Here is a 57,544-nt window from a genome sequence, read left to right as displayed (position 1 = left end):
TCTATAATGCTCGTGTTGCAACCCAAAAGAGGAACGTATGGCTTATACCGACAAACCCGAAAGCGCAAACGAGGCGCAGGATCATTCCCAGTCGCTCGACGACGGCGGCTTTTTCTCCCTTAATGACGTCATCATGGCAGGCAGGCAACAGCTCACCCGCTCCGAGCATCTCTTGGCTGCCGACACGCGCCGCAACGCCCGCAACCTACTCGCGAGCGCCAAGTTGCTCGCGCTCGTCGTCATCGTCTCGCTCGCCATGGGCGTTGCCGCTTGGGCGTTTTTGGCCTCGCTGAATATCGCGACCGACTATCGCGAGCACCACGCGTGGGTCTACGCCTTGCTTCCTGTTGTGGGCGTTGCCACCGCATGGGTGTACAAAAACCACGGCCTTGCCGCCAAACGCGGTAACAACCTGGTCATCGACTCCGCTCTGAGCACACGTCTCATCCATATGCGCATGGCCGTCCTTACCTTCGTCTGCTCCACGCTCACGCACCTAACGGGCGGATCTGCCGGTCGCGAGGGGGCCGCGGTGCAGATTGGCGGCACCATCGCCAGCAACATCTCGAACCTCGCCCACCTCAAAAAACATGACCACCACGACCTCATGCTCGCCGGCATCTCGTCGGCCTTTGGCGCCGTATTCGGCTCGCCCCTTGCTGGAGCTTTCTTTGGCATGGAGATGTGCTTTATCGGCAAGATCGACTACACCGCGGGCATCTACTGCCTGGTCGCCTCGTTTACCGGCTACTTTACGTCGCTTGCCTTGGGAACCGAGTACGAGGCGAATGTCATCGCCAGCGTTCCCAACATGACACCACGAACGGTTGTCATCGTTGTTATCAGCGCCATTATCTTCGGCCTGACGGCACGCCTCTTTGCCTGGTCGGTTCGAACCGTCAAAAGCCTGTACGGTCGCTTTATCACCAATTACCTCGTCCGCGCACTCATAGGCGCACTCGTGGTTTTGACCGCCTATGCCCTCCTCGACGCCTGGGACTACGCCGGCCTTTCCACGTGGCTTTCCGGCGCAGGATTTGCAGGTAACACCACCCTGGCGGACGCAGCCATCAAGTTGGTCGTCACAGCGCTTACCCTGGGCGCGGGCTTCCAAGGCGGCGAGGTCACGCCCCTGTTTGGCATCGGTGCGGCACTCGGTGGCTGGATCGGTTGCCTTACCGGGCTTGAACCCAGTTTTCTGGCGGCTCTCGGCATGCTCGGCGTGTTCTGCGCCGGCCTCAACGTGCCCATCACCACCTGCATGATGGCCATCGACCTGTTCCACGGCACGGCCGCCGGGTTCTTTGTCATCGTGGCCTTTATCAGCTACCTAACCGGCGGACACCGCGGCGTGTACCCTGCCCAGCGCATCATCTCACCCAAGCGCCGTTCGCTTATTGTGGATGAGGGCGGTACGGTAGCGGATGCTATCGAGCGCCACAACGACCTGATAGAGTAGATGTAATAATCGCCGTGCAGCCACAATCGGGGGCAATTCGACCTGAGCGCGACCGCACCGTCATGCCACACGCCGGGAGTCGCCCCATGCACGCAACTGATTTTGGCCGCACGCTCATCATCGCCAACCCCGCCGCCCAGTCGGGCGCCGCGCGCGAGGTTGCCGAGCGCCTGCAGCGCTTTTTAGATATGACCGCGCGCGCATCCCAGTTTGACCTGGTGCTAACCGAGCACATGGGACACGCCAAGGAGCTTGCCGCACAGGCTCAGGGCTATCGCACCGTTATCGCACTCGGCGGCGACGGCGTGATCCACGAAGTCGTCAACGGGCTTATGACGCAAAAGGAGGACGCCCGCCCCGCTCTTGCCGTCCTGCCCGTGGGCTCCGGCAACGATTTTGCCCAGACGCTCGATATCGAAGATTTCTCCGGCAAGGATTTTGGCGCGCTACTCACCTGTGAGCTGCAGCGTCAGGACATCGGGCGGATTCGCTCATGGAACCCCGCAAGCGGCAGCGGCGAGGCGATCGTCGAGTATTACGACCAGACGCTCTCGGTCGGCATCGATGCCGCCATCGGCCTTGGCACCACCGAGCTGCGCAAAAAGACCGGCTTGACGGGTGCTCCGCTCTACACCCTTTCGGGACTTGAGCAGTTTGGCCTGCGCTATCGCAGCCACCCCATGACAGTCAGCTTTGACGGCGCGCCCGCCGAGCGCGTGAGGGCGATCATCATGGCGATTCAGCTTGGTCCTACCTATGGCTCGGGCTATCGCATCTGCCCCGATGCCGACCCCTGCGACGGCATGCTCGACGTCTGCTACGCCTGCGGCCCCGTCCCTCGCGCGGTAGCCCTGCCTATGTTCCTTTCGGCCAAGGACGGCCACCATACCAAGTTGCCACCGGTTCGCATGCGCCGCTGCCGCCATGCCGAGCTAACTTTTGAGGAGCCCGACTACCCCATCCAGGCCGACGGCGAGCCCATCGTCGCCTCGCGCATCGAAGTCGACATCCTACCCGGCGCCCTCCAAGTCTGGCACCCAACCCGCTAACCCCACCTAAGTTGCGGTGAAATAGGGACTGTTTATGCAGTTAAAGCCGCGAAACAGTCCCTATTTCACCGCAACTTATTGAGAAGATCATTCCTCCCCGCCCGGCTTGCGACGGTTAGCCTTTTTAATCGCATTGAAGTGCTTGTCGTTGAGCCTGCGCTGGCGCGATCGCTGGGGCACTTTGGTCTTGACGCGACGGCGCGGCGGACGGCCACGACGCTCAAGCTCTGCGCGCAGCTTACGCAGGCAGCTCGCGCGATTCTGAAACTGACTACGGCTCTCGCGCGCCGTCACAACAATCCCCGTGGGCCCATGCTTCATACGCACCGCCGAGTCCGTCGTGTTCACGCCCTGCCCGCCCGGACCCGTCGCACGAAACACCTGCACCTCGCAATCGCGCGCCAACTCCTCGGCCGACATCTCGGCATAGCGCGCATACTCGCGCCATTCCATCTTGTTCTCGTCCATATCAGCACCTCCCCTCATACAAAAAAATGTGACAAAGGGACAGTCCCTTTGTCACATCGCATACCAATCGCTTGTGTTGCGCGCTTAGGCGAAGGTGATCTCGCCGTTCTCGCAGTCCATATCGGCAATGCGAGCCAGGCTCTCAACGCGGAAGCCGCGCTCGCGGAGCTTATCGCCACCACCCTGGAAGCCTTTCTCCACCGCAATGCCAATGCCAGCAACCTCGGCACCCGCGGCCTCACAGATCTTGATAAGGCCCTCAAGTGCGCAGCCGTTGGCCAGGAAGTCATCGATGATTAGGACCTTATCGCCCTCGGACAGGAAGCGCTTGCCCACGATGACCGGGTACTCCTTCTGCTTGGTAAAGGAGTAGATGGTCGTGGCATACTGCTCGCCGTCGAGGTTAATGGACTGGGCCTTCTTGGCAAAGACCACCGGCACGCCGCCAAAATGCTGAGCTGCAATGCAGGCCATGCCAATGCCCGAAGCCTCGATCGTCAGGATCTTGTTGATCTCGACGCCCTCGAACAGACGGGCCCACTCAGCGCCCATGTGATCGAACAGCTCAACGTCGCACTGGTGGTTGAGGAAGGCATCAACCTTAAGGACGTTACCGGCCTTTACGATGCCGTCATGGCGAATACGATCCTCAAGCTCCTGCATGGCGCAACCCCTTCTCGCGGCAACGATACCGCGCGATTAATAAACGTTGTTCGATAGTCTACCACGGACCGACCCCCGCCCGTCCCACAAGCCACATCGCACCACAAACCAGTCTTTTTGGGACGGCGCGAATCGTGGCAGACGGCCTCCCAACACGCTAATGGCGGGCGCGCATCTTCACCAAACGCACCATGGCGAGCGCAAAGCCCACAGCGGCCACAGCCATGAGCACGTAGAACACCGAGCGAAAGCCGAATAAGAACACATCCGGACGGCCTGCAACGAAACTGGTCACGGCCTCGCCCATCGCCACGCTCATCTGCCCATACAGGATATTCGACGCCACCGTAATACCGAGTGCCATGCCGGCGTAGCGCGCCAAACTGCCCAAGCTGCCAGCAAAACCGAGCGCTTCGCGCGGAGCCGAGCCCATGTACAGGGAGTTATTGGGGCTCTGGAAAATCGACGTGCCGCACGACATAAACGCGACACAGCACACGATCACAGGGATGGAGGAGTGCTCGTCGAGCGTGCTTACCGCAAAGAGACCGCATACGTACACACCCAGGCCGACCGCCGTGGGACCCTCGCAGCCAACACGGTCCGAAACCGTACCCGAAAGCGGCCCGATAAAGGCATTCACCATCGGCAGCGCCAAAAAGAGCAGTCCGGAAATATCGGAGCTAAAGCCATGGGCATCCTGGAAATAGAACGGCAGCACAAACTCAGATGCACCGATGCCGATAAACACAATAAGCATGCATGCCAAGTTAATCGTAAAAGCCGAACTCGCAAAGCAGCGACGCGCGGCCTCCGCCAGCGACATGGGGCGCTCGCCGGCCTCCGGCTTAACATGCGGCAGTGTGTAAAGCCCCACGATAAACGAGATGACGCCAATGGGCAGGTTGATGAGGAAGATGCTCTCCCAGGGAAAGCTTGCCACCAGCATGCCGCCCAGCACGGGGCCGCACATCATGCCGAGGGCCACAAAGGTCGCGAGGATACCCATAGCACGACCGCGCTCGCGCGCCGGAAACGACTCGGTGATGATTCCCATGTTGTTGGCCATGGCCGCCGCGCAACCGACGCCCTGAACAATGCGTGCCAGAATAAGAACTTCGAGCGAACTCGAAAGGCCGCAAAGCAGCGAGCCGGCCGTAAAAACGATTACGCCCAGCTGGAATACGCCCACCTTGCCGCGCACGTCGCCCAAGCGGCCAAACGGCAGCATAGACACGCATGTCGCAAGCAGGTACACCGAGCTCACCAGCTGGATGCGGTCGAGGCCCACGCCCAGCTCCTTTTGCATCACGGGCAACGCCACGGTCACGACGGTCGAATCCAGACACGACATAAACGTCATGATGAGCACGGTAAACAGAATCGCCCATTTGTTCTTGCCATGGGTTTCGCCCTCAAGGGCAATGTGCTCGCGGCGCAGCTGCTCTGCGGTTTTCTCCATATCCATCCTTTCGAGTGGCGCAACGCAAAAACGGGGCCCCAATCGCCTACAAACAGTCGCGATTGGGGTCCCGCCTACGGAATCGGAACGAAAGGTCGCCGAAGCTTTCTGCCAGCATCGGCGCCTTATGCGAACGCTAGCCTAGCACTGCTCGAGTGCCTGCTCAAGGTCGGCAATCAGATCGGCCGTATCCTCGAGGCCGCACGACAGGCGCACCATGTCGGCGGAGATGCCACAGGCGATGAGCTCCTCATCGTTCATCTGGCGATGCGTGGCATTAGCGGGATGCAGGCAGCAAGTGCGAGCATCGGCCACATGCGTGGCGATCTGGGCGAGTTTAAGGCTCTTCATAAAGGTCTCGGCCGCCGCGCGACCACCGTTAAAGCCAAAGCTCACGACGCCGCAGGTACCGTTGGGCATGTACTTCTGAGCCAGGTCATAGTACTTATCGCCCTCCAGGCCCGGATAGCTCACAAAGCGCACCTTGGGATGGCTCTGCAGGAACTTAGCAACGGCCAGGCCGTTCTCACAATGACGCGGCATACGCACATGCAGGCTCTCGAGCGAGCTATTCAGGAAAAACGCCGCCTGCGGGTTCTGCATGGGGCCGAGGTCGCGCATGAGCTGAGCGGTTGCCTTGGTAATGAAGGCACCCTCGCGACCGAACTTCTCGGCATAGGTCACGCCGTGGTAGCTCTCGTCAGGCGTGGTGAGACCCGGGAACTTGTCCGCATGGGCCATCCAGTCAAACTGGCCGTGGTCGACAATCACGCCGCCCAGGTAGGCAGCATGTCCATCCATGTACTTGGTGGTGGAGTGCGTAACGATGTCGGCGCCCCACTCAAAGGGACGGCACATCACGGGCGTCGGGAAGGTGTTGTCGACCATCAGCGGCACGCCGTGGTCATGTGCGGCCTTGGCAAAGCGCTCAATATCGAGCACGGCGAGGGCGGGGTTGGCGATCGTCTCGCCAAAGACGAGCTTGGTATTGGGCTCAAATGCCGCCTCGAGCTCCTCGTCGGTGCAGCCGGGGGCAACGAACGTGCAGGTCACGCCCATGCGGCCCATGGTGTGGGCGAGCAGGTTATACGTACCGCCGTAAATGGCAGAGCTCGCGACCACATGATCGCCGGCACCGACCACGTTAAAGATCGCGAGGAAATTCGCAGCCATGCCCGAGCTCGTGAGCATCGCAGCGGTGCCGCCCTCCATCTCGCAGATCTTGGCGGCAACGAGATCGCACGTGGGGTTCTGCAAACGGCTGTAGAAGTAACCAGACTCCTCCAGGTCAAACAGCTTGCCCATGTGCTCGGACGTGTCGTACTTCCACGTGGTGGACTGGTAGATGGGCACCTGGCGCGGCTCCGCGTCGCCCGGGTGATAGCCGCCCTGAACACATGTAGTACCGATGGTCTGCTCGCTCATATCCAACTCCCTTACTTGGGTTTTGTTTTTATTCGGTTCACGATACCGCTACCCCGCACCCCTCTCAACCCATCCCGCCGATAGGTTATGGGACAAATTAATCAGGTTTATTTGTCCCAAATCTTAAGAAAGTGTTCGATGGCGAAAAACAATGAGATATGCACTGCGGTCTCGATAAGCGAATGCGCCGGCAAGGGTACCATAGGCGGGTACACCATGAACAAGGAGACAACGATGAAGCAGATCGATACCACCCAGCTCAACACTGCCGCCTGCCAGGCTCAGGCTGCCGAGTACCACGCCCGCGGCTTTAACTGCGCCCAGGCTGTCGCTTGCACGCTCGCGCCCGCTGTGGGGCTCGACCCCCAGATCGCCTTTACCCTCACCGAGGGCTTTGGCGCCGGCATGGGCGGCATGACCGAGACCTGCGGCGCCATCTCGGGCGCCGTGGCCATCATGGGCTTTGTGATGAGCGACGGTATGGAGAACCCCAAGACCAAGGGCCAGACCTACAAGCTGTCGCGCGAGATTGCCAAGCGCTTTGGCGAGAAGAACACCACGACCGTCTGCGGCACGCTCAAAGGCGTCGGATCGGACCAGGGTCCGCTCCGCAGCTGCCCCGGCTGCATCGACGACGCCGTCGACATCGCCTGCGATGTGCTAAAGCAGCTCGCCGAGTAAACGGCGACAACATAAAACGACGGCCGGCGCGCTTGGGATTCATCCAAAAGCACGCCGGCCGTCGTCGTTAGAACTCGGCAAATTCGGGAGCGCCGACCTCAATCTCCTCACGCCCCGCCATAAGCTCGCGCATCTTAACGCAAAACGGCTCCTGCTCCCCCGCCTTAAACACCAAATGAATCGTCACGGCATCCGCGTAATCGGTATCCGAAACCTTGGCATCCGAATCCTGGGCCAAACGAAGCACTTGCTCATACTGTGGATAGGCCACACGCACATCAACCGGCACGACGCTCGTCATCTCAACGATCTGCCCGGCTTCCTGAGCCGCAGCCACCGCCGTCTGCGTCGCCGCGGTATAGGCGCGTACCAAGCCACCAGGTCCCAACAACGTACCACCAAAATAGCGCGTCACTACGCAGCAAACATTTTTGAGCCCCGCTCCGCGCAGCACCTCGAGCGTCGGCATGCCGCTCGTACGGCTCGGCTCACCATCATCGCTCTGGCGCTCACGCCCATCGACCAAAATCCACGCGGGAACATTGTGTCGAGCGTCATAATGACGCTTGCGAACCATCTCGATAAAGGCATTCGCCTCATCCTCGGACTCAATATGGACCAGCTGGGCAATAAACCGGCTCTTGCGGTCCACAAACTCGCCCGAAACCTCAATATTCAATTGCAGAGTAAAATAGCTGTCCAACAAAGCCCCTCAACAACAAGCAAAGCAACAAACAGCCTCAATAATACGGCAAAGGCCGTACCGCTGCCCTCTCCAACAAGAACGGAAACGCCAATGATGCCGTCACCAACAGCGAGAACCCGTCAGCGCGAGCAAGGTGCCTTGAAAGACAAGTTTGCAACAAAAATGCGGTCGCTGATGACCAGGCAAAAACAGCGAGACGGCGCCAGCTGAGTCGATTTGGCCCGAAAGAGGAGGGAGCACGCCTTATGGCGGCGACCGACGAATGAGCGCCAAATCGGCCAGCTGACGCCGTCGCAGCGTCAACAAGAAAGCTGAGTGGGCCTATAAGCCGGGTTCTGTCGTGAACGGTCATTTATCTTGTCTGCACGTTACCGTGCAGCTCCACGCACGCTACCCGAACGCGGACCGGGCCGGCCCATAGCGTTCCTATTCGCGCTTGCTCCGGATGGGGCTTGCCAAGCCGCCGTGTTGCCACGACGCTGGTGGTCTCTTACACCACCGTTTCAGCTTTTCCCTTTACGCCTTGCGACGCAGGTGGGAGTCTTCTTTTCTGCGGCGCTTTCCGTCGGATCACTCCGCCCGGCCGTTAGCCGGCATCCCGCCCTCTGGAGCCCGGACTTTCCTCACGCGTACCGCAAGCAGTACATCGCGCGACCGTCTGGCCCACTCAGCAGTGCAAGAGTGTAGCACACCGCCGCCACAGGCAACGGCACAACACAAGCGCTCGACACGATAAACCAAGAAGCGCCCATGCGCTACAATAATCCCGTCGATGGGCAACGTTGTCAGTCGAGACGCGACCGCGCTCCGCACCCCTCCGTCTACTCGGTGTGTTCCCGCCTCCTCCCCGAGGCGGGATGTCGGCTTTTTTCATGCACCGACAATCCAATAGCCTGTGGACAGCCCGGCAGCATTGCGCATCTCGGTGCCAAATGCAAAAAGGGACCCGTCCATTACGGACGGATCCCTTAAAACAAGTGATCGTCAAACCGATTTACTCGGCGTCGGTCTCCTCGTCCTTCTTCTCGGAAGGCAGCGGGGTAACCTCGATCTCGACGCCCAGAGTCTCAGCAGCAGACTTCATGGACAGGGAGATACGACGACGGTCGAGGTCGATTTCCATGACCTTGACCTGAACCTTGTCGCCCACATGGGTGACCTGAGAAGGCTGATCGACGTGCTTGTTGGCCATCTCGGAGATGTGCACCAGGCCCTCGATGCCCTCGCCCAGATCGACGAAAGCGCCGAACGGGACAAGCTTGGTCACAGTGCCCTCGACGATAGCGCCGACGGGGTACTTCTTGACCAGTGCGCGCCACGGATCCTCGGTGGTCTGCTTGAGACCCAGGGAGATGCGCTCGCGGTTGAGATCGACGTCGAGAACCTCGACCTCGACCTCCTGGCCGACCTTGACAACCTCGGAAGGATGGTTGACGTGATTCCAGGAGAGCTCGGAGATGTGGATGAGGCCGTCGATACCGCCGAGGTCGACGAAGGCGCCGAAGTCGACGATGGAGGAAACGGTGCCCTGGAGACGCATGCCAGACTTGAGCTTGGACAGGATCTCGGAGCGCTCGGCCTTACGGGACTCCTCAAGCACGACGCGACGGGAGAGGACGACGTTGTTGCGGTTGCGGTCCATCTCGATGACGCGGGCCTCGATGCGGGTGCCCATGTAGGAGGTGAGGTCCTTGACGCGACGGAGGTCGACGAGGGAAGCGGGCAGGAAGCCACGCAGGCCGATGTCGAGGATCAGGCCGCCCTTGACAACCTCGATAACCTCGCCCTCGACGTTCTCGCCGGAGTTGAACTTCTCCTCGATGCGGTTCCAAGCACGCTCGTACTCGGCACGCTTCTTGGACAGGACCAGACGACCGTCCTTGTCCTCCTTCTGGAGAACCAGAGCCTCGATGGGATCACCGAGTGCAACGATGTCTGCAGGGTTAGCGTCCTTGCGGATGGACAGCTCGCGGACCGGGATAACGCCCTCGGACTTGAATCCGATGTCAACGAGCACCTCGTCATGCTCGATCTTAACGACAGTGCCGTTAACGAGATCGCCCTCATCAAAGTCGGTAATCGTACCGTCGATGAGGTTGTTCATCTCCTCCTCGTTGACATCGTCAAGAGAGAAAATGGACGAGTTCTGAATCTCACTCAAAGGTGGACCCCTTTCGAACTACGGGGCCCCGATTGCTAGGACCTACAGAAGGGTGCGACAAGCACACAACGTTTAGGAACACTCGGGAGCCGACAGATACTAATGTGACGCTTATGCAATCACGTTCGTATAGGTTACGGGGAAATGAGTTCGATTTCAAGCGTGAACTGCGATTTTTTACTCGTGTGGAGACTTTTTCGTAATCTTATGAACACACGTCTCCGCAACTTGACGATAACCAGCCAGGCATTCGGCTTTGGGGTAAAGTATCCGGAGCCAACGATTCTAGATCGATTTTTCGAGAAAGGTGCCCGCGTGCTCAAAGCAGTCGTTTTCGATATGGACGAAACGCTTCTTAGCATCAACCTCAACGCGTTCATCCTTCGCTATTTTAAGGATGTCTCTTCGATGCTCGCGGATATCGGGCGCCGCAGCCGCGGTGGCACGATGGCACGCCTCGGCACCATCCTGGTCGACCTCAACGCCAATCGCCGCAGCAGCACGGACAATCGCACCAATCTTGAGTTTTACCAAGAAGAGGTCGAGCGCCGATGCGGCATTTGCCTCTCGGACCCACTTATCTACGAGGCGTTTACCTACTACGACCGCGAAGTTCTTCCGTACAAGAATGACGAACTCATCAACGCCCATGCTATGCCGGGCGCACACGCCGCACTTCAGGCCGTGCAGGACGCGGGGCTGCGCTGCGCGCTCTTTACCAACCCCAGCTTTCCGCAGGGGGCCATCGAATGCCGCATGGGTTGGGGCGACCTGGCCGACGCCCCCTTTGAGCTCGTGACGCACATGGGAAACGCCACCCGCTGCAAGCCCGATGCCACCTACTATCTAGAGCAACTTCAGGTGATGGGGCTCGAACCGCACGAGGTCCTTATGGTGGGCAACGATCCCAAACGCGACTTCCCTAGCCCCGCCTGCGGCATTCAGACTGCCTATGTAGGCCAGGGCAAGCCCAACCGAGTCACCTGGCGAGGAACCATGGAAGACTTCGCCCGCGAATTCAACGCCGTAGTAGAAGCCTTCTACGAACACCAAGTAGCCGACGAACTGTCCTAGCACACTTGGGTTTTGCCGATCATGATGTTAAGGATCTCGACGTCGGTGTCCTTCATACCCACACGGCCCACGTAGCCCATGCTGGCAATCGTCTGCTCGACGGTATCCTGGATCAAACCCTCGCCGGCACGGAAGCCACGCCCCTGCATGGCCATGTCATGGCCCAGAATCGCTGCATCGACGGCAGCCGAGATCTTGGCGGCACAGCTCGCCTTGGCGCCGTCGCACACGATGCCGCCCACGTTACCGAGCGTACTCGAGACCGTCGCGCCAATCTGCTCGCACGTGCCACCGCACAGCCAGGTAATCGCAGCGCCGGCGCCGCACGCAGCGCAAATAGCGCCGCAAAACGCCGAGAGCGCACCAATGTAGCTCTTGATATGCACGGCAATGAGATCGGACAGCATCACGGCACGCACCAGGCGCTCGTGGTCGCAGCGCAGGTACTCGGCATACTCCATGACGGGCAGTGCGCAGGTAATGCCCTGATTGCCCGAGCCGCACACAATGGCGACCGGCAGCGCGCAACCGTTCATGCGGGCGTCGGACCCGGCGGCCGCACGGGCACGGGCACGGCAGGCGACGTCATCGGCACGAGCACCCAGCAGCGTACGACCCACCTCGGCGCCCCAAGCGTGCGCAAGGCCCTCGGCACTGATTGCGCCATTCAGCTCAATCTGACGCTCAACGGCAGCGCGGGCGCCCTCAATGTCACCGTCCTCGATAAAGTCGATGATGGAATCAATGGACATGGGCGTATCGGCGTTATCTGCCGCACGCTCGGCCACCACGCGCTCGGCGCAGGCGGCGCACTCCCCCGCCGACTTGCCGCATACCGGAATACCATCGAGCGTATGGCACGTGACATTAGTGTGGTGATCGGTAATCTCGACGACCGCGGTATGGCCCCCGGCCGTCGCAGTCACCTTGATGTAGAGGTTGGGCACACCCTCGACAAGCGACACATCGCAGTAGCCGGCGTCGGCGAGGAGCTCGGCCACACGAGCGCGGTCTTCATCGTTAACGCTCTCGAGCACCTCGAGCGCGCTCTTGGCGTCACCGCCCACGGCGCCCAGCACGGCCGCGGCCTCAATACCGTGCATGCCGCCCGAGTTGGGCACGGTCACGCTCTTAACGTTCTTGATGATATTGCCTGAGCAGGCAACATCCATATGATCGGGTTCGCAACCGAGCGTCTGGCTCGCCAGCGCCGCTGCATAGGCAACGGCAATGGGCTCGGTGCAGCCAAGTGCGCAGACAAGCTCGCGGTTCAAGACATCGCAAAAAGCGGCATCGCGGATGGAATCAGTAGGCATAGGAATCTCCTGCTTACATAACGGACTGGGCTCTCGATAATAGTTAGCTCTTTTATTTGATAACAATGCATCAAAAACCGCAACCATGGTTCCGACGGACGGCGTTCAAGCGCAATCTGACGGCATTCATTCATGAAAAGCTAGTCTTGTTGCATGCTAAAGCGTTTGACCAAAAAACGCCCGAGCGTTTACACAAAAGTCGCGTTATCATGCAGTCGAACGCGGTAAAACCTTTAGCAATTCCGCCGCACGGACCAGAGAGGAACCACTCATGAAGATCGGTATCGGTAACGACCACGCCGCCGTCGAGCTCAAGAACATCATTTCCGAGCACCTGAAGGAGCGCGGCTGCGAGGTCGTGAACTATGGCACCGACACCTCCGAGAGCTTCGACTACCCCATCGCCGGTTACAAGGTGGGCAAGGCCGTGGCCAACGGTGACGTCGACCTGGGTATCCTGATCTGCGGTACCGGCGTCGGCATCAGCCTGGCCGCCAATAAGGTCGAGGGCGTACGCGCCGTCGTGTGCTCCGAGCCCTTCAGCGCCAAGCTCTCCCGTATGCACAACAACACCAACGTGCTGGCCTTTGGCGCCCGCGTCGTTGGCTCCGAGCTCGCTAAGATGATCGTCGACGAGTGGCTCGACGCCGAGTTCGAGGGCGGCCGCCACGAGCGTCGCGTCAACCTCCTCAACGAGATCGACCAGACCCGCGGTCTCAAGGTCGTCGACGAGGCCTAAAAACTTACAACGCCATACGCTAGCGACAGCCCCCGCCTGGAATGCACGCACATTCCAGGCGGGGGCTCTTTAGTAGATTTCTAGACATGTCCCAAAAATCTACTGGAATATAAAAGGACGCCGCGGATGGAGTTCCGCGGCGCCCAAGCCACACGCTAACAGCTTTAAGGAGTCAAAGCTGGTTTAGCCAAAGAAGCGCTTGATCTCGATCTCGGCGTTCTCCAGGCAGTCGGAGCCGTGGATCACGTTGGCGTTGACATCGACGGCGAAGTCGCCGCGGATGGTGCCAGGAGCAGCATCAAGCGGGTTGGTGGCGCCCATAAGGGTGCGCATCTTGGAGACAGCGGAAAGACCGGAAACAACCATCTTGACGACCGGACCGCTCGTCATAAAGTCGCAGAGACCGCCAAAGAAGGGCTTGTCGGCCAGATGGGCGTAGTGCTCCTCGACGGTAGCGCGCTCGAGCGTGGTCATCTCCATGCGCTCGATGACAAGGCCGCTACGCTCAATACGAGCAACGATCTCGCCGATCTTGCGATCGCGCACCGCGTCGGGCTTAATCATGATGAAGGTCTTCTCGATAGCCATAAGGTAGCCTTTCAAGTAGGTTCGCGCGTGCCCAAGTCCCATTCCGGCACCCGCCCGGACTGCATCGTAACAGAGTTCTAGCTGCAGTTAAACAAAAAGCCGTTTATTGAAGCGTTATTATTTATTAAAGCGCTCCATATGTGTCACTTCTGTTTCGAAGCCCGACTAGAGTACCATCCGTCCCACTTTCAACTGCAACGAACAGAACGGGCGGTCGATTGTCGCCCGTGAACGCACCCCCTTCACAACCTGCGCAAATGTCCTACAGAAGTTCTCGACAAGCTCCTTCCTTCTCTATAACAAAACGGGTGCCCACCGTAGCGGGCACCCGTAAAGGCAAAATATGATGAACACACCAGACAGACGCATCCAATAAGCTAATTAGCTCCGTGGCCCATCTCGACGACCTTGGATAACGAGCCAAACACACCCTCATCGGCCGCGAGCTGCGCCTCGGCACGCTGCAGCTGCACGGCAACGGCGGCAGGGGCGGTACCGCCCTCGGTCGTGCGCGCGGCGACAATCGACGGGATATCGAGCGCCTCGGTAATATCGCGCTCAAAGAGCGGGCTTGTCTCCTGGAACACCTCAAACGGCAGGTCCTCAAGATTGCAGCCGCGCTTCTCACACATCAGGACCAGGTGCCCCACCACGGCATGTGCCTCGCGGAACGGTAGACCGCGCTTTGCCAGGTAATCGGCAACATCGGTGGCGGCAAGGTGCCCCACGCCGCACTCGCGCGCCATGGCATCCTCGTTGACGGTCCAGGTCGAAATCATTCCGGCCATAACGGACAGGCACTGCATGAGCGTGTGAGCGGTATCGAGCGCGCCCTCCTTGTCCTCCTGCAAGTCCTTGTTATAAGCGAGCGGCAGGCCCTTCATGGTTACCAGCAGCTGCACCAGGTTGCCGTACACGCGACCGCTCTTACCGCGGATAAGCTCGGCAAAGTCGGGATTCTTCTTCTGCGGCATGATAGACGAGCCGGTGGAGTAGGAGTCTGAAAGCGTGATAAAGCCAAATTCGGAGCTCGACCACAGCACGATCTCCTCGGAAAGACGCGACAGGTGCATCGCCATGACGGATCCGGCGTAATGCAGATCGAGCAGGAAATCACGGTCGGAAACCGCATCGAGCGAGTTGGGAATCACGCCCGCAAAGCCAAGTTCGGCAGCCGTCATCTGGCGATCGAGCGGATAGCTCGTACCGGCAAGCGCGGCAGCACCCAGCGGGCAGTTGTCGGCGGCATCAAAGGCGGCCTTCAGGCGCGTAAAGTCGCGCGCGAACATCCAGGAATACGCCAGCAGATGATGCGAGAGCAGCACGGGCTGAGCGTGCTGCATATGCGTGTAGCCCGGAAGAATCACCTTGTCGTACTTCTTGGCCGCATCAACCAGCACATGGCGCAGCTCAAGATTGGCCTCCATGAGCTCCTTGGCCAGCGCCTTGACGCCCAGGCGCGTATCGGTCGCCACCTGGTCGTTGCGCGAACGCCCGGTATGCAAGCGCTTACCGGCCTCGCCGATGCGGCGCGTCAGCTCGCTTTCGATGGACATATGAATGTCCTCGTCGTTGATATCAAAGGTGAAGTTGCCGGCATCGATATCCTGTTCGATTCCGGTCAGGCCCTCGGCAATCGCCTGCTCGTCCTCGGCGCTGATAATGCCCTGGGCCGCCAGCATCTTGGCATGTGCCTTAGATCCGGCGATATCCTGCTTATAGAGATGTTTGTCAACCGGCAACGACGCGCCAAACTCCTGCGTGACCTCGGCCACGCCTGCCTCAAAACGACCGCCCCAAAGAGCCATGGAACCGTCCCCTTTCATCAAATCCCAAAACAAGCGCCCAAAGCAATGCGCCCTGTCGCTAAAGCGATTTCTCAACCGCTAGTTTTGCATATTCCCCACCATGTGCGAGGCCATATAGCTAATTTGCAAAGAAGTGACGCGCCATGCACTTGGCGCCCAACGTCTCCCTCCGAATGTTGCCCTGCGAACCATCGATCCAGGCCTTTAGGCTCATAGGAACGTCCTCGACCTTTGCAGCATCGAACTCGGGCGCGAGGGCAAGTAAAGCATGCGCGATAGCATTGAACATAATGGATACTCCCCATATATATATAGGCGCAGGGCCGCCAAATTGATAGAAGGAGCCCCGCCGGACAACCCCGGCGGGGCTCGGACTCAGCCGCAGACGCGGCATCATATATGCGGGCGGAACGTAGGGGCCACCGATGTTAAGAAGTGTCAGCAAGCATAACGAAAGGTAGGGACCCCATGCGCCCGTTATGTATCACGCGGATGGGCCGCGCGGATACCAAAGGAAGGAGGCGCTAGGCCTGGGCGGCAGCAGAGCTGGGGCCCTGGACCTTAGCCCACGTCTTGAGCGACAGCGTATCGATCTCGATAAAGCCGGCGCTGGCCTTCTCGTCAAACGTAGTGTCGCGGTCGTAGGTAGCCAGACCGTAGTCATACAGGCTAAACGGGCTCTTGCGGCCGACGACATGGCAGTTGCCCTTAAAGAACTTCAGACGGACGGTGCCGGTCACGAACTTCTGGGTGTCGGCCATAAAGGCATCGAGCGCGTTTTTGAGCGGGCTGTACCACTGGCCGTTGTACACGGCAGTGGCCCAATCCTGCTCGAGCTTAATCTTGGTCTTGAGCAGGTCGCCCTCGACGCAGATGTCCTCGAGCGCCTTGTGGGCGGTGATGAGCGTCAGGGCGCCAGGAACCTCGTAGCACTCGCGACTCTTGAGGCCCACCAGACGATCCTCGACCAGGTCGAGACGGCCAAAGCCGTTGTCACCCGAAATCTTGTTGAGGGCGATGACGATCTCGGAGAGTTTCATCTTCTTGCCATCGACGGCGACGGGCTTGCCCGCCTCAAACTCAATCTCGGTGTAGGTCGGGGTGTCCGGCGTGTCCTCGGGGTTCTTGGTCATAACCCAGGCGTCGTCGAGCGGCTCGTTCCAGGGATCCTCCAGGTGACCGCACTCGATGGCGCGACCCCACAGGTTGTCGTCGATGGAATAGGGGTTGTCGTTGGCGCCCTCGGGAACCGGCACGTTGTGGGCGTGAGCATAGGCAACCTCATCGGGACGGCACTTCAGATCCCACTCGCGAACCGGGGCGATAACCTTAAGCTCGGGGTCGAGGGCCTTGACGGCAGCCTCAAAACGAACCTGGTCGTTACCCTTGCCGGTGCAGCCGTGGGCGACGTAGGTCGCGCCAAACTCGTGAGCGACCTCGACAAGCTTCTTGGCGAGCAGCGGGCGAGACAGCGCGGAGAGCAGCGGGTACTTGTTCTCGTACATGGAGTTTGCGGCGATGGCCTTAGTCAGGAACTCATCGGAGAACTCGTCGCGCAGGTCGAGCACCTGGCAATCGAGAACGCCCAGGTCAAGCGCCTTCTGCTTCTTGGCATCCAAGCCGGTCTCCTCCTGGCCCACGTTGCCGCAGACGCAAACGACATCGAGATTCTTCTCGTCCTGGAGCCACTTGACACATACGGATGTATCAAGACCACCGGAATATGCGAGAACGACTTTTTCCTTGCTCATGGCTGTTTCCTTTCGCCCTTGGTAGCTAGTTAGAACATCGGTCAGTTGCAAGTCATTTCGAGGTCAAAAAACCGTGCAATATCAGGTTAAATAGCAAAAAGCAGCACAGCATGCCCTAGAAACATGCGTTTATATCGTGCTAAAACCCAACGACCTCAAAATGACTCTGTTGGGGCATTTCACCCCATACGAACAGAGACGATTGTTATCGTCGTCGGGAAATTGCGCGCTGGCGTCGGATGGCATTATCTGCAGTGGTGATGATCTTTACGAACTGCATCTGCCTCTCCTTTCACCTATCGCCGGGCGCAATTCTAATATCGTAAACGGTACCTTTTCTTCGGTAAGCGGTTGTATTTCCGTCTCCGTTTTCGATGGTCGCTATATTACGCTAAAGTGCCCGCAGCACAAGCGACAAATTCAAATTTCTGAAAAGTTTTTTCATTACTTTGTGAAGCGTGGTGCAAATACGCTCCGTTCCTGCGACAATACGCTCAGTTACTGGTTGATGGTTATAACGTCTGAAACAATTTCGAAACGAAAGGCGCGCTTTTATGCAAACTTACGAATCGGACACCAATATCGGAAGCATTAAGATTCTCGCCGTCGACATGGACAAGACGCTGCTCACCGACAAGCGCGTGTTGCCGCAGGGTCTTGATGAGCGCCTGGACAAGCTCGCCGACGCAGGCATTGTATTCTGCCCTGCCAGCGGACGCCCCGCCCCCAAACTCGAGGAAATGTTCGAGAGCATTAAGAACCGCCTTGCTTTTTGTCCCGACAACGGAGCCTGCGTCATCTATCGCGGCAGCTATATCTATAAGAGCAACATCGATGTGGCGCTGTATCAGCAGGTGCTCGCCCGTGCCTCGGAGGACCCGCGTGCCGTTCCCGTCTTGTGCTGCTACGACGAGTTCTATGTGCTCGCCCGCGACCATCAGTACCACGACGAGATCAGCGTGTACTACAACACGATCAACTACGTCGATAGCTTTGAGGGCCTTGATATCGAGTCCAACAAGATTTCGATCTTCTTCCCCGCCTACGATGCCGAGCCAGCGTTTCGCGAGAACTACAGCCCCGAGTTCTCGGACAAGCTCTACGTCACCAACGCCGGGCGCGAGTGGATAGACTTTATGAACCTGGGCGTCGACAAGGGGTCGGGCGTAGCACATCTCTGCGAGCGCCTGGGCATCGATATCGCCGACGCCGCTGCCGTGGGCGATACGTACAACGACATCCCCATGCTGGAGCGCGTCGGGCATAGCTTTATCGTGGACAATGCCGAGGAGCACATGAACGCGCATGCCAAGTGGCGCATTCCGAGCAACAACGACGGGGGCGTACTGACGCTCATCGACGCTATCTTGGCGGCTCGGTAACGTGGCACGTCGGACCTGGCCGGGCGGCGCGGATTAGTTTTTCGTTCGGTCAGGTCCTGGGCTCGCTCGGAAAGCACATTAAGTGCTTTCCGGCTCGTGCGGAATCTACGAAAAACTAATCCGCGCCGCCCGGCCAGGTCCTAGGTTTACTTTCCTGCCGCCAAGATGGCGTCTTGAGTGTCTAGATACTTAGCTGAAATGATTTGAGCAGAGGGGAGCCCCTTGTTGGAAGGGGCTCCCCTCTGTTTTGGTTACTGTGGGACAAATTAATCAGTAGTGTTTGTCCCAAATCTTAAGTATGTGGGGGCTTGCGTCTTGGGCGAGCTTGCCTTACGGAGTGCTTCCCTATTTCGCGTCGGCCCAGGTTATGCCGGTGCTGGCTTCGGCGATTAGGGGGACGCGGAGGTCTACTACGTGTTCCATGACGTCGCGGACCATGGCGGTGAGGCGCTCGACTTCGTCGATGGGGCACTCAAAGTCCAGTTCGTCGTGCACTTGCAGGATCATGTGGGCGGCAAAGCCCTCTTCTTCCAGACGGCGACTCACGCGGGCCATCGCGATCTTGATGATGTCGGCCGCGGTGCCCTGCATGGGGTGGTTCATGGCCGTGCGCTCGCCAAAGCCGCGGAGCTGCGGATTTTTGGCCTTAAGCTCCGGGATATGGCGACGGCGGCCGTACATGGTCTCAGCATAGCCCGTCTGCTTGGCACGCGCCACCACGTTGTCGAGGAACGTACGCACGCCCGGGTATGCCTCGTAGTAGCGGTCGATCATGTCGCGTGCCTCGGCCATCGAGATATGCAGCGACTGCGATAGGCCGTAAGCCTGCTGACCATACACGATGCCAAAGTTCACGGCCTTGGCGCGGCTGCGCAGGTCGGGCGTCACCTCGGACACCGGCACGCCAAACACGCGCGCGGCCGTCTCGGCATGGAAGTCCTCGCCCTCGTTAAAGGCACGCACCAGATGCTCGTCACCCGAGAGATGCGCCAGCAGACGCAGCTCGATCTGCGAGTAGTCCACCGCCAAAAAGACGCTTCCCTCGCCTGCCGAAAACGCCGTCTTGACAGTACGGCCCAGCTCCGAGCGCGTCGGGATGTTCTGAAGGTTCGGGTCACTCGAGGACAGACGACCCGTCGCCGTGATGGTCTGGTTGTACGTGGTGTGCACGCGACCGTCACCACGACGCAACGGGCCCAGCGTGTCCAGATAGGTGGACTTGATCTTGGACTTCTCACGCCAGTCCAAGATCAGACGCACGATTTCGTGGTCACGGGCAAGGTCGCTCAGCACCTTGGCGTTGGTCGAATAATAGCCGCGCTTGGTCTTTTTGAGGCCCTTGGTCGGAAGGCCCATCACGTCAAAGAGCACGTGCGAGAGCTGCATGGGACTGCCGATGTTAAAGGTCTCGTCGCCGGCCAGATCGCGAATGCTCCGCTCGACCTCGGCAATCTGGGTCGCCAGACCCTCGGACAGACTATGCAGGCGGTCGGGGTCCACGAGCATGCCCGCGCGCTCCATCTTGGCAAGCACCGGCACGAGTGGCATCTCGATGCCATCGAACACGTTGGCGGCGTTCTCGCGGGCCATGCGGTCGCGCAGCGGCGCCACGAGCGCCAGCGTCAACGCTGCGGTACGGGCAGCAGGGGCAGGAGCATTCTCGCCAGCACCTTCCGCACCGCGTGCCGCGGGCAGAGACATCTGCAGATAGGTATCGGCCAGATACGCCTCATCGAACTCGGAGCGGTCGGAATCCAACAGGTAGGCGGCAACCACGGTATCGAAGATACGCGTGGAATCGGCAGCGAGCGGATCCATGAGCTCGGGCTCAGAAGAATCGATGGGCGAAAGCTCGTGCAGCAGCGCCTTCATGTCCGGGCTCGCCACGCGGCCCTCCATAAACAGACGCGCGAGCACGCCAGCGATCACGCCGTGGACGAAGTTGAAGCCATCGACAGCGGCAGGCGTGCCGCCATCGGCCTCCTCGAGCGCAAAGAGCCCCTTGGACGTCGCCAACCACAGCGTGCGCGTCAGTCCAAAGAGCGCGCCCTCTTCTTTGTCGTCGTCCACCACGGCGGCGACCCACTCGCCGGCATCAATCGCGCGGGAGACCTCAGCCGCAACGGAACCAAGTGCGTCAGCATCGCCGGCGGCTGCGCGCAAAACGACGGGAATCTCAAACGTGCTGGCAGCAGCCCCACCCTCACCGCCGATCAGCGCCAAGAAACGGTTCTGCATGGCGGTGATACCAAGCGTACCCAGCGCCGCGGAAACCTCATCGGCAGAAAACGCCGGGAAAGACGTCGCCTCAAAGTCGAGCTCAACAGGCGCATCGGTGCGGATGGTCGCCACCTTGCGGCTCAGCAGTGCGTCGTCGATGTGCGCGCGCAGGTTTTCGCCCATCTTGCCCTTGACCTCATCGGCGTGTGCGATAACCTCGTCCAGGCTGCCGTACTGCGCGATGAGCGCGCTCGCCTTTTTGGGGCCGATGCCCGGCACGCCGGGAATGTTGTCCGACGTATCGCCCTTCAGACCATAAAAATCGGGCACGAGCGCCGGCGTGATGCCGTGATACAGATCGTCCACGCTCTCGGGCGTCATGATCGCCACGTCGGACAGGCCCTTACGAGTCGAGACCACGTTGACGTGCTCAGTCACGAGCTGATACATATCGCGATCACCGGTCACCAGCAGCATGTCGCAGCCGGCCTCCTCACCCAAGCGCGCCATGGTTCCCAGGATATCGTCGCCTTCCCAGCCCTCGGACTGCAGAATCGGCACATTGAGCGCACCGAGCAGCTCCTTGATCATCGGAAACTGCGCGTGCAGATCGGGGTCCATGGGTGGGCGCTGCGCCTTGTACTGCGGCAGCATCTCCATACGCACGCGCGGCTTGCCCTTGTCAAACGCCACAACGACTCCATCGGGGTTAAAGGCGTCGATCATCTTGAGAAACATATTCAAAAAGCCAAAGATCGCGTTGGTGGGGCGACCGTCCGGCGCGTTCATGGTGGGCGGCACGGCGTGGAAGGCGCGGTGCATGAGCGAGTTGCCGTCGATAACGGCAAAGGTACGGCGCTTGTCAGACATATTGAATACCTCGCTTTGGGCTGGGCACGGTTTGCTCACACCAGTTTACACGCTCCCCGCCCCACGGCCACCGCACATCAGGCTTCCCTGCCGCCGCGGGCCCGCGCGTGATACGATGGCTCACGGTACATCAACCAGCACGATCGATCCGAAAGGAGCCTGCGTCATGGAGCGTCCCTGCGCATGGAAAAAGTACACGCCACAGCAGATCGAGGAGCTCGAGGAGCTTTGCCGCGGCTACAAGCAGTTTTTGAGTGAGAACAAGACCGAGCGCCTGTGCGTCAAGACCGGTATCAAGATGGCCGAGGAGGCGGGCTACGTCAATCTGGAGGCCGTGATCTCCGAGGGCCGCGCGCTCAAGGCCGGCGACAAGGTGTACGCCGCCAATCACGGCAAGGACCTTATGCTCGTCAACCTGGGCACCGCCCCGCTCGAGCAGGGCTTTAACATCCTGGGTGCTCACGTGGACTCGCCGCGCCTGGACCTCAAGCAGAACCCCGCCTTCGAGGCCGGCGACATGGCCTACCTCGACACGCACTACTATGGCGGCGTCAAGAGCTACCACTGGGTCGCTTCCCCGCTCGCACTCGTAGGCGTCATCTGCAAAAAGGACGGCACCACCGTCGACATCAACATCGGTGACAAGGCTGACGACCCGGTCTTTACCATCTCCGACCTGCTGATTCACCTCTCGAGCGAGCAGATGGCCAAGCCCGCCAAGGACGCCGTCGACGCCGAGATCCTCGACGTGATTGTGGGCGGCCGCCCCGTCAAGTTTGACGAGGACGACAAGGACGCTCCCAAGGAGCCCGTCAAGCAGATGTTCCTGGATATCCTCAAGGAGCAGTACGACGTCGAGGAGGAGGACTTCCTCTCCGCCGAGATCGAGGTCGTGCCCGCCGGCCCGGCCCGCGACATGGGCCTCGACCGCTCCATGATTCTGGGCTATGGCCACGACGACCGTGTCTGCGCCTATCCGTCCATGCTCGCCCAGATCGACGTCGCCAACGTGGAGCGCACGAGCATCACACTCATCGTCGACAAGGAGGAGATCGGTTCCGTGGGTGCCACCGGCATGACGAGCCGCTTCTTCGAGAACACCGTCGCCGAGATCATGACGCTCGCCGGCGAGGATAGCCCGCTGGCCCTGCGCCGCGCACTCGCCCACAGTCGCATGCTCTCCTCTGACGTGTCCGCCGGCTTCGACCCGGGCTACGCCGGCAAGTTCGAAACCAAGAACGCAGCCTTTATGGGTCGCGGCCTGTGCTTTAACAAGTACACGGGCAGCCGCGGCAAGGGCGGCTCTAACGACGCCGACGCCGAGTATGTGGCCCTCATCCGCGACATCATGGACGAGGCGGGCGTTGACTTCCAGACCTGTGAGCTCGGCCGCGTCAACGCAGGTGGCGGCGGCACCATCGCCTACATCATGGCCAAGTACGGCATGAACGTCATCGACTCCGGTGTTGCCGTCCTGTCCATGCACGCCCTGTGGGAGGTCGCTAACAAGGCCGATATCTACGAGGCCTATCGCGGCTACAAGGCCTTCATCGAGCGCGCCTAACCGACCCTTCATCAGTTGCGGTGAAATACGGACTAAACTGGCCCATAAACGGCAAAACAGACCGTATTCCTCCGCAACTTTCTTTTTGGCAGAGGAGAGTCCATGCTGCAGGTCATCATTTCGCCCGCCAAGCAGATGCGCGCGGCCCAAGATGCTTTTGAAGTCCTGGGCATTCCACCTTTTGCGCACGAGACGGCTCGCCTCCACCGCGCACTGCTAGATATCGAGCGGAATGAAGGCAGCGGCGGCCTGCAGGCGCTATGGAACGTGAGTGACAAACTGCTGGGGCCTTGCCTCAACACCCTGCATGAGTTCGGGCCCATCCTGAAATACGGCGATCTCGACAATCCCGCACTCGCCCGACACCTCTCCCCTGCCGTCATGTCCTATCACGGCATTCAATACCAGAGCATGGCGCCCGAGGTGATGGATTCCGCGCAGCTCGCATGGTTGCAAGACCATTTGTGGATCCTCTCGGGACTCTACGGATGCATGCGCCCCTTCCACGGCGTGTCACCCTATCGGCTCGAAATGGGGGCGAAGCTTGCCGTCGACGATGCCCGAGACCTCTACGCGTTTTGGGGCGACAAGCTCGCACGGGCCATCGCTCCGGCGGGCTCCAACGCTACGATCGTCAACCTCGCCAGCGCGGAATACGCCAAAGCCGTTCTGCCCCGCCTCACCACCGATGTCACGGTCGTCACATGCCTCTTTGGCGAAGGCATCCGCAACGGCAAGCCCATCCAACGGTCGACCGCCAGCAAAAAGGCACGCGGCTCCATGGTGCGCTGGATGGCAGAAAACAAGCTCGAGGATGTAAGCGGGCTCACCGCGTTCGACGTTGGTTATCGTCACTTTCCCGAGCTTTCAAATAAAAACACTTTGGTCTTCCTGAACGAACAGGCCTTGTAGGACCACCGCTACTTTTGAATGTGCCGCCTAGGCACGGCGGCTATTGCGCCAAGCCGTCGGCTCTGGCAATTTCATTTGTCGAGCCGTCCTGATAGGTAATCTTGACATGTTCTACCTCGGACACCTTGACGCCCGACGGAGGCTCCAGGCGCCATTCCGTCAGGGCGATATCCATGGTCGTGGGAACGTCTCCTTGATTTTTGAGCTTCACCGTCAGCGTTTTGAGCGCCGCATCAAACGTCACGCGTTCGATTTCTTCACCTGGAATGGACCCACCACTCAGCTGCAACTGCACAAACTCATCGCGCGGGTACCAATAATCGCCCGGAACGGCGAGCGTATTGGCATTACCGCCAGTACTCCTCACCGTCATAATCGGTAGGCTATCATCAGCCTCGAACTCCCAGCCAGCGCCGCCGCGACCGCCAAACGTCCAAATACAAAAGGCAATCACCAACACGGCAAGCGCCGCAAAACCAATCGCAACAAGGCCATGATGGGCACGGCCCTCCTCGGCCGACACATCCCACTGCGTCTCTCGATATAGATGCTTGTCTTCCATGTTCGCCTCCCCGCAGGCACGCTCGTTAGGCCAATCGTACCCATTCGAGCTATACTTGAGCCCATTACATAAACGGGGAGCTTGCGGGACAAGACGGCAGGCTGAGATTGGGTGCGCCCGCCCTGACCCGCAAACCTGATATGGGTAATGCCAACGAAGGGAGCCGTGCCAATGAGCACACAGACCGAGCCCAAGCTCGTCACGCAAATCGACTTCGCCCGCGCCGGGCAGATCACACCGCAGATGAAGGAGGTTGCCGAACGCGAGCATCGCGACCCCGAGTACATCCGCGAGCGCGTGGCCGACGGCCGCATCGCCATTCCCGCCAACATCGTGCATATCAAAAAGGGCATGCGCGCCTTTGGCGTCGGTGAGGGCCTGTCCACCAAGGTCAATGTGAACTTGGGCATCTCGGGCGACAAGGCCGATGCCGCCGAGGAATGGAAGAAGGTCAAGATTGCCGAGGACTTTGGCGCCGACGCCATCATGGACCTCTCCAACTCGGGCAAGACACGCCAGTTCCGCCAGCAGCTCATCGACGAGACGCCGCTCATGGTAGGCACCGTCCCCATGTACGACGCCATCGGTTACATGGAAAAGCCGCTGGTCAAACTCACCAAGGAAGACCTGTTCGAAGTCGTGCGCGCGCACGCCGAGGACGGCGTGGACTTTATGACCATCCACTGCGGCATCAACAAGTTGGTCACCAAGACCTTTAAGGAGACCGGCCGCCTGATGAACATCGTGAGCCGCGGCGGCTCGCTGCTGTTTGGCTGGATGGAGGTCACCGGCAACGAAAACCCCTTCTACGAGTACTTTGACGAGCTGCTCGAGATTTGCCACGAGTACGACGTGACGATTTCGCTCGGCGACTCCTGCCGTCCGGGCTGCCTCTACGACTCCAACGATGCCACCGAGACTGCCGAGATGATCGAGCTGGGCAAGCTGTGCAAGCGTGCTTGGGCCGCCGGCGTCCAGGTCATGGTCGAGGGCCCGGGTCACATGGCGCTCGACGAGATCGCCGCCAACATGAAGCTACAGAAGCGCCTGTGCCACAACGCCCCGTTCTATGTGCTCGGGCCGCTGGTGACCGATATCGGCGTGGGCTACGACCACATCACCGCCGCCATCGGTGGCGCCATCTCCGCCAGCTCCGGCGCCGACTTCCTGTGCTACGTGACGCCGGCCGAGCACCTGTGCCTGCCCAACGCCCAGGACGTGCTCGATGGCCTCATGGCCACCAAGATCGCCGCACATGCCGCCGATATCGCCAAGAAGGTGCCGCACGCCCGCGACATGGACGACAAGATGGGCCAGGCACGCCGCAAGCTCGACTGGGATGCCATGTGGGAGTGTGCTCTCGACCCAGTCACCGGTAAGAAGCGCTACGAGGAATCCCCCGCCGCCACCGAGGGCACCTGCACCATGTGCGGCAAGATGTGCGCCGTCCGTACCGTCAACAAGGTGTTCGAGGGCACGACGATCGACCTCGGCATGGAGGATTAACGCGTCACCGGAGCCACAATCGGCAACAAGGTGCTCGTCAATTGTTGACGTGTGAACATTTGCTTACATTTGCGTAAAGATTGCATCGCCCGCCCGGGTTCGACATAGAGTCGGCCCGGGCATCTTTATAATGCGGGGTAAAAGACCCATTTGAATCCGACCGGACAAGGGAGCGAACATGGATCGCAGTAAGGTACCAGCCGTCCTGTCCATCGCAGGATCCGATTCCAGCGGCGGCGCCGGCATTCAGGCAGACATCAAGACCATCACGGCGCACCGCCTGTATGCCGAGGCGGCAATCACTGCCATCACGGCGCAAAACACACTGGGCGTCACCGCCGTGCAGAATATCTCCCCTGATATCGTCGCTGCGCAAATTGATGCCGTCTTTGACGATATTCGCCCGAGCGCCGTCAAGATCGGCATGGTCTCCTCTGTCGAGATTATCGAAGTCATCGCCGACCGCCTGAGCGCCTGGAACGCAACGAACGTGGTCGTCGACCCCGTTATGGTCGCCACCTCGGGCGCGCGCTTGATTGCCGAGGATGCCTCCGAGGCACTCACCCGCCGCCTGTTCCCGTTGGCAACGGTCATCACGCCCAATATTCCCGAGGCCATGGCGCTGCTCGATTACGAAGTCGATTCCGAGCGCACGCAGCAAAACGCCGCCATGCTCCTCACCCGCCGCTTTGGCTGCGCGTCCCTCGTTAAGGGCGGGCATTTTGTCAACGAGGCCAACGATGTGCTAGCAGAGCCCGCGCCGCTCGATGACGAGGGCAACCACCTGGGCGATCCGCTCACCACGTGGTTCCGCCACAAGCGCATCGAGACCGGCAACACGCATGGCACCGGCTGCACGCTTTCGTCCGCCATCGCCTGCGCGCTGGCACAGGGCATGGATCTTGCCGACGCCGTCAACGCCGGCAAGGCCTACCTAACCGGCGCTCTCGCCGCCGGCTTTGACACGGGCAAAGGTTCCGGCCCCGTCAACCACATGTGGCAGTATTAAGATTCGCAGCCCAAAACCACCGCAAAGGGGACAGGCACCTTTGCGATGGTTCCCACAAACATCTCGATCTGTAACAGTTAGAGCCCATTTTTCGGCTCACCTGTTACAGATCGAGACACTCAAATTCCGCTGAGAAGATAATCTCGATCTGTAACAGCAACTCGGCAAATTCGACCCTAGATGTTACAGATCGAGACAAACGAGCGATATCGACCTAAATAATCTCAATCTGTAACATCTAGCCCGTCTTCGGCCTTAGAACTGTTACAGATCGAGACAAACAAACGAAACAAGCCACCGCAAGGGGAACTTTTTGTGGTGGTTTGGGACTGCGCTACTCGCCGAGCATCTCTTGGAGCTTGGCTGCCACGGCATGTCCCAGGTTCTCGTGGCTTTCGGGCATCATGTGCAGATAATCGATATCGCCCGGCTCGGCAAAGTCGGCGGCATTCAAAAAGTCGCAGCCAAACTGCTCAGCCACATGCGCGTAGTACTCACCAAAATGCTCCGAGGCTTCTACGGAACGCTCGTCAAAATCGGTCATATATACGTCGGCGATCTGCGGCTTAATCTTAATAGGCGCCATCAGCAGAATCCGTGGGCAGGGCGCGGCATCGGTCCAGGCAAACGCACGGACGGCGCGAATCAACGCCATGGCGCCGCGGGCAATATCGGAGGCCGTCACGCCAAAGACCGTCTTGCAGTCGTTGGTGCCCAGCATGATCACGATCGCATCCAGCGGCTTATGGGCCTCGAGCAGCATCGGAAGCGCGCGAATGCCGTTGAGGTTGGTGTCCAGATGGCACATATCGTCGCGCACCGTCGTGCGACCATTTAGACCTTCCTCAATCACATGCCAGCCCTCACCCAGGTCACGCTGCACCACACCGCACCAGCGCACATCCTGCGCATAGCGCACTGCGGTGCCGTCGCGCATACCCGCCGGATCATAGCCATAGGTGTTGCTGTCACCAAAGCACAGAACGTTTTTCATCTTGAGCTCCCCATTCAGTAAAAAGCCGACGGGGGCAACCCCTCCCGTCGGCTTGGCATATCACATCGCGCGCACCGCTTACAGGTACTTGCGCCAGTCGTCCTCGTCCTCATCGTCCTCGGCTGCTGCCTGGGCCTGCTCGGCGGCACGAGCGGCTGCGGCGCGGGCGGCAACCTGGGCATAGGACTCTTCGTTGCGCTCGGGGAACTTTGCCAGCACGTGCTCGAACTTGGCAAAGTCCTCATCCCAGCGCGTAGAGGGCACGGCAAAGAAGACCTGCTTGACCTTGAAGTCGCCCGACGCGAGCTCCTTGCGGAAGAGCTCGGCCACGGCCTCGGCGTCAAAGCCGTTGTTCTCGCAGCCCCAAGCACCCAGCACGAGTTTCTCGCGGCCCAGCTCGTCGCAAATGGCAAGCACAAAGCGGATGCGATCGCGCAGAGCGTCAAGCAAGGCATCGCCGCTCACGCGGTACTCCTGGCGAGCACGCTTGGCGTTGGGCGCAGCGGCGACGATTACGTCGGCATAGGCGTGCACATGGTTACGGTCGAAGCGCACCGCGGGCACCACCAGCGCACGGTTGCGGTACAGCTCACAGTTGATGTTGCGGCGACGGTTCTCGCCGTACCATTTACGCTGCTTATCGAGAACGTTGTACAGATACGAATCGGCGCACAGCGTGGCCTCCTGGCCCAGATAGCCCTGGATGTAGCCACCGCCCGGGTTGGTGAACGAGGCAAAGGCGAGTACGGCCATGTCGCAGAACTGCGCGTAGCCTCGGCCGTTATCCAGAATGGCCTGCGTGGCAGAGGCGTCGAGCACGGTGACCTCGGGCAGGACCGGAGCGGGCTCCTCGGCGGCAGACGCGGGCTCGGTCTCCGCGGCCTCCTCTGCGGGCGCAGGCTCGACCGCAGCCTCGGTCTCGGCGGACGCGACCTCAGCGGTCTCGACCTCGGCGGCCTCAGACTCCTCGGCAGCTTGCCCCTCAGCAGCCGCCTTCTGGGTCTTGGCCTTCATCGCCGCGACAAAACCGGCAGGCATACCATCGAACTCGCACACGCCGGCAAGCGAACGCTCGATGTCCTTGGCGCAGGCCTCGGACACGGCCGCCACATGGCGCTCGGCGGCCTTGGCACGCGCCTCACGCTTGGGATTGGGCTGACCCGCTCGGTTGGACCTGCGGTTACGGTTCCTGTTGTCGACGTCTGCCATACATGGCCACCTTTCCTGTCGCTGCCGCTATCGGCTTTTCCCATCCATGATACCCCGCCGTGCACAAAAAAGACGGCCCCGAAGGACCGCCTTTCGCATCGTTTTACCGTGTCCGGCAGGAAGCATCGCAATGCCGCGCTTTAATCGCGACGGCCGAGGATGTTCAGAATGCGCAGGAACACGTTGATGATGTCCACGAACAGGTTGGATGCCATGAGCACGGCGTTGGGCAGCGTGGGCGGCACCGTCGTTGCCACATAGGTGTCGTAGCCGATGAAGCCGGCGAACACCACGATCGCGATCAGGTCGGTGATGGACTGCGGAACGCCCATGAACATCAGCACGATCTCGACCAGAATCGTGGCAAGCAGGATGCCAAAACCAATGCCATACACACGCTGGAAGAACTTGGGGAAGGTCACGCCCAGCGCACCAAAGACAAAGGTGATGGCGGCCGTGGCGATAAAGGCGGTGTTAATGGTAGGCAGGTCGTAGTTGGCAAGACCAAACGACGCCGTCAGGCCAAAGGTGCTCGCAAAGACCACGTAGCCCACGAGTGACAGGCCCACGGACTGTTTGCTGGCAGCAGCCGACATCATGACCATGCCGACGATGGTCAAAATAAATGAGCCAAAGACCAGCGGCAAAGCGGCGCCGCTCATCATCATGCGCGCAAACGACATGGTGCTCGTAAAGTAAGCACCGGCGCCCATGGCGCAAAAGCCCAAAAAGATCAGAGCAGACATGACAAGGTTGTACGCGCGCGGCGACATCTCCTTGGCACGGCTTGCGCCGGTCTCGATGGGGCCATTCTGATAGCCCTGGATATCGTTCATAATTTCGTCCTTTCAAAAAGCACCGCGACGGCGCCGTAGCTGACAAGTTTCCTGCCATTGTACCCGAACGCCACGCGTTCTTACCTGCGGCGCTCGCTCTCGAGTGTTCGGTCGAACGCCCACACCCACCAACGCATCAGATGAGTCTGCGAGCCATCCGGTCGCTCGCGTGCCTGTCCTTCCAGATACAGTTCGGTCGCATGTCCGCCAAAACGAACCTTATAAGTCGCCGTACGAATGCCGTGAACCGTCAGGCCAAAACCGGTGGACGAGACAATCTCGTCAATCGTAAAGCAGCGACCGTCAACCCAGCAGACGGTAACCGGCACAACCTGTCCGCCCGCGAGAATGCGAGCCACGACGTCCACATACTGCTTGTGCACGCGCCGAGTTTTGCCGTCTGTCTGTCGATATTCCATGCCTCCTATTATCGAACGCATGTTTGCATATTGTAAAGCGAACAGACTGTGGTTTTGGGGTGTCGGAGCGATCGCATGTGTCCGCATGGCGTGTTAGCAAAAAGAACACCCGCGGTCAACAGGGATAATATTCAATTTTAGTGCCAAAAAATTCACTGCTCCCATCAGAACTCGGTAAAGAAACCCGCAGGAGGTGATACGATTTATCATGTTTCTGTAACGTGCCTGCAAACTTCGAGAAAGCCCATATATGGACGTAACGTTCTCAACCTTCCTCGGCCAACTTGTGTCGAACCCAGTCCTTGCCGTCACCGTGATCCTCGCGCTCGGCGCCATCTTCGTCAATGGATGGACCGACGCACCCAACGCCATCGCGACCTGCGTCACTACGCGTTGCATGCCCGCCCGCGCCGCCATTCTCATGAGTGCCGCATTCAACTTCTTGGGCGTGCTCATCATGACGCACTTTAACGCGAGCGTCGCCAACACCATCTCCCATATTGTCGACTTTGGCGGAAACAGCACCATGGCGCTCGCCTGTCTGTGCGCGGCGCTGTTCTCCATCGTCGTCTACGGCGCCACAGCGTCGCGTTTTGGCATCCCCACCTCGCAAAGCCACAGCCTTATCGCCGGCCTGACCGGTGCCGCCATCGCCCTCGGCGGTGCGAGCAGCGTCAACGTCCACGAGTGGATGAAGGTCATCTACGGCCTGGCGCTCTCCATCGGTCTGGGCTTTGTCATGGGCTGGGTCCTGTGCAAGCTCGTCTCGATTCTTTTCGCCGCCGCCAACAGGCGACGTGCCAATGTCTTCTTTAAATACGCTCAGATCGCGAGCGCTGCGGCCATGAGCTTTATGCACGGCGCGCAGGATGGACAGAAGTTCATCGGCGTGCTCTTTTTAGGCGTGGCCTTTGCCAGCGGCCAGACGAGCGTCGGCGATGCCGGCATCCCCATCTGGATTATGCTGCTATGCTCGGCCACCATGGGCATCGGCACCAGCGTGGGTGGCGAGCGCATCATCAAGTCCGTTGGCCAGAGCATGGTCAAGCTCGAAAAGTACCAGGGCTTCTCCGCCGACCTGGCGGGCGCCGCGAACCTGCTGCTTGCCACCCTTACCGGCATCCCCGTGTCCTCCACGCACATCAAGACCTGCGCCATCATGGGCGTCGGTGCCGTCAAACGCCTCTCGGCCATCAACTTCGGCGTCGTCAAGGACATGATGTTCACCTGGTTCTTCACCTTCCCCGCCTGCGGACTCATCAGCTTTGTCATGGCCAAGCTGTTCATGATGTTCATCTAATCAAACCGAACGTCCATCCGGACCGTAACACCTCACCCACCCGTCTTCGCCTCGAAAGGACCCACTCATGGCAAAGAAACCCGATTCGTTCTACTTTGACAACTACGTCGCCTGCGCCGACCTCGCCGTCCAGGCCGCCGAGCTGCTTACCAAGATTTTCGAGAACTTCGATCCCGCAAAGATTCACGATATGCTCGACAAGATGCATGCGATCGAGCATGCGGCCGACAAGAAGCACCATGAGCTTGAGGACGCCCTGCTCACCGCCTTTATCACCCCGCTTGAGCGCGAGGATCTGGACCTGATGAGCTGCTCGCTCGACACCGTGCTCGACCGCATCGAGGGCGTCGTGCAGCGCGTCTACTTCACCAACATCCAGAGCATCCATCCCGATGCCATCGTGATCGCCCACAAGGTGACCGACGCCTGCCGCGCCATGAAAGACCTGATGGTCGAGCTGCCTAACTACCGCAAGTCCAAAACGCTGCGCGAGCTCGTCATCCAGATCAACACCATCGAGTCCGAGGCCGACGAGCTCTATATCAACGCCATGCGTAACCTGCACGTTAACGGCAAGGACCCGCTCGAGGTCATCGCTTGGCGTGACGTGTACGCCTTCCTGGAGTACTGCGCCGACTGCTGTGAGAATGTGGCCGATGTCGTGGATTCGATCGTCATGAAGAACAGTTAATTGGGGGTACATGTCCCACCGGTCGCGGGCCCGGCCACTAATAACCTTTTTCACTCCGGCTGCAAGCAGAGTCGTTCAAAAGGTTATTAGTGGCCGGGCCCGCTCCCTTATGCACCACCATTGGGAACTTTGGCTGATAGATTTAGCGCGATGGGGGTTTGGCTGAAGGGACCTATGGTACCCGTTCGGACACTTTGGCCCTTGATGAGCGTTTGGCTGATTGCTGCTTTGGGTACTCTTTGGGTTACTTTTGGTTTGTTTGATTTTTAATTTTAGGAGGGCTTGTATGTCTTATTTGGATCTGGCTCGTGGTCGGTATTCTTGTCGTTCTTTTGAGGACCGTCCTGTTGAGCAGTCGGTAGTGGATGCCATTGTTGAGGCGGGGCGGATTGCTCCTTCTGCTTGTAATAATCATCCAGCCCGTGTGATGGTGCTGGATACGCCTGAGCTGTTGGAGAAGGCTGCTGCTTGTCAGCCTCGGTTTGCTCGTGATGGGTCTATCTTTGGAGCTCCGCTTGTCTTCCTTATTTGCAGCGTTACCGATGATGCTTGGGTGCGCCCGTATGACCAGATGAATTCCAGTGAAATCGATACGTCCATCGTGTGCGACCAGATGATGATGGAGGCCACCGAGCAGGGCCTGGGAACGTGCTGGGTATGCCATTTTAAGCCTGAGGTGGCACAGGAGCAGTTCAATCTGCCCAAGGGCGTCTATCCCTATCACATGCTCGTCTGTGGCTATCCCGCCGACCACATCGCCGATCCCGAGCATCGCGAGGCCCGCACTATTCCCCTCTCCAACTTCCTCCTCAAGTAGTTTTTAGACATACCTTAAAATCTACCTTTTACCACGCGCCCTTCGCCGAGTTCTGTCCTATCGCATGCAGAGCTCGGCGTTTTGTTTCCCAACCCGTATACAGCCACAAAAAAGGAGCCCGCAGGTGCGAGCTCCTCTTAAGGACACTAGATTGTAGCTCTGATGCTAGTCCAGGTCGTCGGCGGCAAAGTTGTCGATCGGGGCGAAGGGATCGGCCACGGGGACAACCGGGTCAGCGACGGGCAGCGGCTCGGCGGGAACAGTCACCGCAGGAGAAGCGGCAGAACCGACCGGCGTGGAGGCCATGAGGTCGGCCGGGAAGGAGTTCTGGGCATCGTCCATGAAGTGCTGGATGAGCTTGAGGTACTCGGCCTTGAACTCCTCGCGGGAAGCCTTGAGACGATCGATTTCCTCGAGCTCGGCCTGCTTCTCGGTCAGAGCCTGGCGGATAACCTCGCGTGCCTTAGCGTCAGCCTCGTTGCGGATACGCTCAGCGTTCTCGTTGGCATCGTTGACGATGGTCTCAGCGGTCTGCTGGGCAGCGATCAGGGCAGCGGAAATCTGGCGCTCCTGAGCGGAGAAGTCAGGGGCGGGAGCAGCCACGGGGGCGGCAGGAACGGCTTGGGCGGTGGCATCCTGAGCCTGGGCAAGCTGAGCCTGCGCATCGGCAAGCTGCTGCTCGGTAGCAGTCAGGCGACCCTTAAGGTCGACGATCTTAGCGAGCATAGCGTCAACCTCGGAGGACAGCGTCTCCAAGAAGACGTCGACCTCGGCGGGATCGTAGCCACGCTTGGCCTCAGAGAAAGTCTGAGCCTGGATGTCTGCAGGGGTAATAGCCATAACAAGTCTCCTTTTTCATCGCCTCGGCGCTACACGCCCGACGTAAGTTACTAAGTCAGTTCTATACGAGTATACCTATAAGAAGCTGCAGAACCAGCCTCTGCACCAACTGCAACGCAATAATCGCAACGACCGGCGAAAAATCGATACCGCCCATCGGCGGGATGAAACGACGGAACAGGTTGAGCCACGGACCGCACACGCTATCGAGCACCGCAGCAATATCCTGAAGCAAACCACCCTGCTTCATGGGAATCCACGTCATAAAGCAGTAGACGACAATGAGCGTAGAATAGAAGTTGAACAGCGTGTTGACCAGCTGGACGATAGTGTAGATGTTGATGGGAATCTCCTCGTCTTGTCTTTACTTAAGGTAGCCGTCGGCACGAAGCTTCTTGAGATCGGAATCTTTGACCTCGCAGCCGGCGGGCAGCACCATGAACACGCGGTCGCCCACCTCCTTGACCGTGGCACCCAGACCGCAGGCAAAGCCGTAAGAGAAGTCCAAGACGCGCTTAGCAACTTCGGTGCGTACGCCCACAAAAATCAGTGCGACAGGCTGCTTGGTGCGAACGCGGCGCACCACGGTCTCCACGTCGTCATAGCTCTCGGGGCGCAGGACATAGGCCGGCAGCTGCGGCGTGGCGTTGATGATATTGCTCGCATAGGCCGAGGCATCACTCGGTGCAGGCGCGGGCGCAGCGGCGGCACGGGCGCGGGTGTTCTCGGCGTAGCTCGACGGCGTGTCATAGGCACCAGGACGATAACCGCTCGCAACACTGTCCTGCGAGCGCGAAGGCGGGTTATACGTCGTGGCATGGCGGGAGTCATCGCCGACCAGCTGACCGGAGCGCGTATACACGGCAACCGACTCAGCTTCACCGCGGCGCGTCTGACCAAGCAGGCCGTTGCTCGGCTCGTCTTGGGTGTAGAAGCCCTCGCCCGAAGCACCGCCGTAGCCGTTGCCCTGATAACTATCGTCATAGCCGTCATCGTAGCCGTAGTCGTCGTCCTGGCCATAACCCTGGTCGTAACCCTGCTGGCCGCCCAGGTGCATCTTATTTTTAATCTCGTCAAGGAAGCCCATGGTTGTGTCCTCTCGCGGTTTAGTGCAGGCGCCCCGATAATCAGTGCGCACTTCAGAGCCTTATTTTACTGCAAACTCCGGGCTAAATACTACCCTGCCCAGGCGAACGAGCGTAGAGCCCTCCTCAAGGGCAGGCTCAAAGTCCTCGCTCATGCCGCAGGAAAGCTCAGGCAGGTTCAAATCGGGATGCGCAGCCTCCAGCTCATCCCTCAGCTCACGAAGCCCCGCAAAGGTGCGGCGTGCCACATCCTTATTCCCCCGGGGCGCCATAGTCATAAGCCCCTGTACGCAAATTCCCTCAAGTTCCGCAAGCTCACCCGCGGCGGCGCGAATCTCATCGGGCGAAAAGCCTCCCTTCGACTCCTCACCACTCACATTGACCTCGATGAGCACACGCTGGGGGCCGGCGAGCTCGCCTGCCTCAATCTTGCGGACAGCACGGCTCGAGATCGCCTGTGCCAGATGCAGCGAACCCACCGAGTGAATCAGCTCGGCTGAGCCCAGCACCGCATTGATCTTATTGGTCTGCAGGTTGCCGATCATATCGAAGCGCACCTCGGGCAGCTCCGGATGCTCCGCCAGACCCGTGAGCTTGCGAACCAGCTCCTGCGGGCGGTTCTCGGCAAAATGGCGATACCCCGCCTGGATGGCAGCAACAGTCTCATCGACACCAACGGTCTTGGACACGGCAATGAGGCGCGCGGCGTCGTGGGGGCGGCCCGCGCGATCGAGCGCCGCATAAAAACGTTCCAGAATCTGCTCGCGGCGAGCGCGCATCAAATCCAAATAGTTATCCATTGCCAATCGCCTCCGCTGACAGCCAAACAAGTAGTCCCATGCTAACGCAAGAGCGCGGCCCCGCATGTGCAAGGCCGCGCTCACTTAGGTATTTACAATCTTTCGACGAACGGGGCTACTTACTCCTCGTCGTCCTCGCCATCGTCCTCGTCCTCAAGATGATCGAGCAGGTAGCGAAGACCCTCGCTGACCTCGTTAGCGGGCACCTTGGCAACGTAGCGAGCGTCGACGGCGGGCCTCATGATAACACCCTCGCCCGAAGGCACGCGCATGCTCTCGAGCTCATCCTCGTCCACACGGGCGATATCGCCGGCGTTCATACGCTGACCAGTCAACAGGAAGGTCAGACGGCAAGCGGCATCGATGGAAATCGAAGCGATGCGATCGAGGTAGCGCGAAACCATGATAGCGCGGCGCAGGTCGTCATAGTTGCTGTCGTCGTCCATAAAGTCGCCCGTATCCATACGGTTAAAGGTGCGGAAGAACTTCTCGTAGGCGGCGTGCGCCGGCTCGTCCTCGACGGCCAAGTTGCAGATGATGGACATGTCATTGGTGACGAGCGCAGAAAGCGAAGAGCCCAGCACCTGGTAAACAGCTTCGGCCTCGGCCTCAACCGTACCGACGAGCTCCTGGGGCAGCGAGATGTCGGCCTTGACCATGTGACGCGTGGCGCGGCAGATCTGGCGAACCTTATCGGTCATGCGCTGCAGGTTAAAGTCGACGTAGATAATCGTCTGCAGCAAGCGGAAGTCGGAGGCGACCGGTGACTGCGTGGCGATCAGGTTGTAGCACACGGCCTCCAAGTTGGCGCAGCGCGCGTCAATCGAAAGCGTGCGCTTCTTGGTCTTGGTGGCGAGCTTGCGGTCGTCGGTCACATAGGCCTTCACGGCATCGTGGAGGGCCAGATCGACGGCCTCGTAGATGCTCAGCATCTCGTGGCGGGCCTCGATGAGCTGACGGGAAAACAGTTTACGCATGGTTCACTCCAATCAGTTGGGTGCGGTCATGCCGCCCGCACAGTGAATACGCACCGGACCAGGTCCGATCGGCTTGGGACTAGTCGCACCGATCAGCCAAAGCGGCCGGTGATATAGTCTTCCGTCCGCGAGTCCACCGGGCTGGTGAAGATCGCGTCGGTTTGACCATACTCGATGAGCGTGGCAGGCTCACCGGCAACTTCCTGCAAGAAGAATGCGGTGTAGTCGCTGATACGAGCTGCCTGCTGCATTGAATGCGTGACGATGATGATCGTCATCTCGGGCGCCAGCTCGGCCATCAAATCCTCGACCTTAGAGACGGACGTGGGGTCGATGGCGGAGCAGGGCTCGTCCATCAGGAGGACATCGGGTTGCACCGCAAGCACGCGCGCGATGCACAGACGCTGCTGCTGACCGCCCGAGAGCGCCAAACCATCCTTGTTGAGCTGATTGGATACCTCTTTCCAGAGGTTGGCGCGCTTGAGCGATTCTTCCACGATGTCATCGAGGTCGCTTTTGCTAGTCACGCCCTGCAGACGAGGGCCAAAGGCGACATTCTCGTAGATGGATTTGGGAAACGGGTTGGGCTGCTGAAAAATCATGCCCACGCGGCGACGGAGGTCGACCGGGTCGACGCCCTCGGCATAGATATCGTTGCCGTCGAGCGTCATGGTGCCCTCGACGCGCGTACCCTCGATCAGGTCATTCATGCGGTTGATGCAGCGCAAAAACGTCGACTTGCCGCAGCCCGAAGGGCCAATGAAGGAGGTGATGGCGTTTTTGGCGATGTTGAGGTCGAGCCCCGTCAGCGCATGAAAGTCACCGTACCAAAAGTTGAAATCCTTGGCCGTAATGGCCGCTTGCTCCAGCGTGGGAGCGGACTGATAAACGGACATGGGACTCCTTAACTAGCGACGCTTGCGCGACAGGAAGCGCGCAAACAGGTTGAAGGCCAGAATGATCACCATCAGCAAGAGCGCGGTGCCGTAGGCTGCGTTCATGTTGATGCCGTCGTTGGCAAGCAGGTACAGGTGAACGGTCATGGGGCGGCCGGAATCGAGCGGCGAGATAGGTAGATTGATGGCCTGGCCCATGGTGTAGAGCACCACGGCGGTCTCGCCAATGGCACGGCCGATGGCAAGGACAATGCCCGTGGCAATACGGCCAAAGGCAGAAGGAAGCACGATCTTGGAGACAACCTGCCACTTGGTGGCGCCCAGGCCATACGCGCCCCAACGGATATAGCGCGGAACGGCGCGAATGGCCTCTTCGGTGGTGCGCATGACGATGGGAAGCATCAAGAGCGCAAGCGCCAGAGCGGCCGAGACCATCGAAAGGCCCAGACCCATAGCCTCGACAAACAAGGCGTAGCCAAACAGGCCCATAACGATGGAGGGCACCGAGGCCAAAGCGTCAGCAGCGTAGCGAATGAGCTCGACGATCTTGCCCTGCTTGGCGTACTCGGCCAGATAGACGGCTGCCAGCACAGCGATCGGCGTGCAGATAAGCATGGCGAGCGCCGTCACATAGACGGTCGAGACGATCGTGGGCCAAATACCGCCCTCGGCGTTGACGCCCTGGGGCCAACCGAAGATAAAGTCGAGCGAGATATGCGGCAGGCCGTTAATGACCACATAGGCAATGATAGCGACCAGCACCAGCGTGGTGATGTAGGCAGCCGCGCGGAATACGCCGAGCATGATCTTGTTGGACAGGTCCTTGTTGATGCGACCTTTCTTGCCATGGGAAAGGGCACGCTTGATGCGCTCGCGCGACGAGGTCGTATCGACCGTCGTGTCAACGGAATCGGACATAGCCTACCCCCTCTTCTTCTTGGAAATCAGACGGACGACGCCCACCAGCGTGGCGGAGATGATAAACAGGACCACGCCCATGCCGAACAGCGCCGAGCGGTGCAGACCCGAGGAATAGCTCATGTCGAGCGCGATCTGGCTCGTGAGCGTCGAGATGGGGCTCGCAATGCTGTCGGGAATAACCGGGGCGTTACCCACGACCATGAGCACGGCCATGGTCTCGCCGATGGCACGGCCCATACCCAGCACGATCGCATCCACGATACCCAGCTTGGCGGCAGGTAGCACGACCTTATAGATGGTCTGCCACTTAGTAGCACCCATGGCATACGATGCCTCGCGAATACCCATGGGAATGGAATTGAGGGCATCGATGGTAAGCGTCGTGATGGTAGGGACGATCATGATGGCAAGCACGAACCACGCCGTCAGCGCACCAAAACCAAGACCACCGGTCAGTTGCGCGATAAACGGACGGATGATGATCATGCCAAAGAAGCCATAGATGATAGAAGGGATGCCGGCCAACAGGTCAACGGCAGGGCTGATGAGCTTGCGCACGCGCTTGCTGGCGATCTCGACCAGATACACGGCCGTGCCCACGCCTAGGGGCACACCCATGGCGAGCGCACCGACGGTCACCAGACCCGAGCCGGCAAGCAGCGACACGATGCCGTAGTGGCCCTCAGAGGGCGCCCACGTAAAGCTAAAGAAGTCCGCCAGACCGATGTCGGTAAAGACGGGCAGCGCCGAGTACGTGGTAAAGACAAAAATCAGGATGACGGTAACAACCGCCAAGAACGCGCAGGCAAAGAAAATCCACTGCAGCGCCTTCTCCTTGATATAGGTGCTGCGCGATACGAGCGCCAGCTCGCGCTTCTTGGGCGCCTGAGCATTCTGCTCAGTCTGGGAGTTTTCCTGTGCTTCCATGCTACTCACTCCCCTTCTCGTCGTTGGTGACGGGAATAAAGCCCGCCTCGCGAATCTGCTTGTCCATCTTTTCGGACGTCACGTAGTCGATGTAATCCTGCGCCTGCTGCGAAGGCGCACCCTTCACAAAGAAGTAAAGGTCGCGCGAGATGGGATAGCCGCCACTCGCGACCGTCTTCTCGGACGCCTCAACATGATTGACCGAGACGGCCTTGACCGAGGTCTTGGCGTTGAGGCTATCGACGAAGCCCAGCGAAATGTAGCCGATAGCCCCGCGCGAACGAGATACCACGTCGCGCACCTGGCCCGTGCCCGAAAGAACGGCGGAGCGGCGATCGAACGGGGTGCCGTCCATCACGATGGTGCGGAAGGCTTCACGCGTGCCAGACGCCTCATCTCGGTTGATAACCTGAATCTTCAGGTCCTCGCCACCGACTTCTTTCCAGTTGGTGATCTTGCCGGCATAGATATCGCGGAGCTGCTCGGTCGAGAGGTTATCGACGGGGTTGTCTTCGTTCACGATGACCGCGATACCGTCGTGGGCAATGACGATGGGAGTCAGGCCCAGATCCTGTTCGTCGGCATTGAGTCCACGGGAGGAGCTGGCGATATCGGCCGTGCCAGCGCTGACGGCTTCGATGCCAGCGGAAGAGCCCAAACCGGAAACGAGCACGTCGATGCCGGTCTCCTCCTTAAAGCCCTCTGCCGCAATTTCGGCGATAGGAAGGCAGGTCGTGGAGCCGGCCACGGTAATGGAAGAGGTAGAAGATCCCGAAGAACAGGCGCACAGCGTAAGCGTAAGCACAGCGGCGCTCAGGACCGATACGATCTTTCTCATAGCATCACGCCGATCGCAGCATGGCGCCCACAGGTGCCGTCCTCGTTACGGTAGGAATAAAAGCGGTCGTTCTGACGCACAGTCGAAAGCTGGGTATCCACGATATTATCCGCGTCCACACCGGCATCTACCAGCGCCTCACAAATGGCAGCGGAAAGATCGAGCATGCGAGAGGCGCTCGCATCGATGCAAGAGAACTCGACGGCAAAGCGATCCATGAGTTCCTGGGATACCTCATATTCGTCAGCCAAGATATGGGGGCCGATATAGGCGGAAACGTCGCTCGCATCGCAGCCGGCAGCATCGCAAAGCGCCTGGCACGCCTTGGCAGAAATACGTGCAATCGTGCCCTTCCAACCGGAGTGCACCACGGCAAATCCGCCAGGGGCCACCAGCACCACGGGAACGCAGTCGGCAAAGCAGAGCAGCACGGGCACGTCATGGGCCGTACAGACGATGGCATCGCAGCCCTCGGCAATCTGCTCGCGAACAGCCTCAAGATCGTCGGCGCCGTTCGAAGTCACCGTAACGATATGGTCACCATGTACCTGATTGGGCACGAGCAGATTATGCTCGCACTCAGTGGCGCCCATAGCTTCGAGCGCTCGACGACGATTTTCTTGAACAGCAAAGGGGTCATCGCCTACATGCGAGCCCAGGTTGAGCGAGGAGTACGCATCTTCAGAAACGCCACCGGTGCGCTCGGTAAAGGCAAAACGGACATCGGATGTCGCGCCCTCCACCAACGTAACTCCATCATGGTCGACACGCGAAACGTTGTCCGCACGTGCTGCCATACTAAAGCCTCCTAATAACACAAGTACCGCGGCGTCGCCGCGCAGTCCGCGTTTATACGGCTGTCATACTTCCTTAAAAGGATACCCGCAGCGGTAGGGACCAAACGTAAAGGGAACGTAAGGAGATTGGAGGCTTTCGTTTACAAACGAGAAACAAAACGGGGTGCATCCAAATGGACACACCCCGTGCAGGTCGTTGAGAAAAACGAACTAGAAGCTGCCGCGCTTCAGGAAGTCGGGAAGCTCGAACTGGTCGTTGCCAAAGTTGGGCAGCTCGGTACCACCGACGTTGCGGGTCGGAGCGGCCTGAGCCGGGCTGGCAGCCGGAGCGGTGCGCTGCGGCTCAGCGGAGGCAGCGGCCTTGCTCTGAGACTGCTGAGCAGCAAAGAGCTCGTCCTGACGGTTGACGTTGGAATCGGAGAAGCCCGTAGCGATGACGGTGATACGCACCTGATCGCCCAGGGACTCGTCGACAACGGTACCGAAGATGATGTTCGCCTCGGGGTCGACGGCGTTGGCGACAACGTCGGCGGCGTCGCTGATCTCCTGGATGCCCAGGTCCTTGGAACCGGCGATGGAGAGCAGCACGCGCGTGGCACCATCGATGGAGCTCTCGAGCAGCGGGCTGGAGATGGCCTGCTGGGCAGCGTCGACGGCACGAGTATCCCCAGAAGAGGTACCGATACCCATCATGGCGGTACCGGCCTGCTTCATGATGGTCTTAACATCGGCGAAGTCCAGGTTGATGATACCGGGGACGGTGATGAGGTCGGTGATGCCCTGGGTGCCCTGGGAAAGGACGCCATCGGCAATCGCGAAGGCCTCGAGCATGGTGGTCTTCTTCTCGGCGATGTCGAGCAGCTTATCGTTAGGAATGACGATCATGGTGTCGACGCAATCGGAGAGGGTCTTGATGCCCTCCTCGGCGCTCTTCTTACGCTTGCGGCCCTCGAAGGTGAAGGGCTTGGTCACGACGGCGACGGTCAGTGCGCCGACCTCGTTCATCGCGATATCGGCAACGATGGGAGCAGCGCCGGTACCGGTGCCGCCGCCCTCGCCGCAGGTGATAAACACCATGTCGGCGCCAGCAAGCGCCTCGGCAATGTCGTCGCGGGACTCATCGGCAGCCTTGCGGCCAACCTCGGGATTGGCGCCGGCGCCCAGGCCGCGGGTAAGGTCGGTGCCGATGTGCACCTTGATATCGGCATCAGAGATCGCGAGTGCCTGAGCATCGGTGTTGATGGCAACAAACTCGACGCCGCGGATGCCCTCTTCGATCATTCGATTGACCGCGTTGGTACCGCCGCCGCCGACGCCGACCACCTTAATGACGGCAAGGTAGTTGTTGATCTCTGTCTCGTGCATGTCGGTCCTCCGAACAAAGGTTATAGCCATAGCATGGGTCGACCCCTGCGCACATTAACCTTCAGGTTGAAAGTAAATGCAAAGGTAAACCGTATTATGTTTGCACATTATGAACGTATCAGTCAAATAATTGACCGTGAAAACCAAACAAACCAGATAAACGGCGTGGTATGGCCCCTCAACAAAGCATCAACCAGCGCTACGAGGTCGGAGCATTCCTAAATGTGTAGTTGCCCGGAGAGCGCACATTGATATACGTTACGCCCTCTACCTGCGAAAGCAACTTGGTGACTACGCGTTCCTTCTTGGCGATATCGTCCGAATCGCCCAGCGACACCTCAATGCCGTTATTGAGGTTTGCCGAGATGGCTTCGACCGAAGGCGTGGAAATATCCTTGACTTGTCCCAAGAACTCGCCCGAAAAACCACGCACATAATCCAGGCCGGCCTTAACGGCTTTGGAGTTCACCGCCTGGCCGGAAACCGGAGCGACATCCGCCGAGACATCAGTCAACAACACCGCGCCATAATGCTTGGCGAGCGCCAGCGCGGCATCGATTCCGGTCAAGGTATTTGAGCCCTGCCCTGTCGTGATGACGTTGCCCTGGTCGTCCACTTCGACCGACGTCGACAGCGGGGCGATCCAGGTGTCATCGTCTCCGATAGCCCAGGCAAGGTCGTCGGAGCTGATATACGCAATGGCGATAACTTTACGCTCCGTCGGCGTGATGATAAGCGTATGGGGAAACTGGCGCTGGACATCCACGCCCGAAACCCACGGGTTCTGCTTGAGATCCTCGGTAATCTGGTCGGGATCGACGTTAAAAAGCGACGTTCCCTCGGGCAAGTCGATCAGCTGGATAGCATCGTGCTTCGTCACATGCTCGCTGCCTTGAATCTGAATATCAGTGGCAGTAAACAGTCCAGAGTTGATCACCACGATGGCAACGACGACGAGCACGGCCAAGACGGCCAGAACGCCGCCCACGATTTTGCCTTTGCCTGTAACGACAGAAGCGGCGTCTGATGTTTTATTTGCCATCGCTCCAAGTGAAGATAACGGGTTGAAACCTTTTTTACTCGAAGGCTTCTTGGCGGTAGCCGGCACCGATGTCAGCGAGCGCGGTTTCGATGCGCCCAGCGTGCGACCTGGACGCGCCGCTTTAGTTCCCGTCGAGGGCTTGGGAGCTGCCATGGGACGGGCAGGCTTGGCGCCCATAACAGGCTTTGACGTCACCGAGGGACGCGAGGACTTTTTTGCGGCCGGACGATTACCGAGCTGCGAGCCGACGACCGGACGACTGGTCTGTCGAGCATGCCCGACAGACTTAGAGTGCGCGACGGTATTGCGTTGAGGTTTGGCAGGCGCGCCGGAACGCCCTCCGGCGCGGCGGAAGGTGGGTTTCGATGCTCTAGAAGCCGAGGAATTTAACTTCCGGTCTGAGCTCGATGCCATACGCCTCCCTCACCTTTCCGTGCACATGTCTAATAACCGCGGCAACGTCATCGGCCGAGGCAGTTCCGTTATTAACGATAAAATTAGCGTGAACGGGCGAAACTTCCGCGCCGCCAATCGAAAAACCCTTTAATCCACAATCCTCGATAAGCTTGCCCACACTCGCATCGGGCGGGTTGCGAAAGACAGACCCGCAGGATGCGCGACCCATGGGCTGCGTACGCTTGCGCCTTGTAAGGTACCGCTCCATGCGCTCGCGAATGTCGGCCTTGGGCGCCGGTTTAAGCTTGAGCACGCACTCGAGGATGATCTCATTGCGGGGAAGGCTACATTCGCGGTAGCCCCAAGTGATCTCGGACCCCGCATAATGCTTGATACCGGATGCCGGGTCAAACGTTACGACATCCTCAACCAGCGAGCCAATCCACTCGGTCCGTGTGCCGGCATTCATAGATATCGCACCGCCGACCGAACCAGGAATGCCAACGGCAAACTCAAGGCCCGAGAGGCTACGCGACAGGGCATCGTTGACCAGGCGCGCAAACATCACGCCCGCACCGACCGTCAGCGTACAACCGTCATCGGCAACAACCGTGCGCTGGAACTCACGTCCGAGCGAAATGACGGCACCGCGATAACCGCCATCGGCAACCAGCAGATTGGAGCCCTTGCCGATGATGACCCACGGCACCTGCTCGCGATCGAGCACCGCCACGGCGCGGCGGAGGGCATGATAGCTATGGCACGTCACAAAGAGGTCGGCCTTGCCGCCGATACGATAGCTCGTATGACGCGCAAGGCGCTCGTCCTCAATCACATCCGTGTCGATCATGCCCGAGAGCGCCATGACGGCGTTAAACAGACCCATTAGACTTAAGCGTCTTTCTTGGCAGTCAGATACTCAATGAACTCGGGACCGACGGTCGTAACGTCGCCGGCACCCATGGTGAGCAGCAGGTCGCCCTCGCCCACCATCTGCTTGAGCTCCTGATTGAGCTCAAGACGGCTGGAGCAGTACACGACCTCCTTGCCAGGATGCTTGGCGCGCACGGTATCGGCGAGCATCTTAGAGGTGACACCCGGAATGGGCATCTCGCCAGCCGAGAACACATCAATCAGCAGCAGTTTATCGGCATTGGCAAATGCATCGGCAAAGTCGTCGCACAGGGCCTGCAGGCGCGAATAGCGGTGCGGCTGGAACACGACGTCGACGTGCTTGTAACCCAGCGACGAAGCGGCAGCAAGCGTCGCCTTGATCTCGGTGGGGTGATGGCCGTAATCATCGACCACGGTGATGCCATCGATATCGCCCACGTGGGTAAAGCGACGGCGGACGCCCTCAAAGCTCGAGAGCGCCTTGGCGGCGGCGTCGATGTCAAGGCCCAGGACATGGGCGACGGTGAGCACCGCCGTGGCGTTGAGCATGTTGTGGCGACCGGGATTGCTCTTGATCTCCACAGCGCGCTCAGTGCCGTCCTCAAAGCGAACGATAAAGTCACTCTGGATGCCCTTGACATCCGGGTGCATGCAGACGATGTCGTTGCTCTCGGCAAAGCCGTAGGAAAGCACGTGACGGCCCGTCGACTTGGCGAGCTCGACCAGATGCGGGTCCTCACCGCAGACGATGACGGTGCCGTCCTCGCCCACCAGGCTCATGAATTTGGCGAAAGTTGCCTCGATCTCCTCGATACCCGAGTAGTGATCGAGGTGGTCGGCCTCGACGTTGGTCACAATGACTACGTTGGGGTTCAGGAACAGGAAGGAGCTGTCGGACTCGTCGGCCTCGGCGACAAAGTAGTCGCCCGAGCCGTTCTTGCCGTTCGTGTCATAGCCCTCGACGATGCCACCGATCAGGAAGCTCGGATCCAGACCCATGCGGTCGAGCATGGTGGCACACATCGAAGACGTGGTGGTCTTGCCATGCGTGCCGGCAACAGCGACGGTGGTGTAGCCGTGGCCCAAAGCAGAGAGCATCTTGGCACGGGGCCACACGGGAATACCAAGCTCGCGAGCGCGCACGAGTTCAGGGTTGGACTCCGGAATAGCGGTGGAGACAACAACCACGTCGGGCTTGACCTCGTCGATCGTGGCAGCCTCATGGCCCACATGCACCTTCACACCAGCGCGGGTAAGCTGGCGGATATAACGTGACGTCTTAAGGTCGGAGCCGGTAACGGCATAACCGCGCTCGTGCAGAACAAGGGCGATGCCGCTCATGCCGGCGCCGCCGATACCGATAAAGTGGGCGCTCTTAAACTCGGGCGCGGAGGTTGCAGTCTGGGAATCAGCCATGTGCTCGTGTACTCCTTGCGTAAACACTGCCTGTAACCCGTTAACTGTACCGCACCTACCGCATCAGCGCGAGGGCGACCGACGATATCCCGTCTAACTAACGCAAACCCTCTACCGCATCCGCCAGAAGAGCGGCGGCCCTATCCTGAGCCAGACCACGCGCCGCCTGACGCATGGCGTCGCGTGCCGCCGCGTCATCGACCAGGTGCAGCAGCTCATCGGCAAAGGCAGAACCGTCGATATCGGCATCGGCACAGAGCACGCCGGCCCCGGCGTCGACCAGATAACGGGCATTGGTGGTTTGGTGGTCGGCCGTCGCATGCGGGTACGGCACGAGCACCGAGGGCACGGCGAGCGCAGCGATCTCGGCCACGCTCGATGCGCCCGAACGCGATAGCACCAAATCGGCAGCAGCCAGCATGTCGCCCATGTTGTCGATGTAAGGCTGGACGCGGTAACGCTTCGCCTCCTCGGGCGTCAGCGCCAAAGCGCGCTCGGTTTCCTCAAAGCCGTCGGCACCCGTCGAATGCAACACATAGAGGTTCTTGCGCGAAAGCAGCTCGTTTTTGAGCGAAGCCACGCGCTCGTTGAGGTGCTGGGCGCCAAGTGAACCGCCAAAGACGAGCAGCAGCGTAGCGTCCTCGGGAACGCCAAGTGCCTTGCGGCCGCGAGCGCGATCGCCCTCGATCACCGAGCGACGTACGGGGTTGCCGGTCATGAGCACGTGGTCAGGGTCACCTTCGCGCTCAAAGACCGAACGCGCTGCCGGCACCGAGATGCACACGCGAGCGGCGTGGGAGTTCATCATCTTGTTGGCCAGGCCCGGAACAGAGTTCTGCTCATGCAGCAGATACGGAACGCCTGCGCCCTTGCACCACCCCAGCAACGGAACCTCGACATAGGCACCAAAACCGATGGCGGCATCGGGCTTGCCGACCTTTGAGAAATGACTGGCGAGCGCACGCTTGGCCTTGTTGACACGCCACAGCGAGGTCAGCGCCGTCCAAGGACGGGAGCGGTCGAAGCCCGTAACCGTAATGGGCACAAAATCAAACCCAGCCTCGGGGACCAGACGACCCTCGAGCTTGCGCGACTGGCCCACGAACACAACGTGGTGGCCACGGTCACGCAGCTCTTCGGCCAAGGCGAGCGCGGGGTTGATATGCCCTGCCGTGCCGCCGGCTGCAATAGCAACGGTCATCTTATCGGTCATGGTAGTCCCTTCGTACACGCGGTCCCTGGTCGTCGGTGCGCAAACGCGCCGACGGGTCCGAGTTCAAATCGATTCGATTATATCCGCCGCCCGCATTGCGAGGAGTTGGGCGCTGCGGACGACCTTGCGGTGCCGTTCGCTGACGCGGACGGGCTGCCGGCTCGGTCGCAGAGCCATCCAGAACGGTAAAGCCGTTACGCGAAGACCGCTCGCCGCGCACGTGGGGCACGCCGGCGGTACTCTCATCCATAACGGCAAAGCTCTCGCGGCGACGGTCGTACTCATCGCGACGGGCGCTCTCGTACGAAACGCGTAGGATCAGACCGGCAAGCATAAGCGACACAATAATCGACGAACCGCCATAGCTAATAAACGGCAACGGTTTGCCCGTCATGGGAAACACGTTGAGGATGCCCAGCGCATTGATCAAAAACTGCACCGCGAGAATGACCGCGGAGCCAGACGCCATAAGCGCGCCCCGACGATCGGTCGCCTGCTCGGCAATGCGAAACGCCGAGTAGATCAGCATCGCAAACACCAAGAAGAACAGCACGGTTCCGACAAAACCGACTTCCTCGCCAATGATGGCCAGGATGTAGTCATTGTGCGCCTCGGGCAGATACGAGTACTTCATGGTTGAGTTGCCGATGCCACGGCCGAACAGACCGCCCGAGGCAAAGGCCATGATGGCAAGCGTGGCCTGATAGCCGTCACCATACTCGTCGGCCCAAGGGTTCAAGGCAACCTGGATACGCACCATACGGTACGGCTCTGCGACAAGCGCAATCACGATCACGAGAATGCCGAAGATTATCACGCCGATGATAAATCTGGGGTCGAGACCCGCAAACAACGCCATGCACATGAGGGTCAACAGGATGATCAGGACGGTACCGAAATCGGGCTGGATAAAGATCAGAAAGAGCGAAATTCCCAGGTAGATGCCCATCTTGCGAAGGAATTCGTTGATGTTGCCACCGGGCGAAAAGAAGCGATCAAGCATGATGGCCGAATACGCAATGGCAAATGGCTTTAAAAACTCGGAAGGCTGGAACTGAATACCGGCGATGTTGAGCCAGCGCGTGGCGCCACGGCTGCCGCTTCCCACCAAGAACACCAGCAGAAGCAAGAACATCATGCCGATAAGGAAGATCCTAAGCACATCCTCCCCAAACCAGCTGTCCGGCAAAACGCGCACGATGGCAATCAGCGCCAGAACACCAACCACGGCAAACGCGGCCTGTCGACCCAGGAAAAACGTCGCCGAGCCATTCTCGTGCAGCGCCTCGACCGAAGACGCCGAGTACACCATCAACAGGCCAAAGCACACCAAAGTAAACAGGCAGGCCATAAATATCAAACGGGGGCGCATGATGCGGGCGGGAACGCCGGCAATATAGCGTTCGCTAAACGACTGCCCGCCGCGACCGGAACGCGGTGTGCTACGCCGCGAGGAAGCACGGTCCGAGTCGGGCCTCCTCATACCTTGTCGGGGGCTCTCCTCTCTCACCGGCAACCCCTATTCCATTTGCGATTTCGCTGCAGCGGCAAGCTGGGCCACATAGTCCTTAAACACGCGGCCGCGCTCCTCATAGCCCGAGAACTCATCGAACGAAGAGCAGGCAGGAGAAAGTAAGATCACGTCGCCACGGCTCGACAGCGAACGGGCAACGTCCACGGCATCGCGTAGGTCATCCGCTTGGGCGATATCCACATCGCCATCGACATCGGCCTCGTCCATAGCGGCGGTAAAGCGCTCGCGCGCATCGCCAAAGCAGACGACCGAGCGCACGTTATCCATAACAACGCGCGCGAAGTCCGTGAGCGGCGTGCCCTTATCGTGGCCGCCGAGCAGCAAGATCACGTCGTCATCGGGAAATGCCGTCAGTGCCTTCTCGACCGCGTCGGTGTTGGTCGCCTTGGAATCGTTGACGTAGCGCACACCGTCAATCTCGCCGCACGGCTCCACGCGATGCTCGAGCGGCTGGAACGAGGCCAGACCGCGGCGGACACCATCGACATCGGCACCGACGGCCAGAGCAGCCGTGGCGGCACATAAGGCATTGATGACATTGTGATGGCCCGAGATCTTGAGCTCGGACGTGGCGACAAGCTGGGTCTCGACGCCCTTCAGGCGCACGACCATTTTGCCGTCGCGCACAAAGGCGGCGTCTGCACCCTCGGGCTCGTCAAAAGCGACCTTGCAGATGCGGCGACCCGGCGTATAGATGTACTCATCGAACTCGTGAATGCCGGCGTCTTCGACGTCGACAACCACCAGATCGTCATCGACCATATTGTCAAACAGCTTGATCTTGGCAAGCGCATAGTTCTTATGGCTCTTATGCCAGCCCAAGTGGTCGGGAGTGATGTTGAGCAGCACTGCCACGCGAGGGTGGAGCTCGGTGGTCGTAGCAATCTGATAGCTCGAGAGCTCAGCCACAAACCACTCGTTGTGGGCTCGGCCGTCAATCTCGTTGACCGGCGGCTCGCCGATGTTGCCGACAGCTACGCTGGCCTCGCCGGCAGCCTTGAGCAGATAATCAGTCAGCGACGTGGTGGTCGTCTTACCGTTGGTGCCCGTGATGGCAATCCAGTTATCGGGCGACAGGCGATAGGCAAACTCTGGCTCACCCATAATCTGAGCGGCATGTTCGCGCCCGGCCTTAAAGAAGCCCGAGAACTCCGAGATGCCCGGGCACGTCACGCATACGTCATAGGCGCCCTCGACCTGTTCGGTCCCATAGACAAACGACGCACCAGCAGCCTCGAGCGCACGCGTGGCGTCATTGGGCTCAGAGGTGCCGCCGCCATACACGGTAACGGCGCTTACGCGCTCGGGATGTGCCAGCGCCCAGCGGGCGACATCGAGACCGGATTTGCCCTGACCCAAAACGAGCAGGCTAAAGACATCAGCAAGAGGCATGAAAGACCACTATCCCAACTGGAAGAACAGAGCAAGGCCAACGGCACCAAAGGCCGCAGCGATAATCCAAAAACGGATGACGACCTTGGTCTCGGCCCAGCCCTTCTTTTCGAAATGATGATGGATGGGCGCCATAAGGAAGACGCGCTTGTGCGTAAAATGGAAGTAGACAACCTGAATCATGACCGACAGGGTCTCAACGATAAACAGGCCGCCGATGATGAGGGAGACGACCTCGGTGTTAGTCATGATGGACGTACAGGCAAACGCGGCGCCCAGAGCAAGCGAGCCGGTATCACCCATAAAGATGCTCGCCGGATAGCAGTTGAACCACAGAAAGCCCAAGCAGGCACCGGCACACGCGGTGCAGAAGATGGACAGGTTCACGTCTCCGTGCAAAAACGCCATGGCAGCCATGGCGAGCATGGCGATCATGGAGGTGCCGCCAGCAAGACCGTCAAGGCCATCGGTCAGGTTCACGGCATTAGAAAGACCGGCAATCATCAGCCAGCAAAAGACAATATAGAGCCACGGGAACGAATAGCCGCAGATGGTGGTCGAAAGCACGCCAAGGTCGATCGTCAACCCACCGGGAAAACGAATCTCGGGGGCGACGCCGCACCAGTTGACGGCAAGTACCGTAAAGGTGACACAGATAATGGTTAGGCCGATCATCTTGGCATGGGGCGTCAGACCGAGCGAGCGCCCATGTGTAACGGAGGTCAGGTCGTCGATCAGGCCCAGCACGCCGGTCGCCAGCGTGGCGAGCAGCACGAGTACGAGCTCGGTGGTGAGCTTGCCCATCAGCAGGCAGGTCAGCGAGATCGCGACGAGGATGACAACGCCACCCATGGTGGGCGTTCCCTGCTTAACCAAATGACGCTTGGGGCCGTCGGCACGAACCTGCTGGCCGATACCCTCGACCTTGAGCAGCTTGATCCACCACGGCATGAGCAGCAGCGCAATGGCTGCGGCGATGCCAAGCCCCAAAAAAGCCTGATACGTTGGATACGAGGGATTGCCGAACATGGGCTAGCACACACCTTCCACAAAGCGGTCGAGCTCAACAAAGCGGGAACCCTTGACCAGTACAACATCATGTTTTTCAAGCGCGCCGCCCATGCGGTCGAGCACCTGCTGATAATCGGAGAACACCTGGATGCGGTCCTCGTCCATGCCCATCATGCGTGCGGCATCGGCCATAAGCTGGGCCAGCTCACCACCCACGCACGCCAACATGTCGAGCTTCTTGGCGGCGGCATAGGCGCCCACGAGCTCATGCATGCGAGGAGCCTCATCGCCCATCTCGCCCATCTCGCCCAGGATCGCCATGCGAGACCCCGTGCACGAAAGCGAGCACAGCAGGTCGAGACCGGCCGCCATCGATTCGGCGCTGGCGTTATAGGAGTCATCGATGACGCGGGCACCGCTCTTGGCGCGCTTGATCTCCTGGCGGTGACCGGTGATCGTGAGGCCCCTAAAGGCAGCATCGATCTGCTCGGGCGTCACGCCCAGGCGATAGGCAACCGCGGCGGCCTTAACGGCATTAGGAACGGACTGCACGCCGGGGATGGCAAGCATGGTATCGATCGTCTCGCCCTGGCCAAAATCGAGCGTAAAGACCGGACGGCCCTCGTCATCAACGCGAACGTCGCGGGCGCGGACCTCATCATCGTCAGAGACACCGGCCAGCATCACGTCGATACCAGCAGGCTGGGCGAACGTATCGCGAATGAACGGCGTAAAATCGTCCTCGCCGCCCAAAACCAGCAGCGGCAAATAGTCGCCGGCGGCGCACATGCCCTGGACAATCTCGGCCTTAGCGCGGGCGATGTTCTCGCGGCTGCCCAAAATGCCGATATGAGAGGTGCCGATCTTGCTCACGATGGCAAGGTTGGGATTGGCAGACAGAGACAGGCGCTCGATCTCGTGGAAATGGTTCATGCCCATCTCGAGCACCAGAACCTCGGTATCGGCCGGAGCGGAAAGCACCGTGAGCGGCATGCCGATCAGGTTATTGAAATTGCCCTTGGTGGCCCAGACACGATAGCGCTTGGCGAGCACAGCGGCGAGCACGTCCTTGGTCGTCGTCTTGCCGATGGAACCGGTAATGCCAACGACCAGGCAGCCAAGCTCCAGGCGATACGCGTGCGCCAAACGCAGCAGAAACTCCTCGGGATCATCGGTCAGCAAGATGGCGCAGCCCTTGTCCTGCGCCAGCGAGACCAGCTCGGCCTCGGGCTCACGCGTCATCACGACGGCGCCGGCACCCGACTGGACGGCACGGGAAGCAAAATCATTGCCGTCGACGTTTTCACCGGGAAAGGCGACGAAAATCGTCCCTTCCTCGACCTGGCGCGAGTCGATAACGCACCCGCGGCATACCCGATCGACTTCTCCCGTCACGGTTCGGGCCCCTGTTGCGGCCGCGAGGTTGTTGACGGCGATCTCTATCATTGCAGCTCCCCTGTAAACCTAAATAATGCTATCGGCGTATTGTATCCCAGCGCCGCGCATGCGTGGTGCAGGGCATGTGAACACCCCTCATATGGGACAACAAACCACGCCCCAAAGATTGTAACCCCCTACTTCGTGTGTGGGATACCCAGCACGTCGAGCGCGTTGGCCATAATGGACTGGAACGGCACCGCAGCGGCATCTGAGCCGCTCGGCGTTCCGTCGAGCGTGATATAGCACAGCACCTTGGGCGATTGTGCCGGTGCAAAGCCCATAAAGGACGACATGTAGTTCTCCTTGAGGTAGCCGCCGTTCTCGTCGGCACGTTCGGCCGTACCGGTCTTACCCGCCACGTCATAGCCGTCAACCGCGCCGCCAACGCCCGTTCCCTCCGACACGACCGTCTGCATGCACGATGTCACCTGGGATGCGGCATCCTCCGAAATCGCGCGCTCGCCTTCGCCCCAGTCCTTCTCGTCGCCTTTGCTGGACTTATAGAAGTGCGGGGTCATCATCACGCCGCCGTTGGCGATGCCGCCCACGGCACGTGCGATCTCAATCGGTGAGACAGACAGCGCCTGTCCAAAGCTCATCGAGCCCAGCGTGGCGCCGTCATACTGGTCACGCTCCTTGACGATGCCCAGGCTCTCGCCCGGAAAATCGACACCAGAGCTGTGACCGATGCCCCACTTGTCCACATAGGCGGCAAAGTCGTCGGCACCGATCTTGCGCCCCACCAGGACAAATCCCACGTTGGACGAACGGCGCATCATCTCGCGCACATCCATGGTCATGGCGTAGTCGCGCTTGTCGGCATCGGTGACGGTATCGTCGCCCACCTTGATGCTCGCCGGCACCTCAAACGACGTACTCGACCGCACGACACCCAAGTCGAAGCCGGCGCCCGCCACGAGCGTCTTAAAGACCGAGCCGGGCTCGTAGGCGTCGGTGACCAGGCGCAGGTTCATATCCTCGGTCTTGGCGTTTTCCAAATTGGTCTGGTCGTAGGTCGGATACGAGCAGGCTGCCAAGATCTCGCCTGTCGTAGGATCGGTGACCAGCGCCGAGCCGTTCTTGGCCTTTGTCTTCTCGACAGCCTCTGCCAGGGCATCCTCGGCCGCACGCTGGATATTGACGTCGAGCGTCGTCACGAGATCAACGCCGTCGACCGCAGCCACCTTTTTATAGGCACCGCCCGCGATATAGCTGCCGTCCCTCGCGCGCTCGCGTACGAGAGAACCGTTCGTGCCGGTCAGAAGCTTGTTGTATTGCTTTTCGAGACCCGTCAAGCCGTCGTTGTCTACGTTCACTACACCCAGCACCTGCGATGCCAGATTGCCGTATGGATACACGCGCTTCATGGCCTGCTCAAAAAGCACGCCGGGCAGGTTCTTCTTCTCCAGCGCCGCAGCGTCGTCTTCGTCCACCTGGCGCTTGATATACACCCAGGTTCCATCGGACTCAACGAGCTTGCGGCAGGTCTTTTTATCGATTCCAGTTGCCTTGACCAGCGCCGACACCGTCTTGTCAACATCCTCGACAAGCTGGGGGTTCACGGCGATGTTGCGACATTCGACCGACGACGCCAGCACGTTACCGTTGCGGTCGTAGATGGTGCCACGTTTGGCATAGAGGGTCTGCGCAAGCAGGCGGCGCGCATCGGCACGCTCGCGCAGTTTATCGGCTTCGACAATTTGATAGCCGGCAAGGCGAAAGACGCCCAAGCCCAAGCCAAGCCCAATGAAGCCCATGACGGCTTTGCGGCGAGGCAGAGGCGTGCCTGTGAGCCATTCGGTCGACGAACTCTTGCGCGACCTGGTGTTATGCACTTGAGGGCCGCCCGAGCCGCGAAGTCGCGACGCCGGGTCGTTGCCACGGGACTGCCCGGCGTTGTAAGATTGCCGACCCGTTCCTTGATAACCAGAACGTCCCCGCGACGAGGGACGTCCAGAACCGCGGCCCCCATCGGAACCGCGGCGATAGTCATTTGTCATACTCAGCTACCGTCTTGCTACTGAGCGGTCGCGGTCGCGTTGGCGCCCGCGGCTGCATCCTGCGAAAAGTCAAGTGTAACGCTCTCGCTGGGCTCCACCATGCCATAAGCGCCCGCAAGGTCGCGAATGCGCGTGTCGGCGCCATAGACCGAATGCATGACCTCCAGGTCGGAGCTCTCATCGGTCGCTTTTTCGAGCGTGTTGGTAAGCTCGGCGTTGCTGTTGAGCACCTGGGCCGTAACGCCGGCGAGCGCCACGCGGGCGACGCCGATCGTCATGAAGATAGCCGCAATGATGCAAAACGTTTTAAGAACGCTCATGAAAACCGGGCTTACCGCCTGGTTTGCCTGACGGCCCGCGCCCGTGTAGACATCAAAGCGCGGCGGGCGCTGCTCACGGGGAGCAACGGGGGCCTGCGGCGTCTCACGATAGGCGGGCATGGCGTTCATATCATAGGCGAGTGCTGCGCTTGAAGTGTTGTAGCCCATGATATGCCGCCTCCCATCCCGAGTACGTTGGTAGTGTGTTTAAGCTTCGTTTATGGTGCGAGCGGGAGGTCCAATATCGCGCGGTCGCGCCTACAGACGCTGCGCCACGCGGATTTTGGCTGATCTCGCCCGAGGGTTGCGCTCAACCTCATCAGGCTGGGCAACCAAGGGTTTGCGGGTGATGACCTTGAGTATCGGCACGTTGCCGCACACGCACACCGGAATCTCCGGCGGACACGTGCACCCCTGGCTCATCTCCTTAAAGTGATTCTTTACGATACGGTCCTCAAGCGAGTGATACGAGATGACGCAGATACGTCCGCCCGGATTGAGCCACCTGGTGGCGGCATCAAGCCCTCGTTCGAGCACATCGAGCTCGTGATTGACCTCGATGCGAATGGCCTGGAAACTTTTCTTGGCCGGGTGTCCGCCATGCCGACGAGCGGCAGCCGGGATACCCGCCTTGATGATCTCGACAAATTGGCCGGTGGTTTCGATCGGTTCTTGCTCGCGGCGGCGCACGATCTCGCGCGCGATCTGCGAGGCGAACTTCTCTTCGCCGTAGACGCGTAGAATCCGGGCGAGGTCGTGTTCGTTATAGGTGTTGATGACCTCAGCTGCGTTTAAGGTGTTATTACCCGGATCCATCCGCATGTCCAATGGGGCGTCCTCGTTATACGAAAAGCCCCTGCCAGGGATATCGAGTTGCGGCGACGAAACGCCCAAATCGAACAGGAAGCCATCGACCCCGGGCACCTCGGCCGAGCAAAGCAGCTCGTCCAAGTCGCCGAAGTTGCCCTTCAGCAGCTGGTGCGGAACGCCGGGAACCTCGCGGTCCAGACGGGCGCCAGCGGCCTCGAGGGCCATGTCGTCCTGATCGACGCCGAGCAAAAGACCCGTCTCCCCCACCTGCGCAGCCATCTTTACCGAATGGCCGGCACCGCCAAGGGTGCAATCGCAGACAACGGAGCCGCTCTTTAGCCGCAGCGACTCAAGCACTTCGCCGAGCATGACCGGTTCATGCCGATATTCTTGTGTCAAGATCCCACGCTCCATCCGTTACCCGTGCCTTGCCCTTACGAGAAGAAAAGGTCCAGCAGGGCCTCATCGTCATCGTCCTCATCGGCCGTAGCGCGGTCCCAAACCTCAAGGTGGTCGTAGTTGCCCACAACCGTGACCTCGCGGTCGAGGTTCGCCTGCTTGCGGAGAGACTCAGAAAGACCGATACGACCCGCGCTGTCCACGTCCATCGACGTGGTGCGCTTGTTGATCGCCCTCATGAGCTTCTGGTCGTTGATGTCACGCGGGTTAAAACCCTCGTGGCCCTCACGACCCGCGAAGAGTCCTTCGACCCACTTATCGAAGGCCTCGGCAGAGAACACGTACAGAGCATCGACATCCAGGGCTTTGAACACGCGAACGTGCTCTCCAAGCTCCTCGCGAAGGGGTGCAGGCAGGGACAGACGACCTTTTGCATCGAGATTGCGCTCGTATGCACCAGTCATTCCCATGTGCGCCCTCCCCTCGGTTACTCAGATGGCACGTACGCGGGGAACCACCCCGCCTGTCGACGCCATCAATAATATGGGGAACCGCCCCATTTTTCAACACCTTTCCCCACCCCTTCCCCC

General features: G+C 59.8%; 52 protein-coding genes, 1 other RNA gene, 1 pseudogene and 1 riboswitch. Of the genes and pseudogenes, 13 read left to right on the top strand and 41 right to left on the bottom strand.

Going from position 1 to position 57,544, the window contains the following annotated elements; translation table 11 throughout:
• Window positions 1-37 precede the first annotated feature (37 nt).
• Both CHY22_RS00295 and CHY22_RS00290 read left to right on the top strand, forming a co-directional pair.
• Window positions 38-1,459 carry a chloride channel protein gene (locus CHY22_RS00295; protein WP_195403958.1) on the top strand — a complete coding sequence of 474 codons (1,422 nt, stop codon included), beginning with the start codon at window positions 38-40 and terminating at the stop codon, window positions 1,457-1,459.
• An 86-nt stretch (window positions 1,460-1,545) separates the two neighbouring features.
• Window positions 1,546-2,508, top strand: coding sequence for a diacylglycerol kinase family protein (locus tag CHY22_RS00290; protein WP_089571613.1), 963 nt, complete (start codon window positions 1,546-1,548; stop codon window positions 2,506-2,508).
• An 87-nt stretch (window positions 2,509-2,595) separates the two neighbouring features.
• Here the strand turns inward: CHY22_RS00290 and CHY22_RS00285 are convergent.
• The 4 genes and pseudogenes from CHY22_RS00285 to CHY22_RS00270 form a co-directional block, all read right to left on the bottom strand.
• Window positions 2,596-2,895 (bottom strand): annotated as a pseudogene (locus CHY22_RS00285) (peptide chain release factor-like protein); the annotation flags it as partial.
• Window positions 2,896-3,060: 165 nt separating this feature from the next.
• Window positions 3,061-3,639, bottom strand: a complete 579-nt coding sequence (locus tag CHY22_RS00280; protein ID WP_089571612.1) for a xanthine phosphoribosyltransferase — start codon at window positions 3,637-3,639, stop codon at window positions 3,061-3,063.
• Between the two features lie 157 nt (window positions 3,640-3,796).
• Window positions 3,797-5,101: an MFS transporter gene (locus CHY22_RS00275; protein ID WP_089571611.1), complete on the bottom strand. Its 1,305-nt coding sequence runs from the start codon at window positions 5,099-5,101 to the stop codon at window positions 3,797-3,799.
• Window positions 5,102-5,242: 141 nt separating this feature from the next.
• Window positions 5,243-6,526 (bottom strand): O-acetylhomoserine aminocarboxypropyltransferase/cysteine synthase family protein, encoded by a 1,284-nt coding sequence (locus CHY22_RS00270; protein ID WP_089571610.1) that lies wholly within the window; start codon window positions 6,524-6,526, stop codon window positions 5,243-5,245.
• A gap of 234 nt (window positions 6,527-6,760) precedes the next feature.
• Here CHY22_RS00270 and CHY22_RS00265 point away from each other — a divergent pair, with 234 nt between their 5' ends.
• Window positions 6,761-7,207: a C-GCAxxG-C-C family protein gene (locus tag CHY22_RS00265; RefSeq protein WP_089571609.1), complete on the top strand. Its 447-nt coding sequence runs from the start codon at window positions 6,761-6,763 to the stop codon at window positions 7,205-7,207.
• Window positions 7,208-7,274: 67 nt separating this feature from the next.
• Here CHY22_RS00265 and CHY22_RS00260 read toward each other — a convergent pair whose 3' ends face one another.
• The 3 genes from CHY22_RS00260 to rpsA all read right to left on the bottom strand — a co-directional run bounded on the left by CHY22_RS00260 (window position 7,275) and on the right by rpsA (window position 10,074).
• Complete coding sequence (locus CHY22_RS00260) at window positions 7,275-7,913, bottom strand: YigZ family protein (RefSeq protein WP_089571608.1); 639 nt, start codon at window positions 7,911-7,913, stop codon at window positions 7,275-7,277.
• 308 nt (window positions 7,914-8,221) lie between these two features.
• Window positions 8,222-8,583: RNase P RNA component class A (rnpB, locus tag CHY22_RS00255), an RNA gene on the bottom strand.
• Window positions 8,584-8,907: 324 nt separating this feature from the next.
• Window positions 8,908-10,074 (bottom strand): 30S ribosomal protein S1, encoded by a 1,167-nt coding sequence (rpsA, locus tag CHY22_RS00250; protein ID WP_022095232.1) that lies wholly within the window; start codon window positions 10,072-10,074, stop codon window positions 8,908-8,910.
• Window positions 10,075-10,389: 315 nt separating this feature from the next.
• Between rpsA and CHY22_RS00245 the strand changes: the two genes are divergently transcribed.
• Window positions 10,390-11,148: an HAD family hydrolase gene (locus CHY22_RS00245; protein WP_089571607.1), complete on the top strand. Its 759-nt coding sequence runs from the start codon at window positions 10,390-10,392 to the stop codon at window positions 11,146-11,148.
• Here the strand turns inward: CHY22_RS00245 and CHY22_RS00240 are convergent.
• A complete protein-coding gene (locus tag CHY22_RS00240; protein ID WP_089571606.1) occupies window positions 11,145-12,464 on the bottom strand; it encodes an L-serine ammonia-lyase, iron-sulfur-dependent, subunit alpha in 1,320 nt (439 codons plus the stop codon). The genes CHY22_RS00245 and CHY22_RS00240 overlap by 4 nt on opposite strands.
• 271 nt (window positions 12,465-12,735) lie before the next feature.
• Between CHY22_RS00240 and rpiB the strand changes: the two genes are divergently transcribed.
• Window positions 12,736-13,203: a ribose 5-phosphate isomerase B gene (rpiB, locus tag CHY22_RS00235; RefSeq protein ID WP_089571605.1), complete on the top strand. Its 468-nt coding sequence runs from the start codon at window positions 12,736-12,738 to the stop codon at window positions 13,201-13,203.
• 183 nt (window positions 13,204-13,386) lie between these two features.
• Here rpiB and ndk read toward each other — a convergent pair whose 3' ends face one another.
• The 4 genes from ndk to CHY22_RS00220 all read right to left on the bottom strand — a co-directional run bounded on the left by ndk (window position 13,387) and on the right by CHY22_RS00220 (window position 17,350).
• Window positions 13,387-13,791 carry a nucleoside-diphosphate kinase gene (ndk, locus tag CHY22_RS00230; RefSeq protein WP_055251725.1) on the bottom strand — a complete coding sequence of 135 codons (405 nt, stop codon included), beginning with the start codon at window positions 13,789-13,791 and terminating at the stop codon, window positions 13,387-13,389.
• A 377-nt stretch (window positions 13,792-14,168) separates the two neighbouring features.
• Window positions 14,169-15,599: an argininosuccinate lyase gene (argH, locus tag CHY22_RS00225; RefSeq protein WP_089571604.1), complete on the bottom strand. Its 1,431-nt coding sequence runs from the start codon at window positions 15,597-15,599 to the stop codon at window positions 14,169-14,171.
• A gap of 118 nt (window positions 15,600-15,717) precedes the next feature.
• Window positions 15,718-15,888, bottom strand: a complete 171-nt coding sequence (locus CHY22_RS10020; RefSeq protein WP_156058436.1) for a hypothetical protein — start codon at window positions 15,886-15,888, stop codon at window positions 15,718-15,720.
• Between the two features lie 235 nt (window positions 15,889-16,123).
• Entirely contained in the window at window positions 16,124-17,350 is a 1,227-nt protein-coding gene (locus tag CHY22_RS00220) for an argininosuccinate synthase (protein ID WP_035138001.1), read from the bottom strand.
• Between the two features lie 554 nt (window positions 17,351-17,904).
• On the opposite strand from CHY22_RS00220, the gene CHY22_RS00215 reads away from it, so the two are divergent.
• On the top strand, window positions 17,905-18,732 hold the full coding sequence (locus CHY22_RS00215) for an HAD family hydrolase (protein WP_089571603.1): 828 nt from the start codon (window positions 17,905-17,907) through the stop codon (window positions 18,730-18,732).
• 345 nt (window positions 18,733-19,077) lie between these two features.
• Here CHY22_RS00215 and polA read toward each other — a convergent pair whose 3' ends face one another.
• On the bottom strand, window positions 19,078-21,822 hold the full coding sequence (gene polA / locus CHY22_RS00210; protein ID WP_089571602.1) for a DNA polymerase I: 2,745 nt from the start codon (window positions 21,820-21,822) through the stop codon (window positions 19,078-19,080).
• Window positions 21,823-21,988: 166 nt separating this feature from the next.
• On the opposite strand from polA, the gene CHY22_RS00205 reads away from it, so the two are divergent.
• Together CHY22_RS00205 and CHY22_RS00200 are read left to right on the top strand one after the other, a co-directional pair.
• Window positions 21,989-23,386, top strand: coding sequence for an aminopeptidase (locus tag CHY22_RS00205; protein ID WP_089571601.1), 1,398 nt, complete (start codon window positions 21,989-21,991; stop codon window positions 23,384-23,386).
• A gap of 102 nt (window positions 23,387-23,488) precedes the next feature.
• Window positions 23,489-24,298: a YaaA family protein gene (locus tag CHY22_RS00200; protein ID WP_089571600.1), complete on the top strand. Its 810-nt coding sequence runs from the start codon at window positions 23,489-23,491 to the stop codon at window positions 24,296-24,298.
• A gap of 40 nt (window positions 24,299-24,338) precedes the next feature.
• Here the strand turns inward: CHY22_RS00200 and CHY22_RS00195 are convergent, their stop codons facing one another.
• Entirely contained in the window at window positions 24,339-24,860 is a 522-nt protein-coding gene (locus CHY22_RS00195; RefSeq protein ID WP_089571599.1) for a hypothetical protein, read from the bottom strand.
• 63 nt (window positions 24,861-24,923) lie between these two features.
• Window positions 24,924-25,039: riboswitch (TPP riboswitch) on the top strand.
• Between CHY22_RS00195 and thiC the strand changes: the two genes are divergently transcribed.
• Window positions 25,032-26,366, top strand: coding sequence for a phosphomethylpyrimidine synthase ThiC (gene thiC / locus CHY22_RS00190; RefSeq protein WP_089571598.1), 1,335 nt, complete (start codon window positions 25,032-25,034; stop codon window positions 26,364-26,366). Its footprint overlaps the riboswitch before it by 8 nt.
• Window positions 26,367-26,544: 178 nt before the next feature.
• Window positions 26,545-27,375: a bifunctional hydroxymethylpyrimidine kinase/phosphomethylpyrimidine kinase gene (thiD, locus tag CHY22_RS00185; RefSeq protein WP_089571597.1), complete on the top strand. Its 831-nt coding sequence runs from the start codon at window positions 26,545-26,547 to the stop codon at window positions 27,373-27,375.
• Window positions 27,376-27,709: 334 nt separating this feature from the next.
• On the opposite strand, the gene CHY22_RS00180 is transcribed toward thiD, so the two are convergent.
• From CHY22_RS00180 to CHY22_RS00165, 4 genes are all read right to left on the bottom strand, one after another.
• A complete protein-coding gene (locus CHY22_RS00180; RefSeq protein ID WP_089571596.1) occupies window positions 27,710-28,369 on the bottom strand; it encodes an SGNH/GDSL hydrolase family protein in 660 nt (219 codons plus the stop codon).
• A 78-nt stretch (window positions 28,370-28,447) separates the two neighbouring features.
• A complete protein-coding gene (locus CHY22_RS00175) occupies window positions 28,448-29,578 on the bottom strand; it encodes a TIGR02452 family protein (RefSeq protein WP_089571595.1) in 1,131 nt (376 codons plus the stop codon).
• Between the two features lie 140 nt (window positions 29,579-29,718).
• Entirely contained in the window at window positions 29,719-30,414 is a 696-nt protein-coding gene (locus CHY22_RS00170; RefSeq protein ID WP_089571594.1) for a Bax inhibitor-1 family protein, read from the bottom strand.
• Window positions 30,415-30,494: 80 nt separating this feature from the next.
• A complete protein-coding gene (locus CHY22_RS00165) occupies window positions 30,495-30,833 on the bottom strand; it encodes a hypothetical protein (RefSeq protein ID WP_143325644.1) in 339 nt (112 codons plus the stop codon).
• A gap of 250 nt (window positions 30,834-31,083) precedes the next feature.
• Here CHY22_RS00165 and CHY22_RS00160 point away from each other — a divergent pair, with 250 nt between their 5' ends.
• The 3 genes from CHY22_RS00160 (at window position 31,084) to CHY22_RS00150 (ending at window position 33,641) form a co-directional block, all read left to right on the top strand.
• Window positions 31,084-32,133, top strand: coding sequence for an inorganic phosphate transporter (locus CHY22_RS00160; protein ID WP_055251696.1), 1,050 nt, complete (start codon window positions 31,084-31,086; stop codon window positions 32,131-32,133).
• A 67-nt stretch (window positions 32,134-32,200) separates the two neighbouring features.
• Window positions 32,201-32,824, top strand: a complete 624-nt coding sequence (locus CHY22_RS00155) for a DUF47 family protein (RefSeq protein WP_055251695.1) — start codon at window positions 32,201-32,203, stop codon at window positions 32,822-32,824.
• Between the two features lie 286 nt (window positions 32,825-33,110).
• The gene (locus CHY22_RS00150; RefSeq protein ID WP_089571592.1) at window positions 33,111-33,641 is read left to right on the top strand and encodes a nitroreductase family protein; all 531 of its coding nucleotides are present in this window, start codon (window positions 33,111-33,113) and stop codon (window positions 33,639-33,641) included.
• 165 nt (window positions 33,642-33,806) lie between these two features.
• On the opposite strand, the gene CHY22_RS00145 is transcribed toward CHY22_RS00150, so the two are convergent.
• The 23 genes from CHY22_RS00145 to CHY22_RS00035 form a co-directional block, all read right to left on the bottom strand.
• Window positions 33,807-34,481, bottom strand: coding sequence for a DivIVA domain-containing protein (locus tag CHY22_RS00145; protein ID WP_006234242.1), 675 nt, complete (start codon window positions 34,479-34,481; stop codon window positions 33,807-33,809).
• A gap of 61 nt (window positions 34,482-34,542) precedes the next feature.
• Window positions 34,543-34,788: a YggT family protein gene (locus CHY22_RS00140; RefSeq protein WP_227790178.1), complete on the bottom strand. Its 246-nt coding sequence runs from the start codon at window positions 34,786-34,788 to the stop codon at window positions 34,543-34,545.
• 57 nt (window positions 34,789-34,845) lie between these two features.
• A complete protein-coding gene (locus tag CHY22_RS00135; protein WP_089571591.1) occupies window positions 34,846-35,568 on the bottom strand; it encodes a cell division protein SepF in 723 nt (240 codons plus the stop codon).
• Between the two features lie 60 nt (window positions 35,569-35,628).
• A complete protein-coding gene (locus CHY22_RS00130) occupies window positions 35,629-36,366 on the bottom strand; it encodes a YggS family pyridoxal phosphate-dependent enzyme (RefSeq protein WP_089571590.1) in 738 nt (245 codons plus the stop codon).
• A 119-nt stretch (window positions 36,367-36,485) separates the two neighbouring features.
• Window positions 36,486-37,343: a PhoU domain-containing protein gene (locus CHY22_RS00125; RefSeq protein ID WP_089571589.1), complete on the bottom strand. Its 858-nt coding sequence runs from the start codon at window positions 37,341-37,343 to the stop codon at window positions 36,486-36,488.
• 92 nt (window positions 37,344-37,435) lie between these two features.
• The gene (gene pstB / locus CHY22_RS00120) at window positions 37,436-38,239 is read right to left on the bottom strand and encodes a phosphate ABC transporter ATP-binding protein PstB (RefSeq protein WP_089571588.1); all 804 of its coding nucleotides are present in this window, start codon (window positions 38,237-38,239) and stop codon (window positions 37,436-37,438) included.
• 12 nt (window positions 38,240-38,251) lie between these two features.
• Window positions 38,252-39,157 carry a phosphate ABC transporter permease PstA gene (gene pstA / locus CHY22_RS00115; protein ID WP_055251684.1) on the bottom strand — a complete coding sequence of 302 codons (906 nt, stop codon included), beginning with the start codon at window positions 39,155-39,157 and terminating at the stop codon, window positions 38,252-38,254.
• 3 nt (window positions 39,158-39,160) lie between these two features.
• A complete protein-coding gene (gene pstC / locus CHY22_RS00110; protein ID WP_089571587.1) occupies window positions 39,161-40,087 on the bottom strand; it encodes a phosphate ABC transporter permease subunit PstC in 927 nt (308 codons plus the stop codon).
• Window position 40,088: 1 nt separating this feature from the next.
• Entirely contained in the window at window positions 40,089-40,925 is an 837-nt protein-coding gene (locus CHY22_RS00105) for a phosphate ABC transporter substrate-binding protein (RefSeq protein WP_089571586.1), read from the bottom strand.
• Window positions 40,922-41,722: a polyphenol oxidase family protein gene (locus CHY22_RS00100; protein WP_089571585.1), complete on the bottom strand. Its 801-nt coding sequence runs from the start codon at window positions 41,720-41,722 to the stop codon at window positions 40,922-40,924. Before CHY22_RS00100 ends, CHY22_RS00105 begins: the two co-directional genes overlap by 4 nt.
• Before the next feature lie 210 nt (window positions 41,723-41,932).
• Window positions 41,933-43,087, bottom strand: a complete 1,155-nt coding sequence (gene ftsZ, locus CHY22_RS00095; RefSeq protein WP_055251674.1) for a cell division protein FtsZ — start codon at window positions 43,085-43,087, stop codon at window positions 41,933-41,935.
• Window positions 43,088-43,286: 199 nt separating this feature from the next.
• A complete protein-coding gene (locus tag CHY22_RS00090) occupies window positions 43,287-44,129 on the bottom strand; it encodes an FtsQ-type POTRA domain-containing protein (protein WP_089571584.1) in 843 nt (280 codons plus the stop codon).
• Window positions 44,130-44,499: 370 nt separating this feature from the next.
• A complete protein-coding gene (gene murB, locus CHY22_RS00085; protein ID WP_006234257.1) occupies window positions 44,500-45,411 on the bottom strand; it encodes a UDP-N-acetylmuramate dehydrogenase in 912 nt (303 codons plus the stop codon).
• 5 nt (window positions 45,412-45,416) lie between these two features.
• A complete protein-coding gene (gene murC / locus CHY22_RS00080) occupies window positions 45,417-46,835 on the bottom strand; it encodes a UDP-N-acetylmuramate--L-alanine ligase (RefSeq protein WP_089571583.1) in 1,419 nt (472 codons plus the stop codon).
• A gap of 97 nt (window positions 46,836-46,932) precedes the next feature.
• Window positions 46,933-48,048, bottom strand: coding sequence for an undecaprenyldiphospho-muramoylpentapeptide beta-N-acetylglucosaminyltransferase (gene murG / locus CHY22_RS00075; RefSeq protein ID WP_089571582.1), 1,116 nt, complete (start codon window positions 48,046-48,048; stop codon window positions 46,933-46,935).
• Window positions 48,038-49,531 carry a putative lipid II flippase FtsW gene (ftsW, locus tag CHY22_RS00070; protein ID WP_089571581.1) on the bottom strand — a complete coding sequence of 498 codons (1,494 nt, stop codon included), beginning with the start codon at window positions 49,529-49,531 and terminating at the stop codon, window positions 48,038-48,040. The genes murG and ftsW overlap by 11 nt, the downstream gene beginning before the upstream one ends.
• A 36-nt stretch (window positions 49,532-49,567) precedes the next feature.
• A complete protein-coding gene (gene murD / locus CHY22_RS00065) occupies window positions 49,568-50,974 on the bottom strand; it encodes a UDP-N-acetylmuramoyl-L-alanine--D-glutamate ligase (protein ID WP_089571580.1) in 1,407 nt (468 codons plus the stop codon).
• Window positions 50,975-50,983: 9 nt separating this feature from the next.
• On the bottom strand, window positions 50,984-52,003 hold the full coding sequence (mraY, locus tag CHY22_RS00060; RefSeq protein WP_089571579.1) for a phospho-N-acetylmuramoyl-pentapeptide-transferase: 1,020 nt from the start codon (window positions 52,001-52,003) through the stop codon (window positions 50,984-50,986).
• 3 nt (window positions 52,004-52,006) lie between these two features.
• Window positions 52,007-53,431 (bottom strand): UDP-N-acetylmuramoyl-tripeptide--D-alanyl-D-alanine ligase, encoded by a 1,425-nt coding sequence (gene murF / locus CHY22_RS00055; protein WP_089571578.1) that lies wholly within the window; start codon window positions 53,429-53,431, stop codon window positions 52,007-52,009.
• Between the two features lie 128 nt (window positions 53,432-53,559).
• Complete coding sequence (locus tag CHY22_RS00050; protein WP_311774710.1) at window positions 53,560-55,260, bottom strand: penicillin-binding protein 2; 1,701 nt, start codon at window positions 55,258-55,260, stop codon at window positions 53,560-53,562.
• A 182-nt stretch (window positions 55,261-55,442) separates the two neighbouring features.
• On the bottom strand, window positions 55,443-55,913 hold the full coding sequence (locus tag CHY22_RS00045) for a hypothetical protein (protein WP_089571576.1): 471 nt from the start codon (window positions 55,911-55,913) through the stop codon (window positions 55,443-55,445).
• Window positions 55,914-56,003: 90 nt separating this feature from the next.
• Window positions 56,004-56,969: a 16S rRNA (cytosine(1402)-N(4))-methyltransferase RsmH gene (rsmH, locus tag CHY22_RS00040; RefSeq protein WP_006234266.1), complete on the bottom strand. Its 966-nt coding sequence runs from the start codon at window positions 56,967-56,969 to the stop codon at window positions 56,004-56,006.
• Between the two features lie 20 nt (window positions 56,970-56,989).
• A complete protein-coding gene (locus tag CHY22_RS00035) occupies window positions 56,990-57,424 on the bottom strand; it encodes a division/cell wall cluster transcriptional repressor MraZ (protein WP_035137949.1) in 435 nt (144 codons plus the stop codon).
• Window positions 57,425-57,544: the final 120 nt, after the last annotated feature.

The sequence above is a fragment of the Collinsella sp. TF06-26 genome (genome assembly GCF_002232035.1).
Lineage (GTDB): Bacteria > Actinomycetota > Coriobacteriia > Coriobacteriales > Coriobacteriaceae > Collinsella.
Note: the sequence above shows the minus strand (reverse complement) of the source record. Positions and strands in the feature narration are given on the sequence as shown.

What these genes read in the sequence shown, in the direction of transcription:
- CHY22_RS00295 (WP_195403958.1), top strand. Translation starts at nt 38, where the DNA reads ATGGCTTATACCGACAAACCCGAAAGCGCAAACGAGGCGCAGGATCAT.
- CHY22_RS00290 (WP_089571613.1), top strand. Translation starts at nt 1,546, where the DNA reads ATGCACGCAACTGATTTTGGCCGCACGCTCATCATCGCCAACCCCGCC.
- CHY22_RS00280 (WP_089571612.1), bottom strand. Translation starts at nt 3,639, where the DNA reads ATGCAGGAGCTTGAGGATCGTATTCGCCATGACGGCATCGTAAAGGCC.
- CHY22_RS00275 (WP_089571611.1), bottom strand. Translation starts at nt 5,101, where the DNA reads ATGGAGAAAACCGCAGAGCAGCTGCGCCGCGAGCACATTGCCCTTGAG.
- CHY22_RS00270 (WP_089571610.1), bottom strand. Translation starts at nt 6,526, where the DNA reads ATGAGCGAGCAGACCATCGGTACTACATGTGTTCAGGGCGGCTATCAC.
- CHY22_RS00265 (WP_089571609.1), top strand. Translation starts at nt 6,761, where the DNA reads ATGAAGCAGATCGATACCACCCAGCTCAACACTGCCGCCTGCCAGGCT.
- CHY22_RS00240 (WP_089571606.1), bottom strand. Translation starts at nt 12,464, where the DNA reads ATGCCTACTGATTCCATCCGCGATGCCGCTTTTTGCGATGTCTTGAAC.
- rpiB (WP_089571605.1), top strand. Translation starts at nt 12,736, where the DNA reads ATGAAGATCGGTATCGGTAACGACCACGCCGCCGTCGAGCTCAAGAAC.
- ndk (WP_055251725.1), bottom strand. Translation starts at nt 13,791, where the DNA reads ATGGCTATCGAGAAGACCTTCATCATGATTAAGCCCGACGCGGTGCGC.
- argH (WP_089571604.1), bottom strand. Translation starts at nt 15,599, where the DNA reads ATGGCTCTTTGGGGCGGTCGTTTTGAGGCAGGCGTGGCCGAGGTCACG.
- CHY22_RS10020 (WP_156058436.1), bottom strand. Translation starts at nt 15,888, where the DNA reads ATGTTCAATGCTATCGCGCATGCTTTACTTGCCCTCGCGCCCGAGTTC.
- CHY22_RS00220 (WP_035138001.1), bottom strand. Translation starts at nt 17,350, where the DNA reads ATGAGCAAGGAAAAAGTCGTTCTCGCATATTCCGGTGGTCTTGATACA.
- CHY22_RS00215 (WP_089571603.1), top strand. Translation starts at nt 17,905, where the DNA reads ATGCAAACTTACGAATCGGACACCAATATCGGAAGCATTAAGATTCTC.
- polA (WP_089571602.1), bottom strand. Translation starts at nt 21,822, where the DNA reads ATGTCTGACAAGCGCCGTACCTTTGCCGTTATCGACGGCAACTCGCTC.
- CHY22_RS00205 (WP_089571601.1), top strand. Translation starts at nt 21,989, where the DNA reads ATGGAGCGTCCCTGCGCATGGAAAAAGTACACGCCACAGCAGATCGAG.
- CHY22_RS00200 (WP_089571600.1), top strand. Translation starts at nt 23,489, where the DNA reads ATGCTGCAGGTCATCATTTCGCCCGCCAAGCAGATGCGCGCGGCCCAA.
- CHY22_RS00195 (WP_089571599.1), bottom strand. Translation starts at nt 24,860, where the DNA reads ATGGAAGACAAGCATCTATATCGAGAGACGCAGTGGGATGTGTCGGCC.
- thiC (WP_089571598.1), top strand. Translation starts at nt 25,032, where the DNA reads ATGAGCACACAGACCGAGCCCAAGCTCGTCACGCAAATCGACTTCGCC.
- thiD (WP_089571597.1), top strand. Translation starts at nt 26,545, where the DNA reads ATGGATCGCAGTAAGGTACCAGCCGTCCTGTCCATCGCAGGATCCGAT.
- CHY22_RS00180 (WP_089571596.1), bottom strand. Translation starts at nt 28,369, where the DNA reads ATGAAAAACGTTCTGTGCTTTGGTGACAGCAACACCTATGGCTATGAT.
- CHY22_RS00175 (WP_089571595.1), bottom strand. Translation starts at nt 29,578, where the DNA reads ATGGCAGACGTCGACAACAGGAACCGTAACCGCAGGTCCAACCGAGCG.
- CHY22_RS00170 (WP_089571594.1), bottom strand. Translation starts at nt 30,414, where the DNA reads ATGAACGATATCCAGGGCTATCAGAATGGCCCCATCGAGACCGGCGCA.
- CHY22_RS00165 (WP_143325644.1), bottom strand. Translation starts at nt 30,833, where the DNA reads ATGGAATATCGACAGACAGACGGCAAAACTCGGCGCGTGCACAAGCAG.
- CHY22_RS00160 (WP_055251696.1), top strand. Translation starts at nt 31,084, where the DNA reads ATGGACGTAACGTTCTCAACCTTCCTCGGCCAACTTGTGTCGAACCCA.
- CHY22_RS00155 (WP_055251695.1), top strand. Translation starts at nt 32,201, where the DNA reads ATGGCAAAGAAACCCGATTCGTTCTACTTTGACAACTACGTCGCCTGC.
- CHY22_RS00150 (WP_089571592.1), top strand. Translation starts at nt 33,111, where the DNA reads ATGTCTTATTTGGATCTGGCTCGTGGTCGGTATTCTTGTCGTTCTTTT.
- CHY22_RS00145 (WP_006234242.1), bottom strand. Translation starts at nt 34,481, where the DNA reads ATGGCTATTACCCCTGCAGACATCCAGGCTCAGACTTTCTCTGAGGCC.
- CHY22_RS00135 (WP_089571591.1), bottom strand. Translation starts at nt 35,568, where the DNA reads ATGGGCTTCCTTGACGAGATTAAAAATAAGATGCACCTGGGCGGCCAG.
- CHY22_RS00130 (WP_089571590.1), bottom strand. Translation starts at nt 36,366, where the DNA reads ATGGATAACTATTTGGATTTGATGCGCGCTCGCCGCGAGCAGATTCTG.
- CHY22_RS00125 (WP_089571589.1), bottom strand. Translation starts at nt 37,343, where the DNA reads ATGCGTAAACTGTTTTCCCGTCAGCTCATCGAGGCCCGCCACGAGATG.
- pstB (WP_089571588.1), bottom strand. Translation starts at nt 38,239, where the DNA reads ATGTCCGTTTATCAGTCCGCTCCCACGCTGGAGCAAGCGGCCATTACG.
- pstA (WP_055251684.1), bottom strand. Translation starts at nt 39,157, where the DNA reads ATGTCCGATTCCGTTGACACGACGGTCGATACGACCTCGTCGCGCGAG.
- pstC (WP_089571587.1), bottom strand. Translation starts at nt 40,087, where the DNA reads ATGGAAGCACAGGAAAACTCCCAGACTGAGCAGAATGCTCAGGCGCCC.
- CHY22_RS00105 (WP_089571586.1), bottom strand. Translation starts at nt 40,925, where the DNA reads ATGAGAAAGATCGTATCGGTCCTGAGCGCCGCTGTGCTTACGCTTACG.
- CHY22_RS00100 (WP_089571585.1), bottom strand. Translation starts at nt 41,722, where the DNA reads ATGGCAGCACGTGCGGACAACGTTTCGCGTGTCGACCATGATGGAGTT.
- ftsZ (WP_055251674.1), bottom strand. Translation starts at nt 43,087, where the DNA reads ATGCACGAGACAGAGATCAACAACTACCTTGCCGTCATTAAGGTGGTC.
- CHY22_RS00090 (WP_089571584.1), bottom strand. Translation starts at nt 44,129, where the DNA reads ATGGCAAATAAAACATCAGACGCCGCTTCTGTCGTTACAGGCAAAGGC.
- murB (WP_006234257.1), bottom strand. Translation starts at nt 45,411, where the DNA reads ATGGGTCTGTTTAACGCCGTCATGGCGCTCTCGGGCATGATCGACACG.
- murC (WP_089571583.1), bottom strand. Translation starts at nt 46,835, where the DNA reads ATGGCTGATTCCCAGACTGCAACCTCCGCGCCCGAGTTTAAGAGCGCC.
- murG (WP_089571582.1), bottom strand. Translation starts at nt 48,048, where the DNA reads ATGACCGATAAGATGACCGTTGCTATTGCAGCCGGCGGCACGGCAGGG.
- ftsW (WP_089571581.1), bottom strand. Translation starts at nt 49,531, where the DNA reads ATGAGGAGGCCCGACTCGGACCGTGCTTCCTCGCGGCGTAGCACACCG.
- murD (WP_089571580.1), bottom strand. Translation starts at nt 50,974, where the DNA reads ATGCCTCTTGCTGATGTCTTTAGCCTGCTCGTTTTGGGTCAGGGCAAA.
- mraY (WP_089571579.1), bottom strand. Translation starts at nt 52,003, where the DNA reads ATGTTCGGCAATCCCTCGTATCCAACGTATCAGGCTTTTTTGGGGCTT.
- murF (WP_089571578.1), bottom strand. Translation starts at nt 53,431, where the DNA reads ATGATAGAGATCGCCGTCAACAACCTCGCGGCCGCAACAGGGGCCCGA.
- CHY22_RS00045 (WP_089571576.1), bottom strand. Translation starts at nt 55,913, where the DNA reads ATGGGCTACAACACTTCAAGCGCAGCACTCGCCTATGATATGAACGCC.
- rsmH (WP_006234266.1), bottom strand. Translation starts at nt 56,969, where the DNA reads ATGGAGCGTGGGATCTTGACACAAGAATATCGGCATGAACCGGTCATG.
- CHY22_RS00035 (WP_035137949.1), bottom strand. Translation starts at nt 57,424, where the DNA reads ATGGGAATGACTGGTGCATACGAGCGCAATCTCGATGCAAAAGGTCGT.